53 protein-coding genes and 3 tRNA genes (1 of these 56 running past the window's edge) are annotated in these 57,671 nt (G+C 40.9%); 46 read left to right on the top strand and 10 right to left on the bottom strand.

What is annotated here, in order from left to right; all coding sequences use genetic code 11:
- The 4 genes in view from KUL10_RS15765 to KUL10_RS15750 are tightly spaced (at most 33 nt apart) and all read right to left on the bottom strand, a layout consistent with a single transcriptional unit that may run on beyond the window.
- Positions 1-239: the start of a VWA domain-containing protein gene (locus KUL10_RS15765; RefSeq protein ID WP_110429909.1), read on the bottom strand. It extends 799 nt beyond the left edge of the window; the window shows 239 of its 1,038 coding nt (coding positions 1-239); its start codon is at positions 237-239; its stop codon lies off the left edge, out of view.
- A complete protein-coding gene (locus KUL10_RS15760; protein WP_110429908.1) occupies positions 232-783 on the bottom strand; it encodes a DUF4381 domain-containing protein in 552 nt (183 codons plus the stop codon). Before KUL10_RS15760 ends, KUL10_RS15765 begins: the two co-directional genes overlap by 8 nt.
- Positions 783-1,778, bottom strand: coding sequence for a DUF58 domain-containing protein (locus tag KUL10_RS15755; protein ID WP_110429907.1), 996 nt, complete (start codon positions 1,776-1,778; stop codon positions 783-785). Before KUL10_RS15755 ends, KUL10_RS15760 begins: the two co-directional genes overlap by 1 nt.
- 33 nt (positions 1,779-1,811) lie before the next feature.
- Positions 1,812-2,768, bottom strand: a complete 957-nt coding sequence (locus tag KUL10_RS15750; protein ID WP_110429906.1) for a MoxR family ATPase — start codon at positions 2,766-2,768, stop codon at positions 1,812-1,814.
- 355 nt (positions 2,769-3,123) lie between these two features.
- On the opposite strand from KUL10_RS15750, the gene fadI reads away from it, so the two are divergent.
- The 3 genes from fadI (at position 3,124) to KUL10_RS15735 (ending at position 6,930) form a co-directional block, all read left to right on the top strand.
- Complete coding sequence (fadI, locus tag KUL10_RS15745; protein WP_110429905.1) at positions 3,124-4,434, top strand: acetyl-CoA C-acyltransferase FadI; 1,311 nt, start codon at positions 3,124-3,126, stop codon at positions 4,432-4,434.
- Positions 4,434-6,542: a fatty acid oxidation complex subunit alpha FadJ gene (gene fadJ / locus KUL10_RS15740; protein ID WP_110429904.1), complete on the top strand. Its 2,109-nt coding sequence runs from the start codon at positions 4,434-4,436 to the stop codon at positions 6,540-6,542. Before fadI ends, fadJ begins: the two co-directional genes overlap by 1 nt.
- 181 nt (positions 6,543-6,723) lie before the next feature.
- Positions 6,724-6,930 carry a hypothetical protein gene (locus KUL10_RS15735; RefSeq protein WP_110429903.1) on the top strand — a complete coding sequence of 69 codons (207 nt, stop codon included), beginning with the start codon at positions 6,724-6,726 and terminating at the stop codon, positions 6,928-6,930.
- Positions 6,931-6,934: 4 nt separating this feature from the next.
- On the opposite strand, the gene KUL10_RS15730 is transcribed toward KUL10_RS15735, so the two are convergent.
- The gene (locus KUL10_RS15730) at positions 6,935-9,598 is read right to left on the bottom strand and encodes an insulinase family protein (RefSeq protein WP_110429902.1); all 2,664 of its coding nucleotides are present in this window, start codon (positions 9,596-9,598) and stop codon (positions 6,935-6,937) included.
- 218 nt (positions 9,599-9,816) lie between these two features.
- On the opposite strand from KUL10_RS15730, the gene sixA reads away from it, so the two are divergent.
- Both sixA and KUL10_RS15720 read left to right on the top strand, forming a co-directional pair.
- Entirely contained in the window at positions 9,817-10,308 is a 492-nt protein-coding gene (gene sixA, locus KUL10_RS15725; protein WP_110429901.1) for a phosphohistidine phosphatase SixA, read from the top strand.
- Between the two features lie 114 nt (positions 10,309-10,422).
- Positions 10,423-10,632, top strand: coding sequence for a hypothetical protein (locus KUL10_RS15720; protein ID WP_110429900.1), 210 nt, complete (start codon positions 10,423-10,425; stop codon positions 10,630-10,632).
- On the opposite strand, the gene KUL10_RS15715 is transcribed toward KUL10_RS15720, so the two are convergent.
- Positions 10,629-11,921, bottom strand: a complete 1,293-nt coding sequence (locus KUL10_RS15715) for an HlyC/CorC family transporter (RefSeq protein WP_110429899.1) — start codon at positions 11,919-11,921, stop codon at positions 10,629-10,631. The two genes, KUL10_RS15720 and KUL10_RS15715, sit on opposite strands and share 4 nt — an antisense overlap.
- A 217-nt stretch (positions 11,922-12,138) precedes the next feature.
- Positions 12,139-12,960, bottom strand: coding sequence for an inner membrane protein YpjD (locus tag KUL10_RS15710; RefSeq protein WP_110429898.1), 822 nt, complete (start codon positions 12,958-12,960; stop codon positions 12,139-12,141).
- 222 nt (positions 12,961-13,182) lie between these two features.
- On the opposite strand from KUL10_RS15710, the gene ffh reads away from it, so the two are divergent.
- The 12 genes from ffh (at position 13,183) to tyrA (ending at position 25,775) form a co-directional block, all read left to right on the top strand.
- On the top strand, positions 13,183-14,601 hold the full coding sequence (gene ffh / locus KUL10_RS15705; protein WP_110429897.1) for a signal recognition particle protein: 1,419 nt from the start codon (positions 13,183-13,185) through the stop codon (positions 14,599-14,601).
- A gap of 734 nt (positions 14,602-15,335) precedes the next feature.
- Positions 15,336-16,235 carry a S9 family peptidase gene (locus KUL10_RS15700; protein WP_110429896.1) on the top strand — a complete coding sequence of 300 codons (900 nt, stop codon included), beginning with the start codon at positions 15,336-15,338 and terminating at the stop codon, positions 16,233-16,235.
- Between the two features lie 536 nt (positions 16,236-16,771).
- Positions 16,772-17,788, top strand: a complete 1,017-nt coding sequence (locus KUL10_RS15695) for a YncE family protein (protein WP_110429895.1) — start codon at positions 16,772-16,774, stop codon at positions 17,786-17,788.
- Between the two features lie 126 nt (positions 17,789-17,914).
- The gene (gene rpsP / locus KUL10_RS15690) at positions 17,915-18,175 is read left to right on the top strand and encodes a 30S ribosomal protein S16 (protein ID WP_110429894.1); all 261 of its coding nucleotides are present in this window, start codon (positions 17,915-17,917) and stop codon (positions 18,173-18,175) included.
- Positions 18,176-18,209: 34 nt separating this feature from the next.
- On the top strand, positions 18,210-18,728 hold the full coding sequence (rimM, locus tag KUL10_RS15685) for a ribosome maturation factor RimM (RefSeq protein WP_110429893.1): 519 nt from the start codon (positions 18,210-18,212) through the stop codon (positions 18,726-18,728).
- Positions 18,728-19,498 carry a tRNA (guanosine(37)-N1)-methyltransferase TrmD gene (gene trmD, locus KUL10_RS15680; protein ID WP_110429892.1) on the top strand — a complete coding sequence of 257 codons (771 nt, stop codon included), beginning with the start codon at positions 18,728-18,730 and terminating at the stop codon, positions 19,496-19,498. The genes rimM and trmD overlap by 1 nt, the downstream gene beginning before the upstream one ends.
- An 18-nt stretch (positions 19,499-19,516) precedes the next feature.
- The gene (gene rplS, locus KUL10_RS15675; protein WP_110429969.1) at positions 19,517-19,876 is read left to right on the top strand and encodes a 50S ribosomal protein L19; all 360 of its coding nucleotides are present in this window, start codon (positions 19,517-19,519) and stop codon (positions 19,874-19,876) included.
- Between the two features lie 441 nt (positions 19,877-20,317).
- Positions 20,318-20,875: a sugar O-acetyltransferase gene (locus tag KUL10_RS15670; RefSeq protein ID WP_110429968.1), complete on the top strand. Its 558-nt coding sequence runs from the start codon at positions 20,318-20,320 to the stop codon at positions 20,873-20,875.
- An 86-nt stretch (positions 20,876-20,961) separates the two neighbouring features.
- Positions 20,962-21,501, top strand: a complete 540-nt coding sequence (locus KUL10_RS15665; protein WP_199509291.1) for an NUDIX hydrolase — start codon at positions 20,962-20,964, stop codon at positions 21,499-21,501.
- Between the two features lie 212 nt (positions 21,502-21,713).
- Entirely contained in the window at positions 21,714-23,246 is a 1,533-nt protein-coding gene (locus tag KUL10_RS15660) for an AbgT family transporter (RefSeq protein WP_110429891.1), read from the top strand.
- A 271-nt stretch (positions 23,247-23,517) separates the two neighbouring features.
- The gene (locus KUL10_RS15655) at positions 23,518-24,606 is read left to right on the top strand and encodes a 3-deoxy-7-phosphoheptulonate synthase (protein ID WP_110429890.1); all 1,089 of its coding nucleotides are present in this window, start codon (positions 23,518-23,520) and stop codon (positions 24,604-24,606) included.
- Positions 24,607-24,638: 32 nt separating this feature from the next.
- Entirely contained in the window at positions 24,639-25,775 is a 1,137-nt protein-coding gene (gene tyrA, locus KUL10_RS15650) for a bifunctional chorismate mutase/prephenate dehydrogenase (protein ID WP_110429889.1), read from the top strand.
- An 85-nt stretch (positions 25,776-25,860) separates the two neighbouring features.
- On the opposite strand, the gene pheA is transcribed toward tyrA, so the two are convergent.
- The 3 genes from pheA to yciH form a co-directional block, all read right to left on the bottom strand.
- Complete coding sequence (gene pheA, locus KUL10_RS15645; protein ID WP_110429888.1) at positions 25,861-27,048, bottom strand: prephenate dehydratase; 1,188 nt, start codon at positions 27,046-27,048, stop codon at positions 25,861-25,863.
- Positions 27,049-27,231: 183 nt separating this feature from the next.
- Complete coding sequence (locus tag KUL10_RS15640; RefSeq protein WP_110429887.1) at positions 27,232-28,038, bottom strand: response regulator; 807 nt, start codon at positions 28,036-28,038, stop codon at positions 27,232-27,234.
- A gap of 17 nt (positions 28,039-28,055) precedes the next feature.
- Positions 28,056-28,376, bottom strand: coding sequence for a stress response translation initiation inhibitor YciH (gene yciH / locus KUL10_RS15635; RefSeq protein ID WP_110429886.1), 321 nt, complete (start codon positions 28,374-28,376; stop codon positions 28,056-28,058).
- 155 nt (positions 28,377-28,531) lie between these two features.
- Here yciH and KUL10_RS15630 point away from each other — a divergent pair, with 155 nt between their 5' ends.
- From KUL10_RS15630 to KUL10_RS15490, 29 genes are all read left to right on the top strand, one after another.
- The gene (locus KUL10_RS15630; RefSeq protein WP_110429885.1) at positions 28,532-29,539 is read left to right on the top strand and encodes a Fe(3+) ABC transporter substrate-binding protein; all 1,008 of its coding nucleotides are present in this window, start codon (positions 28,532-28,534) and stop codon (positions 29,537-29,539) included.
- Between the two features lie 65 nt (positions 29,540-29,604).
- On the top strand, positions 29,605-31,254 hold the full coding sequence (locus KUL10_RS15625; protein WP_306305336.1) for an iron ABC transporter permease: 1,650 nt from the start codon (positions 29,605-29,607) through the stop codon (positions 31,252-31,254).
- A 1-nt stretch (position 31,255) separates the two neighbouring features.
- Positions 31,256-32,308 (top strand): ABC transporter ATP-binding protein, encoded by a 1,053-nt coding sequence (locus KUL10_RS15620; RefSeq protein ID WP_110429884.1) that lies wholly within the window; start codon positions 31,256-31,258, stop codon positions 32,306-32,308.
- A 145-nt stretch (positions 32,309-32,453) separates the two neighbouring features.
- Positions 32,454-34,514, top strand: coding sequence for an EAL domain-containing protein (locus KUL10_RS15615; protein WP_110429883.1), 2,061 nt, complete (start codon positions 32,454-32,456; stop codon positions 34,512-34,514).
- Positions 34,515-34,677: 163 nt separating this feature from the next.
- A complete protein-coding gene (gene aspS / locus KUL10_RS15610) occupies positions 34,678-36,450 on the top strand; it encodes an aspartate--tRNA ligase (protein WP_110429965.1) in 1,773 nt (590 codons plus the stop codon).
- A gap of 4 nt (positions 36,451-36,454) precedes the next feature.
- On the top strand, positions 36,455-36,895 hold the full coding sequence (gene nudB, locus KUL10_RS15605) for a dihydroneopterin triphosphate diphosphatase (protein ID WP_110429882.1): 441 nt from the start codon (positions 36,455-36,457) through the stop codon (positions 36,893-36,895).
- Complete coding sequence (gene ruvC / locus KUL10_RS15600; RefSeq protein ID WP_110429881.1) at positions 36,896-37,417, top strand: crossover junction endodeoxyribonuclease RuvC; 522 nt, start codon at positions 36,896-36,898, stop codon at positions 37,415-37,417. It abuts the gene before it with no gap.
- A 153-nt stretch (positions 37,418-37,570) separates the two neighbouring features.
- On the top strand, positions 37,571-38,194 hold the full coding sequence (gene ruvA / locus KUL10_RS15595; RefSeq protein WP_110429880.1) for a Holliday junction branch migration protein RuvA: 624 nt from the start codon (positions 37,571-37,573) through the stop codon (positions 38,192-38,194).
- 13 nt (positions 38,195-38,207) lie between these two features.
- On the top strand, positions 38,208-39,215 hold the full coding sequence (ruvB, locus tag KUL10_RS15590) for a Holliday junction branch migration DNA helicase RuvB (protein WP_110429879.1): 1,008 nt from the start codon (positions 38,208-38,210) through the stop codon (positions 39,213-39,215).
- A 337-nt stretch (positions 39,216-39,552) separates the two neighbouring features.
- A complete protein-coding gene (gene ybgC, locus KUL10_RS15585; protein ID WP_110429878.1) occupies positions 39,553-39,984 on the top strand; it encodes a tol-pal system-associated acyl-CoA thioesterase in 432 nt (143 codons plus the stop codon).
- The gene (gene tolQ, locus KUL10_RS15580; RefSeq protein WP_110429877.1) at positions 39,974-40,654 is read left to right on the top strand and encodes a protein TolQ; all 681 of its coding nucleotides are present in this window, start codon (positions 39,974-39,976) and stop codon (positions 40,652-40,654) included. Before ybgC ends, tolQ begins: the two co-directional genes overlap by 11 nt.
- Before the next feature lies 1 nt (position 40,655).
- Complete coding sequence (tolR, locus tag KUL10_RS15575) at positions 40,656-41,078, top strand: protein TolR (RefSeq protein WP_110429876.1); 423 nt, start codon at positions 40,656-40,658, stop codon at positions 41,076-41,078.
- Positions 41,079-41,086: 8 nt separating this feature from the next.
- Positions 41,087-41,866 (top strand): cell envelope integrity protein TolA, encoded by a 780-nt coding sequence (gene tolA, locus KUL10_RS15570; protein ID WP_110429875.1) that lies wholly within the window; start codon positions 41,087-41,089, stop codon positions 41,864-41,866.
- The gene (gene tolB / locus KUL10_RS15565; protein WP_110429874.1) at positions 41,866-43,248 is read left to right on the top strand and encodes a Tol-Pal system beta propeller repeat protein TolB; all 1,383 of its coding nucleotides are present in this window, start codon (positions 41,866-41,868) and stop codon (positions 43,246-43,248) included. Before tolA ends, tolB begins: the two co-directional genes overlap by 1 nt.
- A gap of 39 nt (positions 43,249-43,287) precedes the next feature.
- On the top strand, positions 43,288-43,854 hold the full coding sequence (gene pal, locus KUL10_RS15560) for a peptidoglycan-associated lipoprotein Pal (protein ID WP_110429873.1): 567 nt from the start codon (positions 43,288-43,290) through the stop codon (positions 43,852-43,854).
- Between the two features lie 6 nt (positions 43,855-43,860).
- Positions 43,861-44,688: a tol-pal system protein YbgF gene (gene ybgF, locus KUL10_RS15555; protein WP_110429872.1), complete on the top strand. Its 828-nt coding sequence runs from the start codon at positions 43,861-43,863 to the stop codon at positions 44,686-44,688.
- A gap of 161 nt (positions 44,689-44,849) precedes the next feature.
- A tRNA-Lys gene (locus tag KUL10_RS15550) sits at positions 44,850-44,925 on the top strand.
- A 35-nt stretch (positions 44,926-44,960) separates the two neighbouring features.
- A tRNA-Lys gene (locus KUL10_RS15545) sits at positions 44,961-45,036 on the top strand.
- Between the two features lie 370 nt (positions 45,037-45,406).
- Complete coding sequence (gene nadA / locus KUL10_RS15540) at positions 45,407-46,480, top strand: quinolinate synthase NadA (RefSeq protein ID WP_110429871.1); 1,074 nt, start codon at positions 45,407-45,409, stop codon at positions 46,478-46,480.
- 98 nt (positions 46,481-46,578) lie between these two features.
- Positions 46,579-46,668: transfer RNA gene (locus KUL10_RS15535), tRNA-Ser, on the top strand.
- Between the two features lie 93 nt (positions 46,669-46,761).
- Entirely contained in the window at positions 46,762-48,519 is a 1,758-nt protein-coding gene (locus tag KUL10_RS15530; protein WP_158525409.1) for a site-specific integrase, read from the top strand.
- A 209-nt stretch (positions 48,520-48,728) separates the two neighbouring features.
- A complete protein-coding gene (locus KUL10_RS15525; protein ID WP_110429869.1) occupies positions 48,729-49,235 on the top strand; it encodes a hypothetical protein in 507 nt (168 codons plus the stop codon).
- 26 nt (positions 49,236-49,261) lie between these two features.
- Positions 49,262-50,305, top strand: a complete 1,044-nt coding sequence (locus KUL10_RS15520; RefSeq protein ID WP_110429868.1) for a hypothetical protein — start codon at positions 49,262-49,264, stop codon at positions 50,303-50,305.
- 209 nt (positions 50,306-50,514) lie between these two features.
- Complete coding sequence (locus tag KUL10_RS15515; RefSeq protein ID WP_110429867.1) at positions 50,515-51,201, top strand: hypothetical protein; 687 nt, start codon at positions 50,515-50,517, stop codon at positions 51,199-51,201.
- Positions 51,202-51,467: 266 nt separating this feature from the next.
- Positions 51,468-52,052, top strand: coding sequence for a restriction endonuclease subunit S (locus KUL10_RS15510; RefSeq protein ID WP_110429866.1), 585 nt, complete (start codon positions 51,468-51,470; stop codon positions 52,050-52,052).
- A 40-nt stretch (positions 52,053-52,092) separates the two neighbouring features.
- Positions 52,093-53,613: a type I restriction-modification system subunit M gene (locus KUL10_RS15505; RefSeq protein WP_110429865.1), complete on the top strand. Its 1,521-nt coding sequence runs from the start codon at positions 52,093-52,095 to the stop codon at positions 53,611-53,613.
- On the top strand, positions 53,603-54,865 hold the full coding sequence (locus KUL10_RS15500) for a restriction endonuclease subunit S (RefSeq protein ID WP_110429864.1): 1,263 nt from the start codon (positions 53,603-53,605) through the stop codon (positions 54,863-54,865). The genes KUL10_RS15505 and KUL10_RS15500 overlap by 11 nt, the downstream gene beginning before the upstream one ends.
- A 12-nt stretch (positions 54,866-54,877) precedes the next feature.
- Positions 54,878-57,052, top strand: coding sequence for an AAA family ATPase (locus tag KUL10_RS15495; RefSeq protein WP_110429863.1), 2,175 nt, complete (start codon positions 54,878-54,880; stop codon positions 57,050-57,052).
- The coding region (locus KUL10_RS15490; RefSeq protein WP_199509287.1) for an MBL fold metallo-hydrolase at positions 57,052-57,671 on the top strand (620 nt) is incomplete at its 3' end. The genes KUL10_RS15495 and KUL10_RS15490, both read left to right, overlap by 1 nt.

Genomic DNA, 57,671 nt, shown 5'->3' with positions numbered 1-57,671 from the left:
GGCTCACCTAGCCATTGTGGTCTAGCGGCAGCCGTAATCAATAATATCCAAATTATAGTTGCAAATATGAGTTTAAGTATTGAACTAGTAGCGGCTTGTTGCTGACCTGTTGAGCCTTTAATAAAGCTAGGCACTAACAATGCAGCTGATTGTTGTTGCTGTTTAGCTGGCCATAACAGGCGGACTATTAAAGGTAGCGGTAGTAATGCAAATACATAAGGCCAAGCAAACTCAAACATGTCTTGCCTCCTTCACTACGCTTTGTTTGGGGGGCGTTGCTGATTTAATCCACTGTGAAATATGGCTTACGACGTCTTCGGGATTTGGTTTTTGAGCCTGCTCAGCATTCGCATATAGGGACAATTCATAAGATGCGATAGTTTGAGATAGAGAAGAGGCTTGTTCATCACTTTGTTTACCCTTTGCTATCAGAGAATCATGTAAAAAGTGCGCCCATTTTTGATTGTTTAAACTAGCAACTTGATGCTTGGGCCAATAGGCTATTACACAGCCTTTTAAAATTGCGTGAGCTTCTTGCATGAAGTTGTCAGCATGCTGGTCTAAACCCGCTAAGTTTTGCAATGCTTGGCGCATGCTTAAGGTACGTTTTCGATGTCTTAAGTATGCCCGAATGCCAAATCCAATTGCAATTAAGCTAAGGGCGATCAGCACCCACCATCCCCATGCCAGTGGCCACCATGAAATAGGTTCTCCTAGGGTAACGCCCGCTAGCTGATCAAGCGGATTAGCCTGCTGAGGTGGCGCTTGTAGTTGATTTTGCATCACAATAACACCCCCAAATCAAATTGATTGATCTGTTCTTCGATAGGTTGGCTTGCTGTGATTGAACGCGTTGGGATTTTATAGCGTGAAAATTGCGCTTTGATTTGAGAAAAATGCGCTTGTTGTTGAATTTTATAGTCTTCAAAGGTTTTGCTTTCACCCAACTGAAGTTGTTGACGTGCAAACCCATCGGTAATACTCAGGCTTTGTTTCACGCCTGTATTGGGTAATGACAATTCCATCGGGTCGGACACAACGATAGCTTTAATTTCACAATGACGACTTATCGAACCAATCACATTTAAAGCGGGCTCTGAAAGCGCATTAAAGTCACCAATTAAATAAACCAGTGAACCGGGTTTAGCCAAATACCTTAAGCGTTGAATATTTTTTAAATAAATTTCTTGAGTATCAATTTGATTTAACTGCTTCGATTTATCTTTAAATACATGCTCGTGTGCAGTGTTTTGTGCTTCTAATAAGCCTTGTAAAAGTGCAAGGGCTGATTTGGCTTGCGCTTTAGGTTTGTATTCTTTATCCGCAAGTTCACTGAAAAATAAGCCACCAATTTTATCGCCTCGTTTAACTGCATTCCAAATAATGAAAGATGCAAGGTGACTCGCTTGTACTGATTTGCATAAATACTCGGTTCCAAAGTGCATTGAGCGCATAAAATCCAACATGACAAACACGGGACGTTCGCGTTCTTCGCGATACACTTTTGTATGAGTCTTTCCCGTTCTTGCCGTCACGCGCCAGTCAATCGCGCGGATGTCGTCACCCGGCTGATAGTGCCGAGCTTCATCAAACTCCATACCGCGGCCCTTTATTTTTGAACGCTCAGACCCCGACAAAGCGCCCGCGATATCTCGACTAGGTGATAAATTTAGGCGGTTGGCAAAGTTTCGATAGGCAATTAATTCAGGCAAGTCGACTAGCACACCATTAGTTTGGTACTTGTCTAACCATTGTTGTATCTGATTGGCCATCTGCATGGTAGCGTTTTACCTCTTAATCAAAGATGCTTTCTATGCAGTTGGCACGAGGGCTAAGATTTCATCTAACACCTTATTGGCATTTACGCCCTCAGCCTGAGCTTGATAGCTCAAAATGATTCGGTGCCTAAGCACATTGTGAACGACCGCTTGCACATCGTCAGGTGCGACAAAGTCACGACCGGCTAACCATGCATGTGCCCGCGCGCAACGTTCGAGCGCAATAGTGGCACGCGGGCTTGCGCCTATTTCAATCCATTGAGCCAATGAATCGCTGTAACCAGCAGGTTTTCGAGTCGCCATGATCAATTGTACTATGTAAGTCTCTAAGCTTTCTGACACATGCATATTCATAATATCAAGACGCGCTTTGTTGATATCTAATTGACTGAGCTTGTCAACAATTTTACTCGGAGTTTTAATTGCTTCGCCTCTCGTGAGGCGCAAAATTTCTAATTCGGTGTCAGCGCCGGGATAGTCTATTTCGACATGCATTAAAAAACGGTCGAGTTGCGCTTCAGGTAGAGGGTAAGTACCTTCTTGTTCAAGCGGGTTTTGCGTTGCCATTACTAAAAACAATTCTGGAAGTGGATAAGTAGTGTTGCCTACTGTTATTTGGCGTTCTGCCATTGCCTCTAACAAAGCCGACTGCACTTTAGCAGGGGCACGGTTGATTTCATCTGCCAAGACTAGGTTGTGAAATAAAGGGCCCTTTTGGAAAATAAATTGGCCAGTTTCCGGTCGATAGATATCTGTACCAGTTAAATCTGCGGGCAACAAGTCTGGGGTAAATTGAACGCGATGAAAGTCAGCCTCTATGCCGTCTGATAAGGCATTAACCGCACGTGTCTTTGCAAGCCCTGGTGGTCCTTCAACGAGTAAGTGACCGTCTGCCAATAGTGCAATAAGAATACTTTGCGTGAGCGTGGCTTGCCCGATTACTTGAGAGTCAAGGTGCGCCTGAAGTTGTTTAAATTGAGTAACTGCCATCTATCTACCTTAGTTGGTTTTTATTCACATGTTTATATGGTCGTGCGTTTATCTTTAAGCGTGATATTTCTTTAGGGGAAATAAGCGCTAGCACAAATAAGTGATGTATTTTTGTACACTTCTAGTAGTCTGCTACTGTTAAAGCAACGTATCTAAGCTACTTTTATATGTGGATGTTATTTCGAATTACAACATCTGACTAAATAAAAAGTAATTGGTTCGCAATGAGTATAAATTGACAGTAATTTTATTTTTAAATCAGTAATTTACGAATGTGTTTGAAATCGTGCGTGGGTTTTGACACAATAACTGGCTAGAGGTCTGACCAGATGATCGATAATTCCAAGGAATAACAATGGCTAAAACTCAGAATTTAAAAACCCAAAGTGGTGACCGCATTGCGGTTGTGGCGGGTTTACGTACACCTTTCGCGAAAATGGCAACTAACTTTCATGGTGTTCCTGCCGTTGATTTAGGCAAAATGGTAGTGAACGAATTGTTACTGAAACACGATGTTGACCCTGCAATTGTAGAGCAACTTGTTTACGGTCAAGTCGTGCAGATGCCTGAAGCCCCCAATATTGCTCGCGAAATTGTACTTGGAACTGGCATGGGCGTTCATACTGACGCTTACAGTGTATCAAGAGCTTGTGCAACAAGCTTCCAGTCTGCTGCAAATATTGCAGAGTCAATGCTCGTTGGAAATATCGAAGTCGGTATAGCCGGTGGTGCAGATTCCACGTCGGTGTCGCCAATCGGCGTTTCAAAACGCCTTGCAAGAGCGCTAGTCGACCTACAAAAAACAAAAACGATGGGGCAAAAGCTCAATGTGCTTAAAAAACTAAGCATGAAAGACTTATTGCCAGTACCGCCAGCAGTTGCCGAATACTCAACAGGTTTGTCGATGGGGCAGACCGCTGAACAAATGGCAAAAACCCATGGCATTACTCGCCAAGCTCAAGATGAACTTGCGCATCGCTCGCACAGCCTCGCTGCTCAAAACTGGGAAGCGGGTAATCTTGACGGCGAAGTCATGACTGCCTACCCAGAACCTTATAAAGCGCCGTTTAGTCGTGACAATAATGTGCGTTTCGATTCAAAAGTTGAAGGTTACGCAAAACTGCGCCCTGTATTTGATAAAAAGCACGGCTCGGTAACAGCTGCCAACGCTACGCCGCTAACCGACGGAGCCTCTGCTATTTTAATGATGACTGAAAGCCGCGCAAAAGCTTTGGGTTATCAGCCAATTGGATATATCAAGAGCTATGCTTTCTCGGCTATCGACGTTTGGGAAGATATGCTAATGGGACCATCTTACGCGTCACCTATTGCGCTCGATAGAGCAGGTATGACCTTAAATGACATTACACTTATCGAGATGCATGAAGCCTTTGCAGCGCAAACGCTTGCGAATGTCAAAATGTTTGCAAGTGATAAGTTTGCAAAAGAAAAGCTAGGCCGTGATAAAGCGACTGGCGAAATCGATATGGATAAGTTCAATGTAATGGGAAGCTCATTGGCATATGGACACCCATTTGCAGCAACCGGCACGCGTATGATCACGCAAATGCTTAACGAATTAAATAGAAGAGGCGGCGGCACGGGCTTGTTAACAGCATGTGCGGCAGGTGGCTTAGGTGCAGCAATGATCGTGGAGACAGAATAATGAGCGCATTTACTTTACAAAAAAATGACAACGGCGTTGCTGTATTAACCATGGATGTGCCTGGCGAAACCATGAACACTTTAAAAGGTGATTTTGGTGCTGAAATCGATGCGTTACTAAAAGACATTGAAAGTGACAATGACATCAAAGGTGTTGTGCTTGTCAGTGGCAAGAAAGACTCATTTGTCGCCGGCGCTGACATCACCATGCTTGAAGCGTGCGAAAGCGCAGCCGATGCCGAAACTTTATCAAAACAGGGCCAAGAAGTATTCGATCGCATCGAGGCGTCTCGCAAGACCTTTGTCGCTGCGATCCATGGTCCAGCCTTAGGTGGTGGTCTAGAGCTAGCACTAGCCTGTCATTACCGAGTGTGCTCAGACAGCACTAAGACTCAACTCGGCCTGCCAGAAGTTCAACTTGGCTTGTTACCAGGTTCGGGTGGTACGCAGCGTCTACCAAAACTCATTGGCGTGCAAACAGCGATGAAAATGATGCTGACGGGCAGTCCAGCACGCGCAAAACAAGCCAAGAAGTATGGCATCGTCGATGATGTAGTGCCTGAGTCAGTATTGGTTGAAGTGGCAACCAAGTTAGCGCTTAAGTCACCTAAAAAGCGCGAAGCCAAGAAAGACATGACTGCTAAAGTACTTGAAAATACGGGCTTTGGTCGTAACTTCTTATTCAAAAAAGCACGCGAAGCGACACTCGCGAAGACTCAAGGCAACTATCCTGCACCGATGGCGATCATCGATTGTATTGAAGCGGGCCTAGATAATTCAGCAAAAGGTTATGCAACTGAAGCACGCAAGTTTGGCGAGCTTTGCATGACACCAGAGTCAAAGCAATTGCGCGGAATTTTCTTTGCAACCACTGATATGAAAAAAGAATCAGGTGTTGAAGGTGTCGACCCAGCGAAAGTAAACAAAGTAGGCGTATTAGGCGGTGGCTTGATGGGCGGTGGCATTGCGTTTGTTACAGCAACAAAAGCCAAAGTGCCAGCTCGTATCAAAGACATTGTCCCAGAAGGCATTGCTGGTGCGCTTAAATACAGCTACGACATCTTGAACAAGAAAGTTAAAAAGCGTCATATGCTTCATTCGCAAATGCAAAAACAGATGGCTAATTTAACGGGGTGTTTGGATTACAGCGGCTACAAAGACATCGATATGGTGATCGAAGCCGTGTTTGAAGATCTAGGTTTGAAGCAAAAAATGGTCGCGGACATTGAAGAACAGTGCAAAGACTCAACGATTTTTGCATCTAATACATCGTCGATTCCGATCGGCGAAATTGCCGCTAACGCAACTCGTCCCGAAAACGTAGTCGGTTTACACTACTTTTCGCCTGTAGACAAAATGCCGCTTGCAGAAGTAATTCCTCATGAGGGTACATCACAAGAAACAATTTCAACGACTGTTGAGTTTGCAAAGAAACAAGGTAAAACCCCAATCGTTGTCAAAGACGGCGCGGGTTTCTACGTGAATAGAATCTTAGCCCCCTACATGAGTGAAGCTGGCTTTATTGCAGTAGACGGTCAGTCGTTGAAATCAATAGACAAAGCCATTGTTAAGTTCGGTTTCCCGGTTGGTCCATTTAAACTGCTTGATGAAGTCGGTATCGATGTCGGGACTAAAATCATCCCAATCTTGAAAGGCCAATTTGGTGAGCGTTTTAACTCACCAGATGCATTTGATAAGTTATTAGAGAACGATCGCAAGGGTAAGAAAAACAAATCTGGCTTTTATGATTACTCTGGTAAAGATGCAGGCAAGAAAATCGACGAGTCAGTTTATAAACTGTTGGGCGTTGAGCCAAATGAGAAGCTTTCAAAAGATACTATCGTAGAAAGATGTTTATTAATGATGTTGAACGAAGCGGCTATGTGTCTTGAAGAAGGTGTTATTCGCAATCCTCGTGACGGCGACATCGGCGCTATCTTTGGCATTGGCTTTCCGCCGTTCTTGGGTGGTCCATTTAGATATATGGATACGCTAGGGCTTGATCACCTTGTTCAGCGTTTAGAGCATTATGCATCGACATACTCTGACAAGTACGAACCTGCACAAATATTGTTAGATATGAAGGCAGAAAATAAAACGTTTTATTAAACTTTTGTTTCAAAAATGTAAATTAGCCGACTTTGGTCGGCTTTTTTATACCTAATGCTCAATATTCACACCATTTATGTCCGAATTTGATACTATACTGACACTTCATCGAGCGCTGACGTGCTTGTGAAGCCCGCCAATAAGTGGGTTTAAACTAAAATGTGTATATATAGGGCTTATTATGGTTATCTTCAGTGTAGCGGTAATAATCTTTGCTTTGTTTGCAGCTTATTACTATGTGCAAGCCTTTAAATACGCAATGAATCAAAAGGCGTGGTTGGCAGTGGGTATAATACTAGGGCCGATGGCTTTACCCATGTTTAACATCTCTAAAACAATGAGTGTGCGCAGAGCGATAGGCTTCGAAAACGTCTATTGGCGAGTTTAAAGCGTTATTGTTCTGGAAACGCCAACAGCGTTAGTAGTCGATAACTCTTTTGATGATTGAGGTTATCTAGCGCAACATTTACTTTATTAAGGTTTAGCTCGGCTAAGCCTTTTTTTATTCTTTCGTCTTCTTTTTCTGGTGCATCACTGTCTAAGCTCAGCCATTGCTTTTGAGCAAACTGGCTTTGGTTGGTGTGAGTGACAGAAAACTGATCTTGTAGGGTTTTAATTAGGTCGTTCACACGGCGTTTACTCAGGTTTGTATTATCAATGATTTCAGATAACTCTTCTAAAATAGCCGCTTGTAGCTGTCGGGCATCGGTTTTCGGCGATTGCACATAGATAGAAAGGCCTGGGTGGCCGTTGATTGGCATAAACCCACATCCAACCATATATCCAAGTTTTCTCTTATTTCGCAGACCATCAAACAATAGTGCAGACAATAGCTTTTCTAGCATGATCACCAAAACAGTTTGCTCAGTAGATGCTTCAGGTGCTTGAAAATAGCAGATGCAGGCGTGTTCACTTCCTGTAGTGCAGATATTTAACTCTGAATTAGGCTTATCAAGCAAGTTAACATTTCTTTTATTCCTAGTAAAACGCTTATCAAGCCTCTTGCCTGTGCAAACTAGCTCTAATATTGATGAATGAAAACTGAGGGTTTGTTGCTCACTTACACAGCCAGCAATTAAGGTTTCCATAAACGGATATTGCCAGTATTGCTTGGTGCGCTCTTCAACTTTTTTTGCGGTGATACATGGAAGAATGCTCAAAACCTCGCTATGAGCATAAGTATTGGGTTGAAGACGACAGTTTAATTCAAAAAACAAGCGATTAACGGGCTTATTTAGCAAGGCGTTTTCTAAGCTACTTTGCATTTTTTTGACGGCTTTTTCTAAGTCAGTTTGCTCAAATTTAAAATTGATAATTGCTAGTATTACAGCTTGAGCAAAGACTCTTTGTTTATCCGCAAAACCACTGACATGTAGACTGAGGCCCGCCTGATGTCCATAGAGTTTATAATGCAAACCTGCAAAGTCTGCGTGCCCAAATTCAGTTTCTAAGTACTCATTGACCATCGAGAGCCATAGCTTTTTAACAGTGAGCGCTTCTGGGCTACCAACCATACCAGGGTGTTCAATTGATAGGTAAATATCGGACTTATAGTGACCATATTCATTGTTGTAAGCCAACCAACATGACGACTCACCTTTCACTAGTCGTGAAATCTCTCTGATTTGAGGATAATCAGGCGTTTTGTATAAATCAGGCATATATCGGTTGGGAGGTGAAAGCTCAAAACGCTTAATTTGTTCGCCGACATTTTTCGCAAAGGCTTCAATATCGAGTGGATCGATTGAATAAGGTACATGATAGTAGGGAGAGTGGCGATCAGTCTGAACATCGCAAGAGATGTGATAAACCCGAACAGTTTGCGGATGCATGCAAGCAAGTACGTTTTTAATAGCCGAAAGCGCTTGTGGTTCACTATTGCCATTTATATCTAAACGAGTATCACTTTTTAACAACTCATTGAGTGGCTCTTTGTGAAGCCTTGAAGCAATCGCAGTCGCCTCGTCGATAGGAGCAGGAGGATCAGATAACACGCTTTGCATGCCCAATTGCTGTGCTTTTTCCTCTATTTGCCATGTTTGAATAAGTTCAGTTTCACATTGCTCAATAAACACAAACACCGCGGCAAGGATAGCATTTAGGTTTTTATCTCCCTCAACAGTCAATCTTAGGTTTATTGAAAACTCTTGGTAATTAGATCCGCTAAGCGCACCACCCGCAGATAAATCTTCACACCAATTTCGTTGTTTTAAATATTGTTTTAAACCTTTTTTGGCGCTGTCTTCAAGGATATGAGCTAAGACAAGTAATGGCTTGTAGTGCTGAAGGTCATCAATATTAGGCAAACAAAAGGTAATAATTGCGTTGCGTGTTGATTTATACGGCTTGACTCTAATTATTTTTTGTAACTGATCTTGCTCGTACAATTTGATATCTGCAGCGCGATTTTCGAGTATCGCTAAGCTACTTTGTTGATGCGTTGGAAATGACTCGAGCAGCGTAATTATTTGCTTTTCATGTTTGCTTCTTTCGCTATCACTTAGGCGAGCAGGTAGCACCACACTCACCTTAATATTCTGTCCAAACACGTGCTGTTGATGATACTGATTTAAAAGTGTGACTAAACCTGATAAAGAATATTCAGAAAATGCTTCTTGACTACCGACGCTAAAACGATAAAAAGGATGCTTGGGGTTAACGGTGTGTTTGTGCACGTCATATAAGCGGCGAACATCGTCGTTGAGTCGCATTTTAAACTCAGCATCGATCGCAGAAATCTCTCGTTCAACACCCAATTCGCTATACATGGGATTGAGAATCATGTCGATAAGCTGTTCAAGTGCATTTAAAAATACTGATGGCGCGCAATCAAAATGAAAGTTTGTTAGCTCAGAACTGGTCCAAGCATTTATATAGCCTCTGTTTTTGCTCAAAAGCTCATGTAAATCATTACCTTTGGCATGGTTTTCGCTTGAAGCAAACATCATGTGCTCAAATAAATGGGCGAGACCAGGGCAGTTTTCAGGATCATTAAAATGACCTGCTTGAATAGACATTGATAAAGCAGCTTTATTGGCAGTGTCACTATTAATCAAGCACACTTGCAAATTGTTGGAACAGGTAATATCTGTATAGGTAGCTGATTGTCGGCGCGATATTATCAAGCGTAACCTCTGTGTCTTAAGCGCTTTTTATTGTAAAGATAAAGCACCACTTTACGCAGTACTGATATCTGTTGTGCAGTGTGAGTTTGACCAAGCAAATGGTAGCTTCGCTCTGCTTTTTATTTGTTAACTAAAAGACCCAAGACAAAATGTATATATTCATCATGCGGCATGGCGAGGCAGAACCATATAGAGACGGTGACAAAAGTCGCCAGTTAACCAGTTTTGGTACAACTCAAGCCGAACATGCAGCAAAGTGGATTTTTAAACAGTTAAAAGAGTTATCGGCAGAAAATGAAATTCTCGACACTGCTTTTGTAAGTCCATATACAAGAACACTGCAAACACTCGAAGCGGTCAAGACAAGCGTCAGTATTGCAGATGTTCAAACTCAGTCGATGATTACCCCCATGGGAGACGCAGAAGATGTGCAAGACTACATTGATGCGTATAGCCAATTACAGCCTACTTTGCAATTTATGCTGATTGTTAGTCATATGCCACTAGTGAGCTTATTGGCAGATAAGTTATGCGTTGGATTTAACGCGAAAATCTTTGATACGGCAGATATTTTGTTGATTGATTATGACCCAATCGAAGGTAAAGGAAAGCAAGTCTCTTTTTATCAAAGCCTTACCTAATGCGCACGAAAGGTATGGTTACACATAATTGAATAGCGTTTAGTTTTGCGGCATTCAACCGATATAAACTACAGCACTTAGGCATAAACATAGCGTTGTAGAAGTAATTAAAGCATGAAAAAGTCGTTACCCGCCGTTTTATTCAGTTCGTTAGAGCAGCACGCAAAGGCTGCTGATATCGAATATGATGACGAACTCGCGGATATTATGGATAAACTAAGCGATCTAAATTCAAAGGTTGAAGCTTTGAAGGCAAGAGCGCGTGCTAAAAAAGAAAACAGCAACGTGGTGGACATCAGTAGTCGCCGTGCTGCCAAATACTAACTACTCACTTGCGACGGCTCTCCTCTGTAATAACTTGGAATAATCCTGACTGTCTTTATCATATTTCCGCTAATATCGACTATCTCAATAGGATAACCGGCTAATCGCAAACTGATGTTGTTTTCTGGAATTTCTTCTAAGTATTCTAAAATCAAACCATTTAGGGTTTTTGGACCTTCGGTAGGAAACACCCAATCCATTTCTTTATTGAGTTCTCTGACGTTGGCACTGCCGTCGACCAAAAAGCTTCCGTCTTGTTGTGGAATCGCTTCTTTACTGTAATCAGGCAACATTGTTGTGGTGAAATCGCCTATGATTTCTTCAAGAATATCCTCTAGTGTAACAAGTCCTTGAATATCTCCGTATTCATCCACTACCAGACCAATGCGTTCACGTTCCGCTTGGAACTTATACATTAAGGTATGTAGCGGGGTTGAATCTGGAGTGAAGTAAATTTCTTTAACCGCTCTAAGCAGGGTAGCTTTGGTAAACTGATCTTTAGAAAGTAGTCGCAGGGCGTCTCGAACATGAACAAACCCAACGGCATCATCAATAGTATCTCTAAACAACAGCACCCGAGTGTGCTGGGAATGGGTTAATTGCTTTTGAATAATCTTCCAATCGTCATTGATGTCGATGGCATAGATATCACTGCGCGGTACCATGATATCTTCAGCAGTCACGTTTTCTAAATCTAAGATGCTCACTAGCATATCTTGGTGCTTTTGAGGGATCATACTGCCAGCTTCATGAACGACTGTGCGCAACTCTTCTCTGCTTAATGAGTCACCAGATCCGCCAAGAGGGCTTATTCTGAGTATTGTTAATACCGCATTTGTAAAGCCGTTTACTAAGTAGACAAATGGCGTAAATATGACTAATAAAGGCGTGAGTATTATCGAACTCGGAAAGGCAAACTTTTCAGGATAAAGCGCAGCAAGCGTTTTTGGGGTAACTTCGGCAAAGACAAGAATGATAATAGTCAGTGCAACCAATGCGACCAATGGGCCATAAATATCGCCAAATAATCGATTACATATTATCCCAGCTACCAATGATGCAGCTATATTGACTATGTTGTTGCCAATCAATATTAAACCGATGAGCTTGTCAGTGCGATCTAGAAGCTTTTGTACACGAATAGCCGCCCGATTCCCTTCATTGGCAAGGTGCTTCAGTTTGTATCGGTTAATAGACATCATGCCTGTTTCTGAACTTGAGAAATAGGCGGAGAGCAGAATTAGTAACGCGAGTATGGCAAATAGCGTACTAAGGGGAATATCGTCCAATTAAGGATCCTTGTGTTCGACTTAGATTGAGTAATTTACACAGAAATTATCAACTTTTCACGTTTTTTATATCACGTTTTAAAATTGATGTTTATGACGCTTATTTTTCGTGTTGAACACTCTAGTTGGTTAAATGTTGTTTGCTACAAGTTAAGCGCAAATAGGGGGACGTTACTCTGAACTACTCAATCTTGCGGCAAAAAACAAAGGGCTTTAATCAAAGAATAAATTCACTAACAATTCTGCTGCCAAAATACGCAAGCGTTAAAAGCCCGAGGCCAATAAAATTAACCACGACTAATATTCGAGACCTCAAGCCCCATTTTTTGTGTACGACGAGCGCCACCAGATAAGTTGTAAAAGACAATAAGGATAGCAGTGTTTTATGTGCATACCCGTCGGCAAACATATTGGGAATGAAAATAAAGCCACTTATCAATGAAATAAAAAGCAAACTCGCACCTGCAACCATGAGTTTTTCTAAAACTTGTTCTACCAAAATCAGCGGAGGAAGGGTTTTATTCATCAAATGCAGTTTTTTGGTTTTTAACTGATGGCTAATAAAAGACAACTGCACGGCATATAAAAAGCAAATACTTAGCGTACCAAAAGCAAATAGTGACAACACTATATGGCCAACAAGTCCTGCAGACATCGATGATACGATCTTGTCACTGTTCGGAGCCATTACCAATAGACTGACAAACAATGCTGATACACCGCAAACCACCGGTAAAAACAAATGATTTTTGATGTACTTGTTAGTAACTAACATCGTGATCGTCACCAAAAGGCTAAGGGCTGCGGCGACGTGAGCAATGCTTAGAGAGTGACTTTCAGATGAAAGCGAAAATAGTGTGACGAGTATTGCATGACCAAAACAAGCGGCTGCCATTAAGTAAAAGCCTAAACTAAGCGCTGAGTGGTTTGAATCTGTAGACGAATGATTGGCGAATAATCGTTTTCCGAGTACAAAAGCTGCTAATAAATACAGAATCAAAGTAGGGAAAAATACCGCGTATGTGCCGGTTGCTAGCATCTAAATCAGTTCCGTCTTTTCATGGGTGATGGTTTTATCAACAGTTGCATAAACACTTAAAATGCAGCGCGTGTGCTCATTTGTTTACTTCGCTGCGCGCAATAATTGCCTAAATCTACAACAAAGACAATAAATAGCAAAGTTTGACGTTTAGTTGTCGCCATGACTTATTGTATACTCTACCTTATTGTAGCGAAAAGTTAGCGAAAAGATTTTATAAATATGTTTCAGAATCTAACAGAAAGATTAGGCAGCACTCTTAAAAACCTCAGTGGCAAGGGACGTTTAACCGAAGACAACATTAAAGATACGCTTCGCGAGGTCCGCATGGCCTTGCTTGAAGCTGATGTCGCTTTGCCGGTGGTTAAAGACTTTATTGCAAAGGTAAAAGAGCGGGCGGTTGGCATTGAAGTCTCCAAAAGTCTTCAACCTGGTCAAATGTTTATCAAGATCGTACAAAGCGAACTTGAATCTGTTATGGGCGAGGCCAACGAAGGCCTAAATCTGGCGGCCACACCTCCAGCAGTTGTCATGATGGCGGGTTTACAAGGTGCGGGTAAAACGACCAGTGTCGGTAAACTTTCAAAATTTTTACGCGAGCGCGAAAAGAAAAAAGTCATGGTGGTCAGCGCCGACGTTTATCGTCCTGCTGCGATCAAACAATTGCAAACACTTGCTGAAGAAGTGCAAGTTGAGTTTTTTCCATCATCTGCGATGCAAAGGCCAATTGATATTGTAGAAGCTGCAATCGATCACGCCAAAAAGCAATTTATTGATGTGTTGTTAGTTGATACCGCGGGTCGCTTGGCGGTTGATACAGAAATGATGGATGAAATCAAAGCGCTTCATGCAGCGGTTAAGCCTGTCGAAACCTTATTCGTTGTTGATGCGATGACGGGGCAAGATGCAGCGAATACCGCAAAAGCCTTTAATGAAGCGCTTCCTTTGACCGGCGTTATTTTAACGAAGGCAGATGGTGATGCACGAGGCGGTGCAGCCTTATCTGTCAAACATATCACTGGCAAGCCCATAAAATTCTTAGGTATGGGCGAAAAACTTGACGCGCTAGAACCATTCCATCCAGAGCGTGTTGCATCGCGCATCTTGGGAATGGGTGATGTTCTGAGTTTGATCGAAGAAGTTGAACGTAAAGTTGATAAAGACAAAGCGCAACGCTTAGCCAAAAAAGTGCAAAAAGGCAAAGGCTTTGACCTTCAAGACTTTAAAGAACAGCTTGAACAGATGAAAAACATGGGCGGCATGATGTCGTTGATGGACAAACTCCCAGGCATGGGCGGCATGAGTGCCAAAATCAAAGAGCAAGCGAACGATAAACAGTTTGTTCAGATGGAAGCCATTATCAATTCGATGACGCCGGGCGAAAGAGCTCGCCCTGATGTGATCAAAGGCTCTCGTAAAAAACGCATCGCGGCTGGTTCTGGTACGCAAATCCAAGATGTAAATCGCCTGTTGAAGCAGTTTACGCAAATGCAAAAGATGATGAAAAAAATGGGCGGCGGCAACTCCAAAAAGATGATGCGTCAAATGCAAGGCATGATGCCACCTGGTGGCGGTATGCCTGGTGGTATGCCCGGTGGTGGAATGATGCCTCCAGGCTTAGGTGGCTTCAAACGCAAATAAGCGTTTTTACCACTCATCACTGTCGTTCCCGCGCATGCGGGAACCTCGCAAACCTTAACATCAACCACTGCACTCCGTAAGCAATATTCAGCTTTTGCCAGATAAGCATTTCCCCTTTATAAAACCACTTTACGGCATCCATGCCCGTTTCTAGCGCCACGTCCTTGTGGCACAAGATTTTATAAAGGGGAAACGCTCATCTGACGCGCTGAATGTTCTTTAGCAATGTTTGCTCGATAGTTTTTTTGCGTTTATTGTCTTGGAATGCTGTGCTCTTCAAATATCCGTGTACTGTTTACGAGATTCCTTAATTCGAAGGAATGACGATTAAACTTGTAACACCGAAGAAACGTCATTCCCTTGAAAAAGGGAACCTCCTTGGAACCTAGCAATCTTTAAACATCAACCATTGCACTCCGTAAGCAATATTCAACTTTTGCCAGATAAGCATTTCCCCTTTATAAAACCACTTTACGGCATCCATGCCCGTTTCTAGCGCCACGTCCATGTGGCACAAGATTTTATAAAGGGGAAACGCTCATCTGGCGCGCTGAATGTTCTTTACTAATGTATGCTCAATAGTTTTTTTGCGTTTACTAACGTGAAATAAAGCGCATTTCCAAAACTACCTCACTTTTCGCCATATAGTTTTGATGCGAATAAACTAAATTTAAACCTTATCTATAATTTGTTGCGACAAACCCTACACAGTAATTTAAATAATTATAATTCCGATGAAAAAAACAATTATTCAATGGCTCTCATTTTTTAGTGCCTTCAATTTACTTTCCGCGATAAGCGTTCAAGCAAATAACGAATCGCTATCAATGAGTCTTGACGCTAGGGTGATTAGCTTTGATAGCGGTGGTACAACGTTAGTAGGTTCATTAGTTTACCCTAAAAGTAGAACGATCCACGCTGGCGTAATATTCGTTCACGGCTCGGGAAAGCAAAAACGTTGGATGCCATTGGCTGAAAAAATGGCAGAGGAAGGAATTGCCACCTTTGTATATGACAAACGTGGAGTGGGTGAATCGGAGGGTGAATATGAGGGGAAATATACGGTAAGCGAAAAGAACATCCGTCTTCTCTCCCAAGATGCGCTAGCTGCATTTGATATGTTGGGAAATCAAGAAATGTTAGAAGGCCTTCCATTAGGTATGACTGGCTTGAGTCAAGCTGGATGGATAGTGCCTGTTGCCGCGATGAACGCAAAGGCTCGTGCAGATACCAGTAGAAATGTGGTGGATTTTATTGTGCTGTGGAGCGGACCGGTCACTAAAGTGAGTGAAGAGGATATTTTTAGTAAATATACTGCAGACAAAGATAGTGCTCGTATTCCAAGTTATAAAGAGGCGTTAAACGCACGAGTGCTTCCGTATGTGTGGCCTCCATTCTTGGGTGAAGATATGGATCCCAGTGACAGTCTCAAAGACTTGGGTATTCCTGGGTTGTGGGTATTTGGTAAGCAGGATGGGAGTATACCCGTAGACTTGTCTATTGAACGATTAGAGCAAATTGCGTTGTCGAATCCGAAGTATGAGTATGTTTTGTTCTCTGGTCAGGGGCATAATAACGTTGGTGCTAGTTTACCCTTAGTAGTCGATTGGATTAAACGTCAGGCCACGCCTTAAGCAAAATATAATTCGCAATCCCCGCGCATGCGGGAACTTTCTTGCTAGCAATCTTTAAACATCCAACACCGCGCTCCGTAAGCAATATTCAGCTTTTGCCAGATAAGCATTTCCCCTTTTTAAAACCACTCTACGGCATCCATGCCCGTTTCTGGTGCCACGTCCTTGTGGCACAAGATTTTATAAAGGGGAAACGCTCATCTGGCGCGCTGAATGTTCTTTACTAATGTTTGCTCGATAGTTTTTTTGCGTTTATTGTCTTGGAATGCTGTGCTCTTCAAATATCCGTGTACTGTTACGAGATTCCTTCATTCGAAGGAATGACGATAAAATTTGTAACACCAAAGAAACGTCATTTCCTTGAAAAAGGGAACCTCCTTGGAACCCACCATAGTAAACAACTAAGAAACAACATTCTCGCAAATGCGAGAACCCTCTTGGAACATAACAAATTCAAAAACCACAAACTCATCCACAAACCAAATTCCAATGTACTAAACTACCTAATAATCAAACTCTATTGAAAACCACAAAAAATGAACAAAAAACTCGTAAAGCTTTGCCTAGCCTTTATCCTGTTTTCACTCACAAGCCAGACTCTGGCTGACCCAAATCAACTATCCGGCACACTCGCTGTCGTTAATAAAAGCGACAACACCATTAGCTTAATAGACTTATCATCAAGCACCATAATTAACACGCTACCAACTGGAACAGGCCCTCACGAATTAATTGTTTCACGAAACGGTAAATGGGCGGTTAGTACTGATTTTGTAGGAGGTAATAGCCTTACAGTTTTCAACCTAGCAAAACAAAAGATTGAGCGCACTATACAACTCAATGAGTTTCCCGGTCCGCATGGCATAAAGTTCTTGCCGGTGGAAATGGGACAAGCTGAAAACCTTGTCGCTTTTACCTCTGGTCGAAGTCAGCACTTAGTCATTGCAGACATTTTTAGTGGCGAAATCATTTCTCCAATTCCCACTAAACAAAATACCACTCATATGCTCGCAATCGACTCAGCAACAAATCGGGCGTACACAACAAATATCCGCTCTAATACTATTTCGCAATTAGATCTCACAACGCAGAAAAAAGAAAAAGACATCACTACTAAAGCGATGCCTGAAGCGATAAACATCGCCGAAAGCAAAAAACAGCTTTGGTATGGCGCAAATAAAGGTGGATTGGTTACGGTCCTTGATCTAAGTAGTAAAAAAGAACTGGCCGAATTCAAAGACTTTAAATTTCCGTATCGCGTGTTGTTTAATCATGACGAATCGATAGCCTTGGTACCTGATTTTCAAAATCACGATTTACGTTTGTTTAGCACTGACTCACTAACAGAAATTGCAAAAATAGAATTGCCAAAGGGGGCTGGGCCACAAGGCATCACGCTACACCCTGAGAAGGACATTGTATTTTTGTCTTTAAATCTACTTAATAAAGTATTAGTGATTGATATTCAAAAGCAAAAAATCATTAATGAATTCCCCACAGGTAAAAACCCAGATGGTGTTGGTTTTTCTTCGTTACTCTTAACTAGCAACTAATTGAGCTTACTACCCACTTAGTCCTTGCAAAATAAGCCATTGCGCGTATAATTCGCGCACCTTTTTTCCAGCGTAGCGGGAACTAAGGCATGTTAACGGTAACGCTACAACGAGTTTGAGGCATATATGGTTACTATTCGTTTACAGCGTGGTGGTGCGAAAAAGCGCCCATTTTATCAAGTAGTTGTTGCAGACAGTCGTCGTGCACGCAACGGTAAGTTTATTGAAAACATCGGCTTTTTCAATCCAACTGCACAAGGTCAAGCAGAGCGTTTACGCCTAGACCTAGAGCGTGTTGAGTATTGGACTAGTGTTGGTGCGACTTTATCTGACCGTGTTCAACGCTTGGTAAAAGATGCTAAAGCAGCAACATCAGAAGCGGCTTAATTTTTAAGTTTGCAACTGAGCATTTGAGGTAGAGATGAGTAAAGCGTCTGACACAATTATTGTTGGCAAAATCGGCGCACCAAACGGTGTCAAAGGTTGGGTCAAAATAAACAGCTTTACCCAAAATGCACAAGATATTTTTGATTACGCGCCATGGCTTTTAGCTGACGGCAGCGAAATCGAACTTGACCAGTGGAAAACTAACGGTAAAACACTAGTCGCTAAACTAGTTGGTATTGATTCCAGAAATGATGCAGAAGCAGTTAAAAACGCTGAATTGTCAATTTTGGCTTCAAAACTACCTGAATTAGAAGACGAGTTTTATTGGAAAGATTTAATCGGCATGCAGGTAGTTACCGACAAAGGTTACGATTTGGGTGTGATTAAAGATATGTTCGAAACAGGTGCAAACGATGTGATGCAAATTAAAGCAAAAAACAACGATGCATTTGGTCAAAAAGAACGTTTGTTGCCATTTATATATGACGATGTTGTATTGAATGTTGATAAACAGGCTAGGTCTATCACGGTAGACTGGGATCCGGGTTTTTAATGAAACCGACACAAGCGCAGTGCCAGCAGCACTTCGCAGTGGTAACGCTTTTTCCTGAGTTGTTCGACCCCTTTATTAAACAAGGTGTTTTTGGCAGGGCAGTTAAAAACGGCATTATCAAAGTAGACATGCTTAATCCTCGTGATTTTACTCACGACAAGCATCGAACTGTAGATGATAGACCGTACGGCGGTGGTCCTGGCATGCTCATGATGGTTCAGCCATTAACAGACGCAATTTCAGCGGCAAAAAATATTGTCGGTGAAAATTCTACGGTGATTTACTTATCTCCGCAGGGTAAGCAGTTAAACCAGCAAGGTGTTGAGTCTTTAAGTCAGCTAAGCAAAATTGTTTTGGTGGCTGGCAGGTACGAAGGCATTGACGAGCGCGTGATTAGTGCTTTGGTCGACCAAGAATGGTCAATTGGAGATTACGTGCTAAGTGGAGGGGAATTACCCGCCATGGTGTTGATGGATAGCGTATCTAGGCTTTTGCCAGATGTTTTGGGGCATAAACAATCAGCGGTTGAAGACTCTTTTACTAATGGTTTGTTAGATTGTCCACATTACACAAGGCCCGAGACGTTGAATGGTGAAACGGTTCCCAGTGTGTTGTTAAGTGGAGACCATGAAAAAATTAGGCAGTGGCGCCTAAAGCAGTCTTTAAAACGAACTGACGAAAGACGCCCTGATTTATTAGAAAATCTAGCTCTGACCGAGGAGCAACAATCTCTTTTAAACGAGATTCGATTGCAGCGTAATGACGGTTAACTAGGACGAGAGGATATGATGAGTAAAATTAATCAAGATATCATCAAAAAAATTGAGCAAGCTCAACTCAAGTCAGACGTACCATCATTTGGTCCGGGTGACACTGTAGTTGTTAAAGTGCGTGTTAAAGAAGGTGACAAAGAGCGTCTTCAGGCATACGAAGGTGTTGTAATTGCAAAGCGTAACCGTGGTTTACACTCTGCTTTCACTGTACGTAAGATTTCTAGCGGTGAAGGTGTTGAGCGTGTGTTCCAAACTCACAGCCCAGCTATCAGTTCTATTGAAGTGAAACGTCGTGGTGCTGTTCGTCGTGCTAAGTTGTATTACTTACGCGAGCGTTCAGGTAAATCTGCACGTATCAAAGAAAAACTTAACTAATTTTAATTTATCGTTATCGTTAACATTCAAAAACCCGCTTTGTAGCGGGTTTTTTGTTGCCTAAAGAAATATCACTAACGAATGTAACATCGAAGAAACGTCATTCCCTTGAAAAAGGGAAGCTCCTTAGAACCTAGTAAAGCTAGCATCAACCACCGCTCTTAGTAAGTGATATTCAGCTTTTGCCAGATAAGCATTTCCCCTTTATAAAACCACTTTACGGCATCCATGCCCGTTTCTAGCGCCACTTCCTTGTGGCACAAGATTTTATAAAGGGGAAACGCTTATCTGACGCGCTGAATGTTCTCTAGTAATGTGTGCTTGATAGTTTGATTGAATGGTTTATACAAACATAGCAAGCTCCCAAAGTTTACAAAAACTAACTCACTGCGTAAGCTACCAAGCAAATTCATTCCCATGAAGCAATTACAAAATCATAAAATGACAGAACTAGAAAAAATGCTTTCCGGCCAAGATTACTTCGCAAGTGATAAACAGCTTGTCAAAATGCGCTTCGATGCGAGGGATAGACTTGATGAAATAAATGCTGTTAAGCAATCAGACGTTAAAAAAAGAGCACAGCTCTTTAAGCAATTGTTTGGTCAAACAGGCAAGCGTTTATACATAGAATCGACATTTAAGTGTGATTACGGTTGTAATATTACGGTAGGTGAAAATTTTTACGCTAATTTTGGCTGTGTTATTCTCGATGCTGCAAAAGTGACGTTTGGCGATGACTGTATGTTGGCACCTCAAGTAGGGATTTACACTGCTGCCCATCCTCTAGATCCTGTGGCTCGAAATAAGGGAATTGAATTTGCTAAACCGATTACCTTAGGACACAACTGCTGGGTGGGTGGTAATGCGGTAATCAATCCTGGTGTCACACTTGGCAATAATGTCGTGGTTGCGTCAGGTGCTGTAGTGACCAAAAGTTTTGGCGATGACCTAGTAATTGGTGGTAACCCTGCACGCGTGATTAAGTCAATACACGACTAAATATTCGAATGACGAATCTGCTTGCGGACTGAAGGTCAAATCGTTTACTGCCTCATAAAAATCAATTCATTCTAAGGGTGCAAATAATGTCCGAATTTAAAACGTTAAGTTCAAAAATAGTTTATGAAAACAAATGGATGAAACTTCGTGAGGATGAGTTCGAGCGGGAAAGTGGTTCGCGTGGTGTTTACACGGTAGTCGATAAACCTGATTTTGTAGTCATTATTGCCATTGAAGGTGATGACATATATTTAGTAGAGCAATACCGCTATACCGTTGGCTTGCGAGCGTTGGAAATGCCACAAGGAGCTTGGGAGGGGCAGTATGATGTTGAGCCTGAAAAATTAGCCGCTGGAGAGTTGAAAGAAGAGACTGGCTTAACTGCGAAATCAATGACTTATGTAGGCTTTCAATATTTAGCCTATGGTTTTTGCAGCCAGGGGTACCACGTATTTCTTGCAAGCGGTTTCACACAAGGTGAGCAGGAGCTCGATCAGGAGGAGGAAGGGTTGTTGTGTAAGAAGGTCAAAGTCTCTGATTTTGAAAAAATGATTATCAACGGTGAAATTAAAGACGCGAGTAGCGTCAATGCCTATGGTCTAGCTAAATTAAAAGGTCTAATTTAAGTATCTTCATTCGTTACTCGACGTTTTTTCAACGCAATTGATGTTAAATAGAGCAATTAAAGTAGAAAATACTCCGTTTCTAATTAGCAACAATCGAATTGCCATTTTTAGGATGTAGCGAAAAGCCTAGCTATCGTCTAAAATCATGAACGTTATTATAAAAACAAAAATAGCTAAAAAATAAAATTATAAAAATAAAAGGAAGCGACAGTATGCAACAAGCTGAAAATACTTGGGTAACACGAGCGCTCGATAAGGTCGAACGTGTTGGTAATAAACTACCAGATCCCGCTATTATATTCTTCATCTGCTTACTCATCATCTGGGTGTGTTCTGCAATATTTTCACAAATGAGCTTTTCCGCAATCGATCCTCGAACAGGTGAGGGTGTGGTTGTGAATAATTTACTCACGGGTGATTCCATGGCTGACTTCCTTAGTCGAATGGTCACTATTTTTACCGGTTTTGCTCCCTTAGGTGTGGTACTGGTTGCAATGTTAGGCGTTGGTGTTGCTGAACACTCTGGTTTTATTAGCGCTGGTTTGAAGAGAATGTTGGATTCGACACCAAAAGCATTTTTGACACCCGTTGTTGTACTAGTTGCGATTGTTAGTCATACCGCCACTGATGCAGGGTATGTTTTGGTAATTCCTTTAGCGGGTGTAATTTTTTATGCCATGGGTCGACACCCATTGGCGGGTATCGCAGCGGCGTTTGCTGGCGTAAGTGGCGGCTTTTGCGCGAACTTCATCCCCTCAGCAATTGACCCTTTATTGCAAAGTTTCACGCAAGAAGCGGCACAGATCATAGATCCAGATATTCAAATTAACCCTCTTAACAACTACTTTTTCAACTCGATGTCGTCAATTTTAATTGTGAGTATTGCATGGTATTTGACGGATAAGGTGATCGAACCTCGCTTACAAAACGTGGAGGTGGATGGTGATCCAAATGATATTCCTAAATTTGAAGAGCTTAATGCTCAACAAACAAAAGCATTGCGTTGGGCTTCTTTCTCAATGCTGGTTGGTATTGGCCTTCTGGTAGCCGTTCTGCTTCCTGAGACTTCGCCGATGCGCGATGCAGACGGAAAACTGACGACATTTGCAGCGCCCGTCATGCAGTCAATTGTACCCATTATCTTTTTGTTATTTTTACTTCCGGGCGTAGTTTATGGATATGTATCGGGCACGTATACAAGTACAAAGAACATGATAGATAGCATGACGAAAGCGATGCAAGGTATGAGCTATTACATTGTAATGGCGTTTTTCTGTGCTTTGTTTATAGATGCGTTTGGCAAGTCTAACCTTGGTGCTCTGCTTGCCGTCAACGGCGCTGAATTCTTAAAGTCTTTGTCACTACCTGCAATGGTAACTATCGTTGGAATCATCTTCTTGACTGCTTTCGTCAACTTATTTGTCGGATCGTCATCTGCGAAATGGGCTTTGCTAGGGCCAATTTTTGTACCGATGCTGATGCAATTAGGTATTTCTCCAGATTTGACTCAAGCGGCTTACCGCTTAGGGGATTCTTCTTCTAATATTATTACGCCATTAATGCCTTACTTCCCATTAGTGGTTGTATATTGCCAAAGGTATGTAAAATCAACAGGAATAGGTACCTTATTATCGTTAATGTTGCCATTTAGTATTACGATTTTAATTGCGTGGACTGCCTTCCTTCTGATCTACTGGAGCATAGGTATTCCTTTAGGTATACAAGCGAGCTATGTATACCCATAACTAGGTAAATAGCTAAAAATAACGCTTTTATTGCAAAATACTGAAAAGAGCATCAAATTTGATGCTCTTTTTGTTTTATTTCACTCACTTGCTTGTACTTGGGAGTATACTTTGATAAAAAGTCAACAACACAGTTGTTTGGGATATTTTGACCTGTAAACAAATATTTACGGATGCGGTTCTAGCTAGCTTTTTCTGGTTTTTCCCCTAAATTTTCGTGGTAAGCGGCGCAGTCAAAAATCTCACTAAATTCATAATTTGTGAGTACATAATGCAAAAAGATACAATTAACAATATTCATGTTTCATCAGAAGAAGTCCTGGTTACGCCTGATCAATTAGGTGCCGAGCTGCCCGTTAGTGATCAAGCTTTAGAAGGGGTCAAGTCTTCAAGAAAAATCATTTCTGACATCATTCATGGTAAAGACCATCGTTTACTTGTGGTGTGTGGCCCTTGTTCAATCCACGATATTGAAGCTGCAAAAGAGTATGCGCTCAAGTTAAAGGAGTTACACGAGTCTACGAAAGATACTTTGTATATCGTAATGCGTGTTTATTTTGAAAAGCCACGCACGACAACGGGTTGGAAAGGCCTGATCAATGATCCACACATTAATGATACTTTTGATATTGAAACGGGTTTGAGAAAAGCACGAGAACTATTAATTTGGTTAGCCGAGTTAGGTTTACCTGTTGCAACAGAAGCACTTGATCCAATAAGCCCTCAGTATTTAGGTGAATTATTTAGTTGGGCTGCTATTGGGGCGCGTACGTCTGAGTCTCAAACACACCGTGAAATGGCAAGTGGCCTATCAATGCCTGTCGGCTTTAAAAACGGAACTGATGGTTCATTGGGGATAGCGATTAATGCACTCAAGTCAGCAGCGTCTGGTCATCGTTTTATGGGAATCAATAAAGAAGGGCAAGTAGCAGTCATCAAAACTCAAGGTAACCCAGACGGGCACATTATTTTGCGTGGCGGCAAACTACCTAATTACGACTCCGTATGCGTGGCTGATTGTGAAGAAGAGTTACTTAAGGCAAATGTAAGCTCAAGCCTAATTGTGGATTGTTCTCATGCAAACTCTGCCAAAGACTATCGTCGTCAACCTCTGGTTGCTCAAAATGTTGTTAACCAGATTTTAGAGGGTAATCAGTCCATAATAGGTTTAATGCTTGAAAGCCATCTTAACGCGGGTAATCAAAGCTCAACGGGTAAAACCTTAAAAGATTTGGAGTATGGTGTATCGATCACTGATGGCTGTATTGATTGGGCACAAACTGAATCATTGATTTTGCAAACCAGAGATAAACTGATTACTGTACTGCCATTAAGACAATCAAAAAGGCAGGTCGCCTAATTAGTCGGCCTTTACTCAGGTAATTTAGTTTTATGACTAAACAGGTAAAAGGCTTATCAGAGTTGCGTGTCGACATCGATGCTGTCGATGCTCAACTCATTGAGCTATTAAAAAAACGAAACGCGTTAACCACTCAAGTGGGTAAGGTTAAAAGCCAAACCGGCATGCCTATCTATGATCCTCAGCGAGAGGCTGAGTTAATCGCTAATAAGCGCCAGCTTGCGATAGAACATGAGTTAAGTCCCGACCTTGTAGAGGACATTTTGCGCCGCATGATTCGAGAGTCCTATCATACGCAGCATGCTAAATACATGTGCGTTAATCCAGCGATAAATAAAGTGGTTGTGATTGGCGGAAAAGGGGCTTTGGGTAGTGTATTTGTTTCTTTATTTGAAAAAAGCAGTTATCAGGTTGCAACCCTAGAAAAAGAAGATTGGGCAAATGCTAAGCAAATCTTCGATGGCGCTGATTTAGTGATTGTTGCCGTGCCAATCAATATTACATGTGATGTCATTCTCTCCATCAAACATCTACCGGAAAATTGCATTCTGGCAGATATTACTAGCATCAAAGTATCACCTTTAAAAGCCATGTTGGATGTACATTCTGGCCCCGTTGTCGGCTTGCACCCTATGTTTGGGCCGGATTCTCCCGGTATGATCAAACAAGTGGTGGTGGTTTGTGATGGGCGCGAGCCCCGCAAATACTCGTGGTTAGTCGAGCAAATGAAAACGTGGGGAGCTGTTATCCATAATACTAGCAGTCGAGAGCATGATCAGGCGATGGCATTTATTCAAGTTATGCGTCACTTCAGTACGTTTGTATATGGCCAGCACTTAAAAGAAGAAAATCCCGACCTAGTTGATTTACTCATGTTCAGTTCACCCATTTATCGCTTAGAGTTAGCAATGGTAGGAAGGTTATTTGCTCAACCGCCATCATTGTACGCAGACATTATATTTAATGATTTAGATAATTTGGATTTATTGAAGCGCTTTAATCAACGGTTTTCTGATGGTATTAATCTGGTGGCATCAAACGATAAAGATGCTTTTATCAAACAATTTAAGGCAGTTGAGCAATGGTTCGGTGATTATGCGAAACAGTGCTTGAAAGACAGTCGACAGCTTTTACTGAAAGCGGCGGATGGCCAGTTATTGAGAAAGTGATGCGCTATTCGTGAAAAAGGTGCTTAACGCACCTTTTTTTAATGAAAAAATATGGTCAGTAAAACCAACCTTTGATTATATAGCGCTATTCCATTAACGCGTTTACCGCCGCAACTTTTGTCGGGCTGACTTCTTCAACCGGGTAGCAACCCAGTACTTTGAAGTAGCGAGTCATTCCTCGCAATGCTTCCATAGCTGTTTGCATAGGGCCATCTTCAATATTACCTTCAACATCTAAATAAAACATTTCTTCCCACGGGTTCCCCGTAATTGGACGAGACTCAAGTTTAGTCATGTTTATTCGATTTTCTTTAAGGATCAAAAGTGCTTCAACTAATGCGCCTGGCTGTTGAACTGTTGACATGATCAAGGTGGTCTTGGCTGGTACTTGCAACGGCACTTTTACAGGCTTACTAGCGACTACAATAAAGCGACTATGATTTTCTTTTTGATTTGCTAAATTTGACTTAATTGCGCATAAGCCATAGAGATTGCCACCTGCTTCGCTGCCAATAGCGGCTACGTGAGGTGAGTTTAGTTCGTTAACCGTGATCATTGCAGCAGAAGTACTGTCGCATGGTTTTACTTCAACGTTACCCAGTTCAGCTAAAAAGTGGCTGCACTGAGCAAAAACCTGAGGGTGGGCATAAAGTGTTTTGATACTTTTGATGTCTACTTCAAGGCCATCTGCCACCAATAAAGCATGCTTGATAGGGTGTGTTAACTCGCCGATTATGTTTAAGCGCGTGTGTTGCAGTTGGTCAAAGACTTCATTTATGCTGCCTGACGAAGTATTCTCAATCGGCAATACTGCGTAGTCAGCTTCGTTTGTTTCAACTTTTTTAATGATTTCAGCGAAACTACTGCAGCCCATTTCTAATAATTCACCTGGACGCCTTGCGAAGTATTTTTGCGTTGCCAAGTAGCTATACGAGCCTTTATCACCCAAAAATGCAACCCGGTTAAGAGGCAATGCACTTCCTGGGTTAGCCCACTGAGCTAACATAGCTTGTTGGTTTAACACTGAATCTTCGATGACCACGTGAAATAACTGCGTGACATAGTGCGGGTCAAGACCAACATTTTTACCTTGTTTAATGAGGCGAACTAAAAGTTGCTCTTCTCGCTTTTGATCGCGAACGGGTATGTGATTTTTAACTTTTGTTTCGGCAACTTGATTAGTCAGTTTTTGACGATCAGCCAATAATTGTAATAGTTGAGAATCGAGGTCGGTAATTTTGACTCGAAGAGCTTCTAATTCTTGCTTGGGCACAACACTTCCTTGCTCACATAATGTGAGTGAACACCTTAAAAATAATGGTCTACGAATGTATGAAACTGACACTCTCATGTCAATTGAATGTTGGTGTATTTGTGCTGAAAAGTGCTGAATTGAAGGATAAAAATTTTAATTTAAAGGCGATGCTCTCATAAAGCTGTAATTATCATCACATGTTTACTCGCCAGAACCTAATAAACTAGCAAGCATTGCTTTGACCTCATCAGATTCAAAAGGTTTATCGCACAAGGCATTCACGCCAGTTTGTTGAATGTTAGCCATATGTGCACTGTCTGCTGATTCAGAGGTGACCATAATGATAGGAATATGAGTGGTTGCAGGGTTAAAGCGGATAAATTCTGAAAGCTCGCGCCCGTCCATTTCAGGCATATTATAATCAGTCACAACTAAGTCAAATTCATTCTCTTTTAGCAAGGTAAGAGCATGTGCGCCGTTTTCCGCTTCCATTAACTGAGAAAGCCCCATTCCTTCTAATACTCGTCTTATATGATTTCGAGCCAAGCGGCTATCATCCACAACTAAAACGCGAACCTCCGCTACATCAAAAAGATCCAATTCAAGTTCATCGGTGTTAATCAATTGTAGGCTTGCGTTCAATGCTCGTGATAGATGTATCGGTTCGAAAGGTTTAGGTAAAATTGCAGCAACACCCGCTTGTTTAAATTCGTCTAATTTTTTTATTCTGGTTTCACTTGAGACAAGCATGAACGGAATTGACGCTAAGTTATCATCTTCTTTTATGTACTTTAATACTTCAAGACCACTTCCGTCAGACAAGTACATTGCACTCACCACAACGTCAGCGCCGTGCGCTGTTACTGCAGACTTTGCGTCGGCAACCGTTTTTACAATATCAACGGTTTGTACGTTTTCTTTCAGCAAGAGTGTTTTAATGATTTTGCTTTGTGTATCCGATGGTTCAACCAATAAAACATGTAAATCTTGTATCGATAACTTTTGCATTCTAATTCTCTTTAAAATCAGCCGCCAGCAAGCTTAACTTTGTAACTTTTGGCTTCTAATATGCTTTTAATTTTTTCTCGGTCATCACCCTGAATCTCGATATTAAAACCTTTAACAGAGCCGCCGCAGCCGCATTTTTTCTTTAATTCGCTACACAAGGTTTTTAACTCTGCGCTACTTAGAGTCAGCCCTTCTATAACACTCATTCCTTTTCCTTTTCGGCCTTTAGTTTCCTTTCTGATCCGCACAATGCCGTCTCCTTTAGGCACTTGAGTGGTTTGTTTTTTTTCTTCAACTCTTCCTGTATCGGTCGAGAAGACTATTCTTGAATCATTCATAGCAAAAAAAGTCCTATTTTTAATTTAGAATTGTTACTTAAGAGTATTATTGGGTTATGTAGCTTAAATTCAATATGGGCATTGCAATTGAGAACTATTATCAATTAACATTGTCTCAGTAAAACACACCGTTAAATTAACATTCAAGGATCATAATGAAAAAGTTCATCGCCATGGCGCTTGTTGCTGTATTTTCGCTGCCAATATTCGCAGATGAGATTAATGTGTATTCAGCTCGTAAAGAAGCACTAATTAAACCCGCTTTAGATTCATTTACGCAAGCAACCGGCATCAAAGTTAAGTTAATCACAGGTAACGCTGACGCGCTCATTTCACGTATGAAGTCTGAAGGGCAATTTAGCCCTGCTGATGTGTTAATTACTACTGATGTTGGTCGACTTGAGCGTGCTAAATTGCTCGGATTGACTCAAGCTTATGATTCGGAGTTGGCCAACAGTGTCGTTCCAGCTCATTTGAGGGATGAAAACAATCAGTGGCTCGCATTGACACTAAGAGCAAGACCAATTATGTATGCAGCTGATCGGGTTAACCCTAGTGAATTATCGACGATGATGAACTTAACTGATAGCAAGTGGAAAAGTCGTATTTGTATTCGTTCATCTAACAATATCTACAATCAATCAATGACTGCAGCGATGCTTGCAATTTATCCAAAAAGTGATGTTGAAGAGTGGGCTAGAGGTATGGTTGCCAATTTTGCACGGCCACCAAAGGGCGGTGATCGCGATCAGATAAAGGCCGTTGCTGCAGGTCAATGTGACCTTGCCATTGCCAACACATACTATCTTGCAGGTATGCTTGATTCACAGGACGCTGAGCAAGTAAAAGCCGCAGAAAAAGTGAAGGTTTTTTGGCCTGATCAACAGGCGAGTGGAACTCATATAAATATTTCGGGCGCTGCAATTGCCAAGCATGCAAAAAATGTCAATAACGCAAATGCGTTGATTGAATTTATGCTTACACAAAAATCTCAGCAATGGTACGCTCAAGTCAATCATGAATACCCTGTTAGAGATGGTGTTGAATTGAGTCAGACACTGACGGAGATGGGGCAGTTCAAAAAGCAAAAAGTTAAGTTAAGTGATGTCGGAGCGAATAATGATGAAGCACTTAAATTAATGGATAAAGCCGGTTGGCGTTAATCGCTAGAGCGCGTTAGTATTAATGCCATTGTTTAAAGAAGTTACGCAGCGGTTCAAATAGGCATTTGAAGTACATCAAAACCATTGTTTTTAAATCATATCAAGGCAAGCTTTCTACGCTTGCCTTGTTTTTGTGTCTGCTTGCCAGTGTACCTTTGGTGTCTATCTACACAAGTTTTTCAAGTTTCAACTCTCAAAATTGGCAACACCTTGTCGAGACTGTTCTTGGTGAGTATGTATACAATAGTTTCGTGCTCATGACTGGTGTGGGAACGTTATCAGCGTTTATCGGCAGCAGCCTGGCATGGTTGATTGTGCGCTACGACTTTGTAGGGCGCTCCGCTTGCCAATGGTTATTATTATTACCCTTGGCAATGCCTGCTTATATCATTGCTTACGCATATACGGGGATGCTGGACTTCTCTGGACCCTTACAGTCGACACTAAGAGAAAGCTTTAATTGGTCGGCGAGCGACTACTATTTTCCTGAAGTACGCAGTATGGGGGGAGCGATTACCTTGATGGCTCTCGTGCTCTATCCTTATGTTTATTTGATGGCAAGAGTTGCTTTTCAATCTCAATCACAAAGCCTTGAAGAAGTCAGTAAAGTTGCTGGGAAATCATCACTTCAACACTTTTTAAGAATCAGTTTGCCCTTGGCGTTACCCGCAATTTTATTGGGGGCAATCTTAACCATGATGGAAGCACTGGCAGATTTTGGCACGGTCAAATATTTTGGCATTCCGACGCTAACAACAGGTATTTATAGAACGTGGTTTGGTATGGGGGACATAAACACCGCGTCACAGTTATCTGCTTTGCTATGCACATTTGTTTTCGTATTGTTGTTTCTTGAGTTTTCCTCGCGTAAAACCAGTCAAGCATATCAAAGTCAAGGAGCAGCTGGGCGCTCGTTAATGAGTACCACGGGTGCAAAGTCTATTGGTATATTGATTACTTGCTTACTGCCGATGATACTCGGCTTTGTTATTCCCTTTACTCAGTTACTTTCATGGAGTTTAGCTTACGCTCAAAATGAATCGATTTCACAGTTTATTGAATTAAGTATAAACAGTTTAATACTGGCCATAATCGGTGCAGTGTCTATTGTACTTTTCGCTTTGACTATCAGTTATGCAAAACGCAGAGTGCCTTCAAAAAGAATGAATGTCAGCAGTCGTTTTGTATCCCTAGGTTATGCAATGCCAGGTACTGTTATCGCAGTGGGCGTGCTATCACCAATGGGATGGTTAGATCAGCAAATAAATCAACTAACACTTGCGATAAGCGGTGAAACAGTGGGATTAGTCTTTTCAGGTTCAATATTTATATTAATATTTGCTTATTTAGTCCGTTTTTCAAGCATTGCTATTCAACATACTGACGCTGGATTGCAACGCATACCAAATAGTATAGATGAGGTCGCATTAAGCTTGTCAAAAACTCCTCAACATACGTTCTTCAATATTCATTTACCTTTGATACGAGCAAGCGTACTTAGTGCTATTTTACTTGTCTTTGTGGATATATTAAAAGAGCTGCCAGCAACGCTAGTTCTTAGGCCTTTTGATTTTAATACGCTAGCAGTTAAAGCATTTGAACTGGCTTCTGACGAACGATTAATCGCAGCTTCTTTGCCCGCCATTACAATTGTATTAGTGGGGATTTTACCTGTTATTTTGTTGACCAAAACCTTGGATAAAAAAGACTACTGAGATGTTAAAATTAAATCAGGTCGCTATAAAATATGAAGATAAGCGCATTATAGATGATGTTAGCTTTACACTTGAGAAAGGACAAATTGGTTGTGTTTTAGGGCCTTCTGGATGCGGTAAAACCTCTATTATGAGAGCGATTGCAGGCTTCAAAGAGGTCGCTAGCGGTGAAATAACACTTGCCGGTAAACAGGTAGCATCCGAAGGTTATTCAACCCCTGTGGCAAGCCGTAATGTAGGCATTGTATTTCAAGATTTTGCTCTTTTTCCGCACTTAAGTGTCTATCAAAATATTGCTTATGGTGTTAACGATAAATCAGGTTCTCAACTAACTGACTATGTATCCAACTATATCAATTTGGTTGGCCTGAATGGTCATGCAAGTAAATTTCCACATGAGTTATCTGGCGGACAACAGCAGCGAGTAGCCATTGCGAGGGCTTTAGCTCCACAACCGGACTTATTGCTTTTGGATGAGCCATTTTCAAGTTTAGACCCAGAGTTGCGTACTAGTATTGCTGCTGATGTGCGACACATTATTAAACAAAATGGTACTACGGCATTACTCATTACCCATGACCAACAAGAAGCGTTCACGGTAGGCGATAAAATAGGAGTGTTTAATAATGGATACTGTGAGCAGTGGGCAACGGCTCAAGCGCTTTATCATAAGCCTGCCTCTGAATTTGTTGCCCGCTTTATTGGAGAAGGCAGTTTTATCAAGGGGGTGGTATCAAAAGCAACTGAAAATAGGCACGCTTTAATCCACACTGCACTTGGACAGTTTGAATCGGCATCGAGTGATAATTTGAATGACAATCAAGTGGTTAAGTTATTAGTGCGTCCGGACGATATAGTTCATGACGATGCTAGTGAACATAAGGCAAAGATTTTAGAACGTGCTTTTAGAGGCGCAAATATATTTTATAAACTAAACTTGATTGGAGGCGAAGAGTATATATATTGCTTAGCTCCAAGCCATCACGATCACCATGTTGGTGAAGCATTCGGTATAAAACTAGCACTTGAAGATGTGGTCTGTTTTCCGGTTTAATGCACACCTTATCAAATGAAAAGGCTGTGTTTGCATAGTATTTGCTACGTGAATATTGTCGTTTGCATTTTGAAGCCTGAAAAGGTTGAAGAATAAAATGGATTTTAAATTTAACCCTAGGCACCTGCCGAGTTGTGAGTAAGTATTGTTTAAAAGTATTCAATCAAGTTTATTATCGGTTGTCATATCCGTCGTGGTAGTGGCCACAGTTGTAATAGTGAGTGTCGCTATTCGCAAACATGAAGATGCATTTTTCCTTTCAGCAGAAAAAGCAGCCACTGGGTTAACCCGTTCGCTAGCATTGCAAATCAACCGCTCTTTACCTTCGTTGCACCAAGACGTGATGGATAATATTTCATTGTTTCCGAATATTGTTTACGCCAAGCACATCGACCAAAATAGTAAGGTGCTGAATGAATATAATAGCCTTTTTCAAGCGTCCATTATCCTAAAAGCAAAGGGGGCGCTCGCTACTATTGCTGATTTAAATAAAACTCAGGCTTATAGAATCGAACATTTTATTGTGACTGTTGCACCGGTTGATTTTGATAATAAAGATGGTAACGCTTTGGTCGTTATTTCCGACTTAACCACCCCTTTGCAGCATGCTCGCACAAGTCTGTTCTGGGGGCTGACACCATTTATCGCGCTCATCACAGCGATTGTGGTCATTGTGACGATTTGGCTGCTTGGTCGAGTAACATCACCTCTTTTGCGCTTATGTGAGTTTACTCGAAAGGTCGAAGAGGAGGGGGATTACTCTTTGCGTATCGAAGTAAAAGGGTCACAAGAATTTAGACAGTTAGAACATAATGTTAACCGCCTGATGGACACTATTAGTTCTGAGTTAGCAAAAAACGAGCGCAACACTAAGGACTTACTCGTCCAACAAAAGGCGATGGCTAAGTTAGCAAATTACGACAGTTTAACGGGCCTACCCAATCGCCAATTTGTAATGGATAATTTAAAATTTGATCTGGCGAGAGCTAAAAGGTCGCAACAAAACATTTCCTTGTTGTTTTTCGATTTAGATGGTTTCAAACATATCAATGATACTTTGGGACATGAAACTGGTGATAACCTTTTAATTGCTGTCGCTGAAAGAGTTCAACAAGTCTTGCGAGAAGGCGATTTAATTGCTCGTTTAGGTGGCGATGAATTTCTCATTGTGCCGGATAGAAGTCTTAGTAACAGTACACACGAAGCAGTGGAACTCGCCAGACGCTTATTGCGAGCATTTGAGCAAACCTTTGACGTCGAAAACGTTGATTTACAAGTTGGTTTGAGTATCGGTATTGCGAATGCAGATCAAGCTAATTTTGAACTCAATGAGTTGGTTAGTAACGCAGATATAGCCATGTATCGGTCTAAAGCAAATGGTCGCGGTCGGTACACTGTATTTAGCCCAGAAATGGTGGGTGATAATAAGCGTAAACTTTTGATTTCAAATAGCATAATGACTTCACTGGAAGAGAGTCACTTCAGGTTAGTGTTTCAGCCTAAAGTAAGTGCTTCTAGCAATATCATTGGTTTTGAGGCGCTAATGAGGTGGCACCATCCTTCATTGGGCGAAATTTCACCGAGTGACTTTATTCCGATTGCAGAAAGCGGCGGAAATATTCATGCATTGACCAATTGGTTACTTGACAATGTGTGTCAACAAATCAAAGAATTAGTCTTAGCGACTAATGAAAATATCAAAGTGTCGATCAACCTGTCCGCACATGATCTTCATAATCAAGATCTATTCAGCAAGATTGCGCAGTCATTGAGTAATCACAAATTATCCGCCAAATATTTAGAGATTGAAGTCACTGAATCTGCTCTTTTAGAAAGCTTTGTGGTCAGTAATAATTTGTTTAAGAAACTCTCTTCTCTAGGATGTAGTATTGCTTTGGATGACTTTGGTACAGGGTATTCTTCATTGAGTTATTTGACGCAGATGCGCATCGATAAATTGAAAATTGATCGGCAATTTGTTCAAAAATTAGATAGCTCGGAGCGCAGTCGTTTGGTGACGCGCACAATCATTGACTTAGCTAAAAGACTTGATTTGTTGACATGTGCTGAAGGGATCGAAAATGAAACACAAGAAGAGTTTCTAATGAACTATGGCTGCAATGAATTTCAAGGCTTCTATTATGGTGAGCCTGCATCAATTGATGCGATCAAATCAACGCTTCTCAAGCATAAAACTAAGGTTTAAATCGCAACCCGATACCCTAATCGCACAATAAATCAACGGATCGTATCTTTAGAGCCAAAATCATTGGGTAACGCCATTGATTGGTTTATACTTGCGAGCAATTTTTAGAATCAATCAGCGATGCATTCAAGGCCTCGCACATAATAAAAATCAAGGCAAGTTTATGCGCACAGAATATTGTGGAAAAATCGATACTCGTTTCGTAGGAAAAGAAGTCACACTATACGGTTGGGTAAACAAAAGACGAGATTTAGGTGGTGTTATCTTCATCGATTTACGTGACCGCGAAGGTGTCGTGCAAGTAGTTATTGATCCTGATACCGAAGCAACCTTTGAGTTGGCTTCTAGTTTGCGCAACGAGTTTTGTGTTGCAATAACAGGGCTAGTGCGCGCAAGACCTGAGTCTCAAGTTAATAAAGATATGCGTACAGGTGGTATTGAGGTATTGGGTAAGTCACTTGAAATTTTTAACTCAGCACCTGCATTACCGCTCGATTGGAATCAAGAGAATTCAGAAGAGCAACGCCTGAAGTATCGTTATCTTGACCTGCGTCGTCCTCTAATGACTGAGCGCCTCGTATTTCGCTCTAAAGTAACAGCAGCGGTTCGTCGCTTCCTAGAAAATAATGATTTCTTGGATATTGAAACACCGATTTTGACTAAGGCCACACCTGAAGGTGCAAGGGATTATCTAGTACCTAGTCGCACGCACAAAGGTCAATTTTTCGCGCTACCTCAGTCACCGCAATTATTTAAACAATTGCTTATGATGTCAGGTATGGATAAGTACTACCAGATCGTTAAATGCTTTCGCGATGAAGACTTGCGTGCCGACAGGCAGCCAGAGTTTACACAAATCGATATTGAAACAACGTTTTTAGACGCCGATGGTGTAATGAGTATCACCGAAAAGATGATTCGAGAATTGTTCCAAAAGCTTCTAGATGTTGATTTGGGTGATTTTCCGCAAATGAGCTATGCTCAGGCGATGCAACAATATGGCAGCGATAAGCCAGACCTAAGAAACCCCTTGGTTCTTGTTGATGTTGAGGAAATTGTTAAAGACATCGATTTTAAGGTATTTAGTGGCCCTGCTAATGATGAAAATGGTCGTGTCGCAGTGATTAAAGTCCCTGGCGGAGCTTCGCTCTCTCGTAAGCAACTTGATGAATATACTAAGTTTGTCGGTATTTATGGTGCAAAAGGTCTAGCGTGGATTAAAGTGAACCAAAAAGATGCTGGCAAAGAAGGCCTGCAGTCGCCGATCGTAAAATTCTTTGATAACAATAGTATTGAGGCACTTTTAGCTAAAACTGATGCTCAAGATGGAGATATATTGTTATTTGGTGCAGATACTAAAACCGTAGTAACCGAAGCGCTCGGTGCACTGAGATTAAAACTTGGTAATGACTTTGACCTACTCGAAGGTGATTGGAAGCCTCTTTGGGTTGTCGATTTTCCAATGTTCGAGGCTGTTGATGGCCAGCTTCATGCTCTACATCACCCATTTACTGCCCCGCGTGACAGTAGCCTAGATGCTTTAAAAGCAGCGCCTGAAAAAGCGCTCTCCAATGCATATGATATGGTGTTAAACGGCGTCGAACTAGGAGGTGGCTCGGTGCGTATACACAATATGGATATGCAAGCGACCGTTTTTGAATTATTGGGTATTAGTGATGAAGAAGCCAAAGAGAAATTTGGGTTCTTGCTAGAAGCATTAAAGTACGGCACGCCGCCACACGCTGGCTTAGCCTTTGGTCTCGATAGAATGGTAATGCTGATGACCGGTGCAGACTCTATTAGAGATGTAATGGCTTTCCCAAAAACCACCACCGCGGCATGCCCTTTGACCGATGCGCCTGGCTATGCTAACCCAGCTCAACTAGAAGAATTGTCGATTAAAACAGTAGTAAAAGAAGAGTCAGCCTCTGAATAGTTCGATGCAATTTAAAAGACCAGAGTCTGTACTAGTATTGATCCAAGACAAGCTAGGCCAGGTTCTGGTCATGCAGCGTGACGACGATCCCGAATTTTGGCAGTCTGTAACGGGCACGATCGAAGAGGGTGAAGCTCCCCTTCAAACGGCATACCGAGAAGTAGCTGAGGAAACGGGGCTAGACTTAAACGCCCTGGGTTGTGATGTGATTGATTGTCGAACGGTCAATCAATACAAGATAAGAGAAGACTGGCGCAATCGTTATCCGCCAGGGACTTTATACAACAATGAATACGTGTTTAGAGTAATTGTGCCAACAGGTTCATCAATTTTGTTAACGGAACATACTGATTATCAGTGGTTACCAGTTAATGAAGCGATAAAAAAAGTGTGGTCCGAAACCAATAAGCTCGCTATTCAATCCTTCGCGAAGCTAGCGATTTAAATGAATATAATATTGGGTATCGACCCCGGTTCACGTATCACAGGTTATGGCCTTATCAAGGTTGAACGCAATAAGGCGGTCTACTTGGGAAGCGGTTGTATTAAAGTCGCCCACGATGAGTTATCCATTAGACTTAAGCGTATATTTGAAAGTGTAACTGAAATTATAACTCAGTTTTCACCTACGGCTTTTGCCATTGAGCAAGTCTTTATGGCCAAAAACCCTGATTCAGCCCTAAAGTTAGGGCAGGCTAGAGGAGCAGCAATTGTGGCTGCAACACAGTTTGATCTGCCGGTGGATGAATATTCAGCAAGACAAATTAAACAATCTGTAGTTGGGTCGGGTTCAGCCGACAAAACCCAGGTTCAACATATGGTAAAGCACATACTTAAGTTACCAAGTACACCTCAAGCAGATGCTGCTGACGCCTTAGCGGTTGCTTTGTGTCACCTGCATACTCAACAGAGTTTAATTCAAATGTCAGGGCGCGCATCGAAAACTGTAAGAAGAAGATTGCAATAGCTGCTGATCTTAGCTTTTGTTAAAATGAAACGTTGGCAAGTTTGTTAGCAACTCATAACCTGATATACAATATCCGTGAAAGGCTCAAAACTAAATGCAAGTGCAATACCTCTGAGTTACTAAATACAGAATAATAATTATAAGAGAGTTGAAATGATTGGCAGAATTGCGGGCATTATCTTAGAGAAAAACCCTCCTGAAGTCGTGATTGACGTTGCCGGTGTCGGCTATGAGATTCAATTGCCAATGACTAGTTTTTATCAATTACCCGATATTGGTCAATCCATCTCTATCATTACACACTTTGTCGTGCGTGAAGATGCGCAATTACTTTATGGTTTCGTCGATAAGTTTGAGCGAACAGTGTTCAGAGAACTAATTAAAGCTAATGGCATAGGTCCTAAACTTGCGTGCACAATCTTGTCTGGTGTGTCAGCGAGACAGTTTATGCAATCGGTGATTCATCAAGATGTCACGACCTTGGTCAAGTTGCCTGGTGTGGGTAAAAAGACCGCGGAACGCTTAGTACTTGAACTTAAAGAAAAAATGCAGAAATTAAGCAACGAAACTCCTGATTCGGCAATGTCGGATACCTTGGCTCAAATTGAGGTGCCGAGCTACGAGACACCGGCTCAAGATCCGAAAGACGAAGCCTACAGCGCACTAATGGCCTTGGGGTATAAGCAAGCGCAAGCCGAAAAATCAGTTAAAGCCGTTGCTAAAGATGGTATGAGTAGTGAAGAGCTGATTCGTGAAGCATTAAAGTCGATGATATAAAGGAAGCCTAATCATGATTGAAGCCGATAGAATGGTGAGCCCCTCAGCGGACAAAGATGATGAAATCATCGATCGCGCTATTCGCCCGAAAATGCTAAGTGACTATACTGGGCAGCAACATGTTTGCGAGCAAATGGAAATTTTTATCGAGGCAGCGCGCAAACGAAATGATGCGCTTGACCATTTGTTGATTTTTGGCCCCCCAGGATTAGGAAAAACTACACTTGCCAACATAGTTGCTAATGAAATGGGAGTAAATATCAAAACAACGTCAGGTCCAGTTTTAGAAAAAGCAGGTGACCTTGCCGCGCTACTTACTAATTTGGAAGAAAACGACGTACTTTTTATTGATGAAATTCATCGACTATCTCCTGTAGTGGAAGAAGTGCTTTATCCCGCGATGGAGGATTATCAATTAGATATAATGATTGGCGAGGGGCCTGCCGCGCGTTCAATTAAACTAGATTTACCCCCTTTTACATTAATTGGTGCAACTACTCGAGCGGGTTCATTAACTTCTCCATTAAGAGACCGCTTTGGTATTGTTCAACGTCTAGAGTTTTACAACGTAAAAGACCTGACTTCTATCATCCAGCGCAGCGCAAATTATCTGAATTTAAATATGAAACCAGAAGGTGCCTTGGAGGTTGCTCACCGTGCAAGAGGTACGCCGCGTATCGCAAATAGGCTGTTAAGACGGGTTCGTGACTACGCTGAGATAAAATCGGACGGTGTAATCAGTGATGAAGTGGCGGGAGCTGCGCTTAATATGCTTGATGTCGACAAGCAAGGCTTTGATTACATGGATAGAAAGTTATTGTTGGCCATAATAGAAAAATTCATGGGTGGGCCGGTTGGTTTAGATAACATTGCCGCAGCCATTGGGGAAGAAAAAGAAACCATTGAAGATGTGATAGAGCCTTTTCTAATACAGCAAGGATTTTTGCAACGAACCCCTCGAGGTCGAATTGCAACTCAACGCGCATATTTACACTTTGGATTTACACCCAATAGCGCGTAGTAATGCTGACGTCTACTATGACAGAGTAATAAGTAAGCGAGATAAAAAAAAGCCCGCAAAATATGCGGGCAAAACAACAAGTAAAACGGAATACCGTTATTGGGAACATAAATAAGAACAAAACAAAAACTGCTGTCAAAATTTATGCTGTGTATTTTAATCGGATAGAAGTTTAAAACAAACTAAATAAACTAGACTAGGTCATTAGAAAAACTAATGTTTGTTGTTTTGTTTTTTCTGGTATAACCCTTTTTTAATAGGGTTTTAACCTAAATGTAACAATTTTGTTTTTTATGTTTACATTTGTTCGCCTTAGAAAAATTTAGGTTCAGAAGCGATGGATTTAAAAGAAACAAAGAGCTCGGATAATATATTTGAGCACAAAATTAGAGTCTATTATGAAGATACAGACGCCGGCGGTATCGTCTATTACGCTAATTATCTTAAATTTTTTGAGCGTTGTAGAACCGAGTGGCTCCGCTCTTTCGATATCGAACAAGACGATTTGATGGAACAATCCATTGGTTTTGTCGTCAAACGAGTGGAAATGGAAAATTATAAGCCAGCTTTATTCAATCAAGAGTTGAGGATTAGCTGTCAGGTAGTAGAATTAAAACGAGCAAGTGTCGTGTTTGAACAACACATTTATAATAATCAAAATCAACACTTGGTAAGCGCTAATATAAGAGTGGCTTGCGTAAATTTGGAAAAGTTAAAGCCAATCGCAATACCACCCATTGTTTTTAGGGAAATGCAACGTGCAGTCTGAAATGTCAATTATCGGCTTGTTTCTTGAAGCAAGTATCGTCGTGCAATTTATCATGGTTCTTTTATTGACTGTGTCGATTGTATCTTGGGCCTTTATTTTTCAACGCAATAGCGCACTCAAACAAGCTTCAAATGAGTTGCAGTCTTTTGAAGATAAGTTTTGGGGTGGTGCAGATCTAAACTCTCTTTACAAAGAGTTATCGGCTAGGCCCAACCTTTCTGGTTTACCTTTGATTTTTTGTACGGGTTTTAAAGAATATGTGCGTTTAAGAAAAACCAGTTCAGCGATTCCAGAGGCCATTATGGATGGTACCTATCGTTCCATGCGCGTGGCTATGTCTCGAGAAGTTGACGAGCTTGAACTTCGTTTACCCTTTCTTGCGACAGTGGGGTCAATATCGCCTTACGTTGGCCTGCTTGGCACTGTGTGGGGTATCATGAATTCGTTTATTGCACTGGGGCAAGTTAAGCAAGCTACACTCGCCATGGTAGCACCTGGAATCGCAGAGGCCCTTATTGCGACGGCAATTGGTCTGTTTGCTGCAATTCCAGCGGTTGTGGCCTATAACCGTTTTAGTTCAAAGGTAGAGAAGCTAGAAAACGCCTATGTTAATTTTATGGAAGAGTTTTCAGCGATCCTTAATCGTCAAAATTTAGCAATGGCCAAGTAACATGTTGATCAAGCGCCGCCGTAAACCGGTTTCAGAAATAAACGTTGTGCCTTACATTGATGTAATGTTGGTGCTATTGGTGATATTTATGGCGACAGCGCCGCTTGTGACTCAAGGGGTTAAAGTTGATTTACCTAAAGCTGAAGCTAAATCGATAGAAACGGAAGAAGAGTCACTCATCATTGTGTCAATAAACGCCCAAGGTCAATACTTTATTAATGCTGGTGACGACCCAGAGTCTGAGTTGAGTGCCCAACAAGTATCAGATATTGTCGCTACAAAGCTCAATAGTGCGCCAGGAACTCCTGTTGTGGTTAACGGTGATGGAAGCGTTGATTATCAAAAAATAATTGATTTAATGGTGTTGCTACAAGCATCTGGTGCACCGTCGGTGGGTTTGATGACCGATCCGAATGAAGTTTAAATGTTGAGATGAGTGGAAATACGAAACAAACAAAAGCATCGATGATCAAGTCGGTAATTTTGCACGCTGCGATTTTAGCGATGTTACTTTTTAGTTTTGATTTTTCTTCAAAGCCTCAACAATTAGCTGTGGCAGCTCAAAATGAACCTGATATTATCGAAGCAACTTTTATTGACAGTAACGTGATTGAACAGCAACGTCGTGAAAAACGACAAGCTGAAGCCCAAGCAAGGGCCGAGCAAGAAAGACGCAAAAAACAGCAAGAAAAAGAAAAGCGTGAGCGCGCCGAACGTGAAAAACGCAAACAACAAAAAGCCTTAGAAGAACAAGAAAAAAAGCAGAAAGAAGAAGCTGCTAGGCAAGAGCAGCAAAGGCTTCAACGGCAAAAAGAAATTGAAGCTGAGCAAAGGGCAGAAGAAGAGCGAAGGTTAGAAGAAGCCAGACGTGTAGAAGCTGAGCGGCAAAAAAAACTAGCTGAAGAGCGAGCGGCTAAAGCGGCCGCAAAGCAACAATTTGTGCTAAGTGAAACCGATAAATATATCGGTTTAATCACGCAGGTAATTCAACGTAATTTAATCTTTGATAAAACAGCAGAGACTAAAGAGTGTCGACTAAATATAAGGATGGCATCTAGTGGTTTAGTCTTTGATGTTAAGATTCTGCAAGGCGACCCAGCCCTATGCCGCGCCGCTCAAGCAGCGGTATTGAGACCAGATAGTTTGCCAGTGTCCAAAGACCCTGATGTGTATGAAAAACTAAGAGATTTTAATTTAACTGTGGAGTTGTAATGAGCCTAAGCTTGAATGGTTTATCGTTAATAACCAAAGCCTTTATATGCGTCATTGTTAGTTTAATGTCGAGTATGACGGCGCATGCAAAATTAGAAATTATTATTACAGAAGGCGTCAACAGCGCAAAGCCAATAGCGGTTGTTCCGTTTAAGTATTCAGGGCAAGGAAGTTTGCCTGAAAACCTAACTGAGATTGTGGCTAATGATTTACGCAGAAGTGGTAAATTCAACCCCATCGCCTTGAATGAGATGCCTCAATTTCCGAGTGCTGATAGTGAGGTTGACTACAAGGCTTGGCAAGACAAAGGCATTGATACGGTTCTTGTAGGAAATATAGTTGAATTGGGTAACGATCAATTTCAGATAAATTTTGAATTAGTTGATGTGCTACGTGCTCAAGTAACCGGTGGCGCCGCGAAACAACTTCAAGATGGACAGCTCATATTAAGTAAAGATCACATTGTTGAAGCGAGAGAAAAAATTATTCGCGACCAAGACTTTCGTCAGTATGGTCATATTATTAGTGACATTGTATATGAAAAACTGACCGGAGAGCGAGGTGCGTTTTTAACAAGAATTGCGTATGTTATCGTGCGTGACAGAGAAACAAGCCGTTTACCGTTTCAACTTGTGATTGCTGATTACGATGGTGCAAATGAAATCTCAGTTTTATCTTCTGATGAACCTTTGATGTCTCCATCTTGGTCACCTGACGGTAATAAATTGGCCTACGTAAGTTTTGAAAACAAACGTTCACAAATTTATATTCAGGATATATATACAACACGTCGTACTCGCATTACCGACTTTCCGGGCATAAATAGTGCGCCTGCATTTTCGCCTGATGGAAAATCTTTGGCGATGGTGTTATCAAAAGACGGTAACCCTGAGTTGTATATAATGAACCTAGAAAGCCGAAAATTACGTAGAATAACAAGAAATAGAGCAATCGATACCGAGCCTTCTTGGGCCGCAGATGGTAAAAGCTTAACATTTACCTCTGATCGGGGTGGTAAACCACAGATTTATCGAGTAAATTTAGAGACGGGTAGTACCAGACGTATTACTTTTGATGGTGAAATGAACTTAGGCGGCACAATTACGCCTGATAATTCGCAATTAGTAGTCGTAAATCGCACTGATGGCAATTATCATATAGCCAGACAAGATTTAACAAGCGGTGACATGATGGTGTTAACAAAAACCTATCTTGATGAATCGCCAAGTATTGCACCAAACGGCAGCATGATTATTTACAGCACGCTGCACGAGGGCAAGCAGGTATTGTCATTGGTTTCACTGGATGGGCGGTTTAAAGCGCTTTTGCCAGTGTCTGATGGTCAAGTAAAATCACCAAGTTGGTCACCGTTTTTACTGTAAATATAAAATTGAATTTCCTAATAATTATAAGGACTCGACATGCTACAAACTAGAGCTATTAAATCACTAATCATTGCGTTACCTGTTGTCACTTTGATGGCTTGTTCATCTGGCCCCAGTGAAGAAGAGCTTGCAGCAGAGCGCAACCGAGCAGCTCAAGAAGCAGCGCAACAACAAGAACAACAAAAGGCCGCTGAGCAAGCTCGTGTCAAAGCTGAAGCTGCTAAAAAGCTTGAAGTTGCCCAACAAATGGCAAAGTCTGAGCGCGAAGCATTAGAAAGCAAGCAAGTCGTTTATTTTGATTTTGACCGTTCTACGGTAAAGTCTGACTTTAACGCGATTTTGGATCAGCACGCGGCTTTCCTAGCGAAAAACCCTAATCAAAAAGTTGTTATTGAAGGTCACTGTGATAGTCGCGGTACACCAGAGTACAACATCGCCTTGGGCGAGCGTCGTGCAAAATCAGTAGAAACTTATCTGTTGAATGCAGGCGTAAGCTCTTCGCAAATTACTGTTGTTTCATATGGTGAAGAGAAGCCAGCAGTAATGGGTTCATCTGAATATGCATTCGCGCAAAATCGCCGCGGTGTAATTGTATATCAGTAAGCCATTATGCGTATATTACTAGCAGCACTGCTGTTAGTCTTCACGGGCGCCAATGCATCAGCACAAGCGCCCGTTGTTGATCTTAACAGTCAGTCATCTACTCCGACAAGCACTGAAACTGTGCCACAGATTCAGGCTCCCCAAGATATAGAAGCTCGACTTGCCATCTTAGAGCGCAAAGACGGTAATCGTATCGAAGCACAGCAACGTATTCAGTCGCAACTTGATATGTTACAAAGTGAAGTTGACGATATCCGTGGTACTATCGAATTGCATAATCACCAGCTTGAGAAAATTCTGCAACGTCAACGCGAACTCTATCTAGAGTTAGACAATCGTTTCAACGCTTTGCGGGCGCAGACAGATGTGGTTCAAAGCAACATTACTGCTTCTTCAGAGAGTATGGGGAGCGAAACGGGCGAGCAAACCAATGAATTACCTGCCGATCCCACTGGCGGAATCAGTGACGGTCAAGCCTACCAAATGGCAGTTGATTTGATCCTCAAGCAAAGAGACTACGAAAATGCTATTCCAGCATTTGAAAACTTTCTTACTAACTACCCAGCTTCTTCTTTTACCGATAATGCGCATTACTGGCTAGGACAGTTGTTGTTTAATAAACAAGACTGGGAAGGGGCGAGAACGCAATTTTTACAAGTTGTTGAAAATTTCTTAGATTCAACTAAACGCGCCGATGCTTTGTATAAGTTAGGCATGTTAGAAAAAACTGAGTCTAATAATGCTCAAGCTAAAACTTATTTTGAGCAGGTTGTTGCTGAATATGCAGGTACTACATCTGCCCGTTTGGCCGCCCAACAATTAAATAGCTTGTAAATAAAGCGTTCGTTATTTGGTAAGATTGCTTACTTTACAATCAAACAAACCATTAAATGCCAAAAAAGGCATTTAATGGTTGCACCACGTTCCTTTTTGAGTATTATATGCGCCCGTCGAGTGAGTAAGGGCATCCCTTACAGCTTTGCAGATTATATTGTGGGTCGTTAGCTCAGTTGGTAGAGCAGTTGACTTTTAATCAATTGGTCGCTGGTTCGAATCCAGCACGACCCACCACTTAATCTCAAAACACACGACAATCAAATTGAAGTGGGTCGTTAGCTCAGTTGGTAGAGCAGTTGACTTTTAATCAATTGGTCGCTGGTTCGAATCCAGCACGACCCACCACTTCAAACGCGATAATCTCTTTGAAACATTGCAATCCATAACATTCAACACCGCTCTTTGTAAGCCATATTCAGCTTTGGCCAGATAAACCCACTCCCCTTTATAAAACCGCACGAGGGCATCCATGCCGCTTTGGTGCCACGTCCTTGTGGCACAAATTTTATAAAGGGGAGTGGGTTCATCTGACGCGCTGAAGGTTCGCTAGTAATGTGTGCTCGATAGTTTTATTGATTAGTGTCATGACGATAACAACAACATGAAACATTTATGACAATCAGATATAATCCGTCGCAAACAACTAGACGTACAAGCTACTCATAACGTCATTAAAAAACCAAACACACTCAAGTATAAAGAAGCGCCAAAAGTCATGACTCAAACAAACACGGTTGAACTGTACTCAAATTCAAAAATTGACTACCCATTTCCAGCTAAACCAGCGCCAATCAGCGATGATAAAGCCGAAACCTTAAAGGCGGAAATTAAGGATCTATTAGTCAAGCGCAATGCAGTACTTGTTGCTCATTACTACACTGATCCCGTGATTCAAGCATTGGCAGAAGAAACTGGCGGATGCATTTCTGACTCATTAGAAATGGCAAGGTTTGGACGAGACGCAAAAGAAAAAACACTATTAGTTGCGGGTGTGAAATTCATGGGCGAGACCGCAAAAATTCTAAGCCCAGAAAAAACCGTGATCATGCCAACGCTTGAAGCTACTTGCTCGTTAGATCTAGGTTGCCCAATTGAGCCTTTTTCAGCTTTTTGTGATGCACATCCAGACCACACAGTTGTGGTTTATGCCAATACCTCTGCGGCAGTAAAGGCAAGAGCTGACTGGGTAGTCACATCTAGTATCGCACTTGAAATAGTTGAACACCTAGACAGCCAAGGTAAAAAGATTATTTGGGGACCCGATCGTCACTTAGGCGCTTATATACAAAAGCAAACAGGTGCTGACATGCTTATGTGGAACGGCGAATGTATCGTGCACGATGAGTTTTCTTCAAAGGCACTAAAAAACGCTAAGCATCTCCACCCTGATGCTGCCGTGTTAGTTCACCCAGAATCACCTGCAAGTGTGGTTGCAATGGCAGATGCAGTCGGTTCAACCTCACAGTTAATCAAAGCAGCGACTGAACTTCCTAACAAAAAATTCATTGTGGCAACCGACAAGGGTATTTTCTACAAAATGCAACAGCTCGCACCCAACAAAGAATTCATTGAAGCCCCAACTGCTGGCAACGGCGCCACCTGCAAAAGCTGCGCTCACTGTCCATGGATGGCAATGAACGGCTTAGTCGCAATGCGAGATGCGCTGTTGGATAGCACAGGCCGAGAAATATTTGTTGATGAAGCACTAAGACAACGAGCTATGATCCCACTAGACAGAATGCTCGACTTCGCCAAAACGCTTAATATGCAAGCAAAAGGCAACGCCTAACCACAAATCACTTGAAAGGCCGGTGTGTTTTACCTAATATACGCGCCGCATACGAGGAATTGTTCCCAACAAAACTCGATGCAGTTCAAACAAAATACGGAGAGGTGGCTGAGTGGCTGAAGGCGCACGCCTGGAAAGTGTGTTTAGGGTTAAACCTAACGAGGGTTCGAATCCCTCTCTCTCCGCCAAATAGCATAACCCCATGATTTAAAACAGATTATCTGATTTTAAATATGGGGTTTTCTTTTTTGCCACATACCTTTACCACAAAAAGGTATGACATGAAGCGCAATCCAACGTACTTATATCAAGTCAAAAATTCAAAAAATTTCTATTTTCGTGTGCGGGTTTCCGTCTTTTCGAAAAAATTCGGCTACGATAGTCCTACCTCAAGGCATTTCGTGTCATCTCTCAAGACGAGTGAATTCGATAATGCCTTGTGGTTATCACAATTTATTTTCAAACGGATCAAGGATGATGTGAATATGGAAAATCACACAGTACAACCTCACCAGCTGCTTAACTCTCAAGTTAGGCATCTCGCTTACATCAACTCACTTTTTGATTTTGACGAGTCGGAATTCGCATTACGCCTGAACACTTTCCTGAAGGAACGATTTACCTATTGGTTAAACAAAGGACGGAAAATGCTAGCGTTAGGTGTGCTGGATCCGGCAATGTTACAAAACCTTCGTACTATCAAACCAGAGATGCTTTGTCAGCATTACGCCCAAGGGGAACATGCCGAACCGCACCCTTCACCCGATAGAGCCCTGATTGATGCCTTTTGTGATGAAGCCACAACCCGCAATCTATCAATCGAGCCTCGCGCGCTTGAGGCTAAAATGCTTAATCGACTTATCGCTGAATTAAGTAAGCTGGCCAAAAAGCATGTTCAATATTCCCCCGATTTGATTAACGATAAACCAAAATTTGACGACGTTAATGACTATGAGTCGATTAACTTGCTTAATGAGCTGAGCGCATTTAAAAATTTTGCTCGTAGAGCGGAAAGAAATGTGAATGTGAAGAATAACGAACATTTACGTTTGCAGATATGTGTTGCTGAATTCACTAAAAGCAAATTCAAAGAGGTGGGTAAGAGTGGAGCACAGCAATACAACACAACATTAAAGCTTCTCTTGTCTATATTCGGTAATGATAAGTTAGTCACAGATTTTTGCGGTAAAGATGTCATTAAGTTCAAAAACACTATTTTAAATATTAAATCGGGCCGAAAAGATAACGGAGTCGAGCAGACTCTCGGCGTGAAATCAGTTGTTAAGTATTTGTCGAATGCAAGACAGTTTTTTGAATGGCTCATTGAGGTGCCTAAGTATATCGATACGAATCCATTGAAAGGAGTGTCCATTAAGTTAAAAGAAAAGCATCAGAAAAAACGCCGAAAATTTGAACATGAAGAAATTCACAAGATCGTCACTTACGAGATTAAAAGCAAAAAAGAGGCTAAGAAAATCAGGAACGCCGCCAAGTGGTTCGCAATTATAGCTCTCTATACTGGTATGCGACTCAATGAGATAGCTTCGTTGACGTTGCGTGATATAAAGCACGCTGAAGGCATCGACTATATTGATTTAACGCTTTACAACGGTAAATCAGATAATGCCCCCCGCATCATTCCTATGCATAGTAAATTGATTGAGAGAGGTTTTTTACATTATGTGGATGAAATGAGGAAAGCGGGTGAGTCTCGCCTTTTCCCTGAATTAGCATTGACGTCAGCAACGGCCAAACGTGATGGGCCCGGCTCACAAGTTGGTAATTGGTTTAATGATACGATGCTTGCAAAAATTGGTATTGATAAGAAGGCTGAGTTGGATGCAGGGCGATTGGTCGATTTTCATAGTGCAAGGCATACGGTTGTAAGCCGTTTTAAGTACCAAGGTGTTGATGGTTATATCGTCAAACAACTATTAGGGCATGAGCAAGAAAAAGATATTACTTGGGGCACATATTCTGGCCGCGAGGGGACCAAACTGTCTGTGCTAAAGAAGGTGATAGAGTCCTTAGATTATTAATCGTTTTAACTTTCTATCTGATTGAGAGCCCGATTTTAAGTGCGCTTTTTTTACTTATGAATATAGGTTTTAGCCCACTAAAGCCTATGTTAAGTATAGGCCAGCTAAAGTGGTGGGTTTTGCTCCGCAAAATAAATAAGGTGATTTTCACTCTTTACCAATTGATATGATATAATATAACAATTGGTAAAGAGTGAAAAGGAAAAGTTATGATCACTGAAATTTCAAATGAAGAATTATTTGGCATCACTAAACGACAAATAAAGTTGAAGATAATTAAAATGCTTCAGATTGCGTTAGATAACAAATCCGAAAAAATTGCAGCGCTCAGAGACAACGATGTTGAGCTTGAAAATTATGCAGTCGCTTATTCCACATTAAATGCCATACACACTGCATTTAACAAGCCTGAAGGCGAGCAATATGAATTGGGTTGCATGAATGAGAGGTGTTTTACTCGACTTAAGAAAGCTGGGGTAAGTAGCCGATGTATCAGTAACCTAGAATTCTACAAAAAATTATCAGTTGGCACATTACACGATTCAGTGAATATAAGCCCTATCATGGCTAAAGTAACTGAAAACGGTTTAGAGGTGAAACTTAGCTTAAGTGCAGATGGATATTGTTGTGAAATTGAGGGTATTACTGAACAACAGTCTACAGCTCATATCATAAAAGCAAAAGTGACGACTAACGCGGAACAAATTAGTACTTAAAAAGGAAGTTGAGTTCGGAAGAAATAATGGACAGTAATAAGGCGTTTGTGGCAGTCAAAGCTCGCTACTATAAGTTCGATGATGCTAAATTGGTTTTAGACCATGTCGTTGCATCTCGGAAAGGGTTTACGCAAAGTTCGAATGTATTCCCTTCTCTTTCATCCAAAAACATCGGTGTGGTAACTAAAGGCTGCAGAACTGCTATCGATGCGTTGGACAGAGCAAATGTGCGTTATAAACAGGCAACTGGTAAAAAAATACGATCAGATTTTAATGTGTTATTCGATCATGTAGTTGTATTGAGTGAGCCTCAGTATGCAAAGCTTGAGAAAGAGATGGGAGAGGAAAAGGCAAAGCGACTAGTGCTCTCTCATATGATTAAATATGCAAATGAAATTAAAAAAGAGTTTGGGTTTGAACCTATTTCTGTTCAGCTTCATCTCGACGAAGGCCATTTAGATTCTAGTATCCAAGTAGGCTCGGTCCAACGTAATAAAAATGATGTCCAATCTGACGAAGGGTTACCAACCTCTGGTGGTCGTTTTGTACGCAATGTTCACTGTCATTGTTCATTCTATAATTTTGATTTTAAAGCAAAGAAAGCACCTCTCAGGTATCTAATGAAAAAAGGAAGAGATAGAAAAGGAAGAACTAAATCATCTAATCCTCATTTTGAAAAAATGCAAGATATCGCTGCCCAGATATTTTCACAGTCACCACTGAATTTTAAACGGGGAATTAGTAAAAATGTGACTGGGGCAAAACACCTTGAAAAAGAAGCTTTTGTTAGAGAGAAATTAGCTGAAAGGGAAGTCGCTTTGGTATCATCAAATAATAAAGTTAATGAGCTAAACGATGAAATAAAAAATCATCAAAAAAGAACAGCGCTACTTTCTGAAGAAATTCAAAAATTGCAAAAAAAACACGATTGGTTGTCTGCAAAAGTGGATGAACTTCACAGTTATTTTTTGCGCCTTGATCAAGCGCTTAGAAGTAGATGTCAGAATGCGATAATGCAAATACAAGCAAAGGTGAAAAAGTTGGTAGTGTCAAATAAACCAAGCTTATGACTAAAGCTTTATTATGTTATGACGTATTTTTATCATTTCGATTTATTAAATCATTAACGCACCTTTTTGAACTCTAATAGAGTTGAACTATTCCGTATCGTTGGTTTCCCTAAAATTCAATATAATAATATCCTTAGTAAAATAAAATCGTTTTATGCTGTTTTATGTTAAAATATTAACATGTAATAGTGGCACGGAAGACTGATGCAATGGAAGATCAAGTATATCTTGGCGAACTCAATAGTGAGCTGAAAAAAGCATATGGTGAACGCGAAGAAGCAAATAGACTTGTTAAACGTAAAAATATGGCAATAGCACGGATTTTAAATGAGATAAATGCTCAGAGCTCGCATCCACCTGTCAGAATTAGTAATGATGAACTTGCTTATACAATTGCTTTCTTTCTCAAAGAGCTAACGTCGACGAAAAAGGCATTTGAAAATTGTGCTCTGATGTATCAAAAGGATTCTGTATGGAGCAAGAAAATAACGACCTACCGCCCTTTCCCCAATCAGCTTAATTGTGCTTTTCAACAATTAGAAGAAGAAAACAATGATGACTTACTGCTTCTAAAAAAATATGGGGTGTTTAATTTACGTGAACTTAAATCATCCAATACATTAAGTTCAGTGATGACCAAATTAAAAATTTCATCCAAACTTGCAAAAAAGTTACATGAACGAGATGTGCATATAAAAACACTGATAGAGCAATTAAGCGAAAAAAAGGATGAGATTAAATCCTTACAGCACACTCTTAGTAAAGCGCTTTCTTTAAGTGATAAAGAGAGAGTTATTGAAGTGAAGAGACTATTCCCGCAGAAAAACTATACTCAAATTGAGAAATTAACCAAAGTATCGAGGCAAACTGTCTCGATATATCTAAATGAAAATTGACTTAATAGTAGATGAGGGGTTTTAGGACGAAGCCTTAAACTTTGTTTTATTTGCCTCCATGACAAAAGGATGTGGTTTTGCTTTATTATATTGCAATGTATTTTCGTTATTTTTTTCGATTTGGAAATTTGATCTGCCCGCGGAAATTTCATTTGTAATCGACACTCAACTATTTTGCACCAATTAAAAGATGCATTTTATTTCTTGACGTAGTTCGAATTATCCTCAATACTTACTGCATCTTTTAATTGGTGCATTGAGCTTTAATGAAAAGTCTCCTCAGTGATATTGCTAGTATTAGCGCAGGCCATCCGTTTCGGGGGAGTATTCCGGAGACGATAGATGGTAATGCCCGTGTCATCCAAATTCGTGATCTTGACGAACATGGTCTTATTAATTGGCATAGTCTGATAACAACTAAAATTACTAGTCGTAAACAACCGGACTGGTTAAAACAGGGGGATATTTTGTTCTCGGCTAGGGGGCATCGCAATGTTGCCGCTTTAGTTGATAAAGACACCTCCAATACCGTATGCGCTCCCCATTATTTTATTATTCGTGTAACCAGTGAGTTGATTAAACCTGCATTTCTTGCGTGGCAGCTAAACCAGCTACCTGCACAGAAGTACTATTTGAAATTGTCACAAGGAACTGCTGTTGCAAGTATCCCCCGCAGCTTTGTTGCCGCAACACCTCTTGCTATTCCACCTCTTGTAAAACAGCAAATAATCATCGCAATGGCAACAACACATTTAAAAGAGAAACAGACACTACAAGCAATGATTACAAACCGTGATATGCAGATGCACGGGATCGCAAACGAACTATTAACTAACTTTACTAACGATTAGTTATTTAAACATATTAATAAAAATAAGGACTGAATAAGACATGACTACAGTAAACCAAATCAATCAGGACGATATCAATAAAGCGGTGTGGAACGCCTGCGACACCTTTCGTGGTGTGATCAGTGCCGATACCTACAAAGACTTCATCCTAACCATGCTGTTTTTAAAGTACATATCGGATGTATACAAAGACGAATACAGCAAACTTGTTGCTCAGTATGGTGATAACCCAGAGCTAATCCACGCCATGATGTCCAAGCAGCGTTTTGTGTTGCCAGAAGGTGCGAGCTTTTGGGATTTATACGAAAAACGCTATGAAGCAGGTAATGGTGAGCGTATTGATAAAGCCTTACATGCACTAGAAGAAGCTAATGGCAGTAAGCTTAAAAACGTGTTCCAAGACATCAGCTTCAACACTGACCGCTTAGGCCAAGAAAAACAAAAGAATGACTTACTTCGTCACTTACTGGAAGACTTTGGTAAAGATATTTTAAATCTAAGCACAGAGCGAGTAGGCAGTTTAGATATCATCGGTAATGCTTACGAGTACCTTATCAAACACTTTGCGGCTGGCAGTGGCGCTACCGCTGGTGAATATTATACACCACCTGAGGTATCAACCCTTTTAGCCACCGTTTTAGAGCCAGTAGAAGGCGACCAAATATGTGACCCGTGTACAGGAAGTGGCTCACTACTTCTTAAATGTGGTGCTATGGTTCGTAAAAACTCTGGTTCCAAAAAATACGCATTATTTGGGCAAGAAGCGATTGGTTCAACTTGGGCATTAGCCAAAATGAACATGTTTCTTCACGGTGAAGATAACCACCGCATTGAATGGGGCGACACCATTCGTAACCCACTACTAAAAGAGAAAGACGGTAGCGGCTTACTGCACTTTGATGTAGTGACGGCAAATCCGCCATTTTCACTTGATAAGTGGGGACATGACGACGCCAGCAACGACCCTTATGGGCGCTTTAGACGAGGTATTCCGCCTAAAACCAAAGGTGATTATGCATTCATCAGCCACATGATTGAAACATTGAAACCTGAAACGGGTCGTATGGGCGTGGTAGTGCCACATGGTGTGTTATTTAGAGCATCAAGCGAGGGCAAAATTCGTCAACAGCTCATTGAAGAAAATTTGCTTGATAGCGTGATTGGACTGCCTGAAAAGTTGTTCTTTGGTACGGGTATACCAGCCGCTATTTTGATATTTAAAAAGCACAAGAACGACAACAATGTGTTGTTTATAGATGCGAGCCGTGAGTTCAAATCAGGCAAAAACCAAAACCAATTAACTGATGAAAATATTCAAAAGATCATCGACACATACAAGGCTCGTGAAAACGTTGACAAATACGCATATCTAGCCAGTTTTGATGAGATTAAAGAAAACGACTTTAACCTCAACATCCCGCGCTATGTAGATATCTTTGAAGAAGAAGCCGAAATCGATTTAGTGGCTGTACGCACTGAGCGCGTTCAACTTAAAAATGAGCTACAAACTCTTGAAGCAGAAATGGAAGGCTACTTAAAGGAGTTGGGTTATGGGCAGTGATTTAAAATACCCCCCAAGTGTAAAGGCAGGAAAGCCTGTATTAGGAGTTCAACCTGATGGCTGGGAAAGAGCCTCTTTAAATAATTTTTTAGATTTAATCCCTAGAAAAGTTAAGTTGGTAGATGGAGCTGAATATGACTTGTTAACGGTAAAACGTTCTCGCGGAGGTGTTGTAAGAAGAGAACATTTATTAGGAAAAGACATAAAGGTAAAAAGCCAATTTGAAGTTAAAGCAGGAGATTTTGTTATCTCCAAACGTCAAATTGTTCATGGTGCCTGCGGACTAGTTCCACCTGAGCTTGATGGATCAATTGTTTCAAATGAATATTCAGTTTTTCATGCAAAACCAAATTTTGACTTAGAGTTTTTTCAATATCTATCAGAAACTCTGTATTTTCAGCAAACCTGTTTTCATTCAAGTATAGGCGTTCACATTGAAAAAATGATTTTCAAGCTTGAGGACTGGTTTAAATGGAATTTTAATATTCCCCCACTTCCTGAACAACGCAAAATCGCTAAAATTCTATCCAATTGGGATAAAGCGATTAGCACCACCGAGCGCCTAATCGACAACAGCAAACAGCAGAAAAAAGCCCTCATGCAACAACTGCTCACAGGCAAAAAGCGGTTACTTGATGATTCGGGTAAACCGTTTGAGGGTAATTATAACCGAGTAAATCTAAGTGAGCTTGCCACAATCGATAAAAGCTCGCTGGGTAAAAAGACTCCTGAAGACTTTGAATTTAGTTACATATCGCTGTCAGACGTTGAAACAGGAAAGATCGCTGGTAATTTAGAAAAACACTTTTTTGCTTCATCACCTTCACGGGCAAGAAGAAAAGTGAGTTGTGGAGATATCTTATTAGCCACGGTAAGACCGAACTTAAAAGGCTTTGCAAAAGTAAAGGCTGAACATGATGGAATGATTGCTTCCACTGGTTTTTCAGTTTTAACGCCAAAGAAAGGTGTTTCTAGTGCTTATCTATATCACTATCTATTTAGTTGCCATATAACGGGCCAAATCAATGCTCTTGTTGTTGGCTCAAATTACCCAGCTATCAATTCTTCTGATGTATCTGGACTTAAAGTTTATATCCCTTCTTATGATGAGCAGAAGAAGGTTGCGTGTGCTCTAAATAATGCCGATCAATCCTTATCACAATTAGAGCAACAATTAGCAGATCTCAAACAAGAAAAGAAAGCGTTAATGCAGCAGCTATTAACAGGTAAACGCAGAGTCACAGTGAGTTAAAAGGAATTAAAAATGATAAACTGTATATCGATAAAAGGAATCGCGAGTTATTCACATGAAGTGGCTCAAGAAATTATAAATTTAAAAAGGATTAACTGTTTTTACGGTTTAAATGGCTCAGGTAAATCTTCTATCGCTAAGTATTTACAAGAACCTAACGAATTGGATTATGCGTTTTGCTCAATGACTCCAATGCATAACGAAGGGATTTTTGTCTACAACCAAAAGTTTGTAAAAGATAATTTTTGGGATAGCAAGGAGCAAGTCGGTGTTTTCACAGTCAATGAAGGAAACGTTGAAGCAGAAAAAGCCATCGAAGAGGCCGAGCAAAAAATCTCAGTGTTCAAAGGTGAACAGGAACACTTAAAAGAAAAAGCTAATGATGTAAAAAAACAAAAAGAATCTCTTCATGTAGAATTGGAGAACAAAGTTTGGAAGGAAAAAGATAATTTTATAAAAACACCACTAGCTTTTTGCTTGGAGGGAAAACAGCGCAAAAACCTATTTCTCGAAGCAGTAATAAATGCAGATGAAGCCGCTCCCGAAATTACAATAGAAAACCTTTTCGAGCAGGCTATTGAATTAGATAAGCCTGATATAAAACCTAAGCAATCTGTTCCAACAATTGCTTTTTCAGGTACTCCGATAGAAAGAGACACCGTTAATGCACAAATTATTGTTGGCTCTTCTGAGTCATACCTATCTAGTTTGATTGAAAAAATTGGACATTCAGATTGGGTTCGAGACGGTGTTAAACACTACCAAAATTCAGAAGGAGTATGTCCATTTTGCCAAGAAACGCCTATTAGTGATTTCGAGTCAAATTTAAAAGCTCTATTTGACCAAACCTACAAACAAAAATGCAGTCAGGTAGAAAACAATAGTAAAGCCTATGAACAAGCAATTGATAGCCTTGAAGTATTGTTGTCTTCAGAAGTTTTTAAAGATTCGTATGTAATCGAAAATGCAGATTTTGCCGTTGCTAAGGCGGAATTAATTGAATGCTGCAAAACAAACTTAGCTTTGCTCAAAGAGAAAGAATCTAAACCCAGTAATATTGTTGAGTTAAATTCCACAGAGGCTTATGTACAAAAGCTAAATGACTGCATTGAAGCTATTAATAGCAAAGTAGCTGATTTCAACAGCAGATTAAGTAGTAAGCCACAAATCAAAGCAAGGATTAAAACGCAATTTTGGCAGATACATAAAAGAACTTACAAAACCGCAATTGAACTGACTAATAATAATGCTAAAGGGCTTGATACTGAATTAGATAATCTTAGAGAACAATATAAGCAAAAGACCGAAGATATTGTAGAACAACAAAATATTGTTGTTGAGCAAAGAAAGCATACAACCAATATTGATACCGCTATTCAAAATATTAAGAACACTCTTACTAGCGTTGGAGTTGACGATTTTCATATTGATAAAGTAGATGGCTCAGAGGCTCTATACAGAATCGTCAGAAAAAATAGTGTGGCTGGAGGTGTATATGACACTTTGAGTGAAGGCGAAAAAACACTAATCACTTTTTTATACTTTTTGGAGCAATGCAAAGGTTTACTCGAACCAGATTCCGCTTTAGGAATAACTGATAAAATTATTGTTATTGATGATCCTGTATCTAGCTTATCTCACAATTTTGTTTATGAGATTGCGACACTTATACAAAAAGAGATTATCAAAAAATCTTTTAAACAAATTTTCTTATTCACCCACAACTTATTTTTCTTCCACGAAATGATGAATCAAGCAGGCCTCAAGCAGGATGAATTCGAAGGGGCTTACAGTCTCTATAGAGTAAGCAAAAATGAGAGCAGTAAAATATCAACCTTGAAGAGAAATGACATTAGAAATGACTATGACGGTTTTTGGCAAGTTATTCGAGATGCAGAAAAAGATAAGGCTTGGAGTTCCAGCTTACCTAACGCCATGCGAAATGTTCTAGAACATTTCTTCGCCTTTGTTCATAAGAGGGATAGGCTTTCAGATGTGTTAACGAATTTAGGTGATGAACATAATAACTTTAGGCCATTACTAAGATATATCAGCAAAGGTTCTCACTCTGATTTAGTAAGCTTAACTGATTTTGGAGATATTGATGTCGTTAGATTCCTTAGCATATTCAAGCAAGTATTTATAAGGACTGATTACGAAGACCACTATAAAAGGATGATTAGATAATGCGATATAACGTAATCAGAACATTTCATGCTATTGGTCAAGGTGCTTTTTATTCTGAGCGTCACAACAATTTCAATATAGTTTATGACTGCGGAGCTACCTCTGTATCGTATGCTAAAAAAGTTGTTCATGCTGCTTTTAACAAGCATGAAGATATTGATTTATTATTTATCTCTCATTTCGACTTTGACCATGTTTCGGCAGTTTCTACGCTAAGCCAATCAGTACGCAAAATTAAGCGTGTTGTAATGCCTCTATTGAATGAGGAGCATAAAAATTTACTAATTAATATCAACAGAGCACTGTCTCAAAATATAGTGAAATTAATTAGCGATCCACAATCATTTTTCGGTAAAGACACAAACATTATTTATGTTAGACCAGCAAATGATGAGCAAAGTGAACCAAACAATGACCTTTTCTTTGATTTGCGAGAGATTGAATATCATAAAGATAAAAACACGGGGAATATAGAAGTAGCAAGTGGTTCAAAAATGGGCTTCGGAGGGGAATTACGCTGGATCTTCGTTCCATATAATTTCCTAAATGTAGCTAGATCTCCACAACTTGAAGTAGCATTGAGTAATGCCAACTTTGATGTAGCCAAGTTAAAGACTGA

It is taken from the genome of Glaciecola sp. KUL10 (genome assembly GCF_003203515.1).
Classification (GTDB): domain Bacteria; phylum Pseudomonadota; class Gammaproteobacteria; order Enterobacterales; family Alteromonadaceae; genus Glaciecola.
The sequence above is the reverse complement of the archived record's forward strand: the minus strand, read 5'-3'. Positions and strand labels throughout refer to the sequence as shown.

Bases quoted from the DNA above. Each gene is read 5' to 3' on its own strand.
- KUL10_RS15760 (WP_110429908.1), bottom strand. From the start codon at position 783: ATGCAAAATCAACTACAAGCGCCACCTCAGCAGGCTAATCCGCTTGAT.
- KUL10_RS15755 (WP_110429907.1), bottom strand. From the start codon at position 1,778: ATGCAGATGGCCAATCAGATACAACAATGGTTAGACAAGTACCAAACT.
- KUL10_RS15750 (WP_110429906.1), bottom strand. From the start codon at position 2,768: ATGGCAGTTACTCAATTTAAACAACTTCAGGCGCACCTTGACTCTCAA.
- fadI (WP_110429905.1), top strand. From the start codon at position 3,124: ATGGCTAAAACTCAGAATTTAAAAACCCAAAGTGGTGACCGCATTGCG.
- fadJ (WP_110429904.1), top strand. From the start codon at position 4,434: ATGAGCGCATTTACTTTACAAAAAAATGACAACGGCGTTGCTGTATTA.
- KUL10_RS15735 (WP_110429903.1), top strand. From the start codon at position 6,724: ATGGTTATCTTCAGTGTAGCGGTAATAATCTTTGCTTTGTTTGCAGCT.
- sixA (WP_110429901.1), top strand. From the start codon at position 9,817: ATGTATATATTCATCATGCGGCATGGCGAGGCAGAACCATATAGAGAC.
- KUL10_RS15720 (WP_110429900.1), top strand. From the start codon at position 10,423: ATGAAAAAGTCGTTACCCGCCGTTTTATTCAGTTCGTTAGAGCAGCAC.
- KUL10_RS15710 (WP_110429898.1), bottom strand. From the start codon at position 12,960: ATGCTAGCAACCGGCACATACGCGGTATTTTTCCCTACTTTGATTCTG.
- ffh (WP_110429897.1), top strand. From the start codon at position 13,183: ATGTTTCAGAATCTAACAGAAAGATTAGGCAGCACTCTTAAAAACCTC.
- KUL10_RS15700 (WP_110429896.1), top strand. From the start codon at position 15,336: ATGAAAAAAACAATTATTCAATGGCTCTCATTTTTTAGTGCCTTCAAT.
- KUL10_RS15695 (WP_110429895.1), top strand. From the start codon at position 16,772: ATGAACAAAAAACTCGTAAAGCTTTGCCTAGCCTTTATCCTGTTTTCA.
- rpsP (WP_110429894.1), top strand. From the start codon at position 17,915: ATGGTTACTATTCGTTTACAGCGTGGTGGTGCGAAAAAGCGCCCATTT.
- rimM (WP_110429893.1), top strand. From the start codon at position 18,210: ATGAGTAAAGCGTCTGACACAATTATTGTTGGCAAAATCGGCGCACCA.
- trmD (WP_110429892.1), top strand. From the start codon at position 18,728: ATGAAACCGACACAAGCGCAGTGCCAGCAGCACTTCGCAGTGGTAACG.
- rplS (WP_110429969.1), top strand. From the start codon at position 19,517: ATGAGTAAAATTAATCAAGATATCATCAAAAAAATTGAGCAAGCTCAA.
- KUL10_RS15670 (WP_110429968.1), top strand. From the start codon at position 20,318: ATGACAGAACTAGAAAAAATGCTTTCCGGCCAAGATTACTTCGCAAGT.
- KUL10_RS15665 (WP_199509291.1), top strand. From the start codon at position 20,962: ATGTCCGAATTTAAAACGTTAAGTTCAAAAATAGTTTATGAAAACAAA.
- KUL10_RS15660 (WP_110429891.1), top strand. From the start codon at position 21,714: ATGCAACAAGCTGAAAATACTTGGGTAACACGAGCGCTCGATAAGGTC.
- KUL10_RS15655 (WP_110429890.1), top strand. From the start codon at position 23,518: ATGCAAAAAGATACAATTAACAATATTCATGTTTCATCAGAAGAAGTC.
- tyrA (WP_110429889.1), top strand. From the start codon at position 24,639: ATGACTAAACAGGTAAAAGGCTTATCAGAGTTGCGTGTCGACATCGAT.
- KUL10_RS15640 (WP_110429887.1), bottom strand. From the start codon at position 28,038: ATGCAAAAGTTATCGATACAAGATTTACATGTTTTATTGGTTGAACCA.
- yciH (WP_110429886.1), bottom strand. From the start codon at position 28,376: ATGAATGATTCAAGAATAGTCTTCTCGACCGATACAGGAAGAGTTGAA.
- KUL10_RS15630 (WP_110429885.1), top strand. From the start codon at position 28,532: ATGAAAAAGTTCATCGCCATGGCGCTTGTTGCTGTATTTTCGCTGCCA.
- KUL10_RS15620 (WP_110429884.1), top strand. From the start codon at position 31,256: ATGTTAAAATTAAATCAGGTCGCTATAAAATATGAAGATAAGCGCATT.
- aspS (WP_110429965.1), top strand. From the start codon at position 34,678: ATGCGCACAGAATATTGTGGAAAAATCGATACTCGTTTCGTAGGAAAA.
- nudB (WP_110429882.1), top strand. From the start codon at position 36,455: ATGCAATTTAAAAGACCAGAGTCTGTACTAGTATTGATCCAAGACAAG.
- ruvC (WP_110429881.1), top strand. From the start codon at position 36,896: ATGAATATAATATTGGGTATCGACCCCGGTTCACGTATCACAGGTTAT.
- ruvA (WP_110429880.1), top strand. From the start codon at position 37,571: ATGATTGGCAGAATTGCGGGCATTATCTTAGAGAAAAACCCTCCTGAA.
- ruvB (WP_110429879.1), top strand. From the start codon at position 38,208: ATGATTGAAGCCGATAGAATGGTGAGCCCCTCAGCGGACAAAGATGAT.
- ybgC (WP_110429878.1), top strand. From the start codon at position 39,553: ATGGATTTAAAAGAAACAAAGAGCTCGGATAATATATTTGAGCACAAA.
- tolR (WP_110429876.1), top strand. From the start codon at position 40,656: ATGTTGATCAAGCGCCGCCGTAAACCGGTTTCAGAAATAAACGTTGTG.
- tolA (WP_110429875.1), top strand. From the start codon at position 41,087: ATGAGTGGAAATACGAAACAAACAAAAGCATCGATGATCAAGTCGGTA.
- tolB (WP_110429874.1), top strand. From the start codon at position 41,866: ATGAGCCTAAGCTTGAATGGTTTATCGTTAATAACCAAAGCCTTTATA.
- pal (WP_110429873.1), top strand. From the start codon at position 43,288: ATGCTACAAACTAGAGCTATTAAATCACTAATCATTGCGTTACCTGTT.
- ybgF (WP_110429872.1), top strand. From the start codon at position 43,861: ATGCGTATATTACTAGCAGCACTGCTGTTAGTCTTCACGGGCGCCAAT.
- nadA (WP_110429871.1), top strand. From the start codon at position 45,407: ATGACTCAAACAAACACGGTTGAACTGTACTCAAATTCAAAAATTGAC.
- KUL10_RS15530 (WP_158525409.1), top strand. From the start codon at position 46,762: ATGAAGCGCAATCCAACGTACTTATATCAAGTCAAAAATTCAAAAAAT.
- KUL10_RS15525 (WP_110429869.1), top strand. From the start codon at position 48,729: ATGATCACTGAAATTTCAAATGAAGAATTATTTGGCATCACTAAACGA.
- KUL10_RS15520 (WP_110429868.1), top strand. From the start codon at position 49,262: ATGGACAGTAATAAGGCGTTTGTGGCAGTCAAAGCTCGCTACTATAAG.
- KUL10_RS15515 (WP_110429867.1), top strand. From the start codon at position 50,515: ATGGAAGATCAAGTATATCTTGGCGAACTCAATAGTGAGCTGAAAAAA.
- KUL10_RS15510 (WP_110429866.1), top strand. From the start codon at position 51,468: ATGAAAAGTCTCCTCAGTGATATTGCTAGTATTAGCGCAGGCCATCCG.
- KUL10_RS15505 (WP_110429865.1), top strand. From the start codon at position 52,093: ATGACTACAGTAAACCAAATCAATCAGGACGATATCAATAAAGCGGTG.
- KUL10_RS15500 (WP_110429864.1), top strand. From the start codon at position 53,603: ATGGGCAGTGATTTAAAATACCCCCCAAGTGTAAAGGCAGGAAAGCCT.
- KUL10_RS15495 (WP_110429863.1), top strand. From the start codon at position 54,878: ATGATAAACTGTATATCGATAAAAGGAATCGCGAGTTATTCACATGAA.